Raw genomic sequence first — 40,921 nt, 5'->3', positions numbered from 1 at the left:
GACCAGGACTGCGCGGCGGTACCGTTGCCGGCATAGAGCTGGAGCCGGTTGCCGTCGTTCGTCCTCGAGCCGGGCAGGTCGATGCAGACCGAGGGGTCGTTGGCGGACAGCAGCGAGTAGGAGCCGTCCGCGCCCTTGACGGCGATCCATTTCTGGGCCCGCGTCCCGTTGTACGAGTAGAGCTGCAGGGGCGTGCCGTTGGCCGTCGACGACGAGGGGCAGTCCACGGCCAGGCCGGAGCGGGCGCACCTCAGCACGACGTAGTCCCCGTCGTGGGTGACCTGCCAGGCCTGGGCGTCGGTCCCGTTGGGCCCGTACGCCTGGAGCGGGCAGCCGTTCGACCTGCCCCCCATCCCGGCATCGAAGACGATCGAGCCCGAGACGAGGCTGGCGACGGTGTAGGTCCCGTCGGGAAGGTCGGAGGAATGGGCGGCGGCGAGCTCGTCGGCGCGAGCCCATTTATCCTCATTCGATTCGATTGTGATGTAGGCATAGTTCATATCGACGGAACCGCTGATTCCATCAACGCTACCATCACTCGCATACTGCCAAAAACTGTACTTGCCCGCGTAATCACACTGATAATTATATTGTGCGATCCAATGGTCCCATGACGGCGAATTAAACACGGGGTCGGTCAGGATATTGTTAAACCAATTTAAGTTGGCATAAATGCCAACCTTATAGCCAGCATTTATAATCCGATTGCAAAAAACTGAAGCCCTTGAGGCGATACCTCCTTGGCGACCGTCAGCAATAATCGAATTATCCTCAAGATCGTAGTAGATAGGCAGTTGTGGGCTGTGGCCCGCAATGTTGCTAATAACGAATGCCGCTTCATCTGCCGCCTGCCCATCATCCCACGCATACGAGTAAAGATAGATACCGTACGGAATCCCCAAGCGCTCACACTCAGAGATATTACGCTGGAACTGATAATCAGTTCTTCCCCCGAAAGACGGCGCACCAAAGCCAACTCGAAGAATCGCAAAATCAACACCGCTCGCCTTAACGGCATCCCAATTGATATTGCCCTGGTGCTCGCTCACATCGATACCCTGAGCAGTAACACCATCAGGTAGCCTGCTGAGCGAATACGCTGAAATTCCAGCATCTTCGGAGTCTTCTTCAGAAGTAATTGACTGACCATCTTGAAAGCGCCAAGAATTTTCAACAAGAACTCTTGAAGATTCGTCAGCAAAAGACGGTGTCGCGACAACAACCAATGACACGACCATCGCAATGATAAAGACGAACGCCCTTTTAAACTGACCCATAGCTATTCCAAATTCTCGTAACAAGCCAAAGTTAATCAAAAGTGCATTTTAGCGAATGCACATTGACGCAGACAACGCATCTGCTTAATAACAGATTTGATAAGAGACCAACATTGAGAGACAGAAATTGCCAACTTTCATAACATGCAGGGACAAACGCCATTCATTACGACAAGCCAGATCAACCAGGATAAGGGTTACAGCGAGATTCGCCAATGGCAGAGTCTATACATTGGCATGCCCCCACGAAAGGCTATCTTTATCGCGTCCGCCCCTCTTTTTAGTCCAGGAGTCAAACAAGAAGCTGTCGAACTCATAGAACGCTGTATCCCGAAAGGAAAACTGTCTATCTTCATTATTCGTGGAGATATTCACGGTGTACGGGTTATTAACCGATCGTAATTCATATTGACCAGCTCTCGCACAGGGCAACAATTGTTTAAAAACAGAGAAATTAAACGAATCATCAAGTTTAATGTGATCAACCAGATCGGGATAGTTATCTTGCTTTCGATAGTTCATAAACAACGCTAGGTTTATTGCGCATAAGCTAAAAGCATCGTTTCTAACCCGCTTTGAATAATAGACGACTCCATCAAAACCAAGCTTCTTGGCACCCAACATGAGTGACTGCGAAACAATATACTCGGATTTAAATGACCTTCCAGGCTCTTTAACGCGATATGAAGTCGCAAACATTAGAATAATCAACTTAAGCCAGCAGTGCACTTCGTCGTTTCCGAAGTTATTCAAAAGAGAAAAATTACGTGAAGAGACAGCGAGATTTAGGATTTTTTGTTTTCCGTCCAGCAATACAGGTGAAACATTAAAATCCGCTTCAGGAGGAAATCCCGTTTCAATCCAACAGCCATAAGAAGAGTTTGATAAATAATAGCAGGGATTACCTGGGATACTAAATCTATAGTTACCTGATTTTGATCTAAGCGAACGCGGAAGCGGAAGCATTTCCTTTGCGCTATACATCAATGAGGCATTTCCCGTTCTGCTTCGGAACAATTGAAGATCACTACCAAGTTTCCCCGGAAACGCAGGAGAATTATAAAGTCTTGAAGAAGCTAAAGGGCAATCATCCAATCCTGCAATCAAATTCTTAATTACGGCATTTGATCCAGATATATCAGCTCTGTAATATCTTCGAATGCTATCCAGAACTTTTTTAGAATATTTTTCGATGATAGCGAGACTATCATCATCTGCACCAGCACCAGAAGCTCGCTTCAAAAGCACTCTGTATTTATTTGACAAATCAGAGTAATAGCTGATGTCTTTTTCAATAACAAATGGAGCTGAGAACTCCACACAATGAAAAGCCTCTACAATCCAACCACAAGTCATTTTTATCTTCCTTTAAACAATGAGCTAACGGGTAGACAAAGAAAGCATAGCGCCGTTGGCACCATTAGGGTTTAAGCCAAACCAGTTTCTATGGCTGCGATATCTTCAAAACAAATCTAATCTATGCGCCCTGGTCCTTCGAATCGGGCTCTCCGCGCCAGCCGTATTTGAAGACCTACCCAGTAAAACGCATAGGCATATCACGGCAAGAAGCAGAATGTAACGACGACAGTGGTTTAACAAGACAACAGACATGACCGTTCCGATCCACACGGCAAGCTAATAAGTCGCATCGGAAAATGCCTGATAACAGCTCGTATCAGCGAATATAGTTCAAGTCCTACTTCAGACTCATGGCAGATTGAACGTCCATAGACCCAAGCAATTCGGCGTAAATCGTGTAAGCAGACAGCGCTCGGCAAACGGCACACGGCACACGGTACACGGCACGCGGAAGAAGCATATAAGGGGTTTTCTGCTGGCTGTCAGCCGCGGTATCCTCACGGAAACCTAGTTGTCGCCGGAATTATAGTCCCCGGCGCGGACTCACCTTATCTCCCCGGTGCGGGCTCGATATCCTCTCGGACATCTAATCGTCTTGGACTTTTACCTGCCCAAGCACAGTACAGCTTTTACGTGCCGCCACACGGAGCATAGCTCGGGACTATTTTCTAAAACATAGACCTTCAAAGCAACTTAGACACAAGCACGGACAAGAATAATACAGGCATTGAATTCAGCCCTCACAATCAATCGCATTCGATACCGACCAACAACGCTCGTTTTGTGCGTGCGACACAATCGTCCTCACGAACACCACGCCAGCATCCCGAAGGGACCAACGTGTTAACAATTCACTATGGTGATATGGAAAACGTTATCTACAATACGTCAGTTTACTTCGATAACGTCTATTCGCCCCAGTGGTTTCAAGATGCCTTTGCGCAAAGGATCATCAAATCCATCGAAAAAGGTATTGTGGTTGGGCCATGCGCAATTGATACCAAGATGCTGAGCATCATCCCTCCTGAAAGGCTATCGGGAGGCACTAAAACACTGCTGCTCATGTACTTTATGCCTCAGAACGTATGCAACACCACAAACTGCAGCGATAATTGCGCTTACTGGATCATGAGAATCGCCGCACAGCAAGATCTGACAATCAACCTCTACCATCTGATGGACTTTAGAAACGGCAAGTTCACGGCAACCGTTGCAAACACGGGTGATGTCGTTCACACGATGTTCGACCTTGTCCCTATAGCCGCAAAATGCCTAAGGTAAAACTCCTGACACACCATTCGAAATCTAACAATTTAGATAACAGCTAATTACCGGGGGCCCTGCGGTCCCCAAATGCTATGCCCTTCCCAGCCAAACAGAGAATTTGCCCGAGCGCCCACCCGAATCTTTGTTTGGCGACAATCCTTCCATGTGGGCGTTCAGGCGGATGGGACAGATCCATATGGGAAGAGCGAACCCCTTCAGGGCGCTCGTGGCGGGCATCACCGCCGACGAGCTCCTGCTGCTCAGAGAAGCCGTCGACGAGAAGCACTGCAGCGATGAGGTCGGCGCCGGCACGCTCGCCGAGGCCGCGCGGCCTATCGGCAGGACCCGAAGTGCCCGGGTTGCGGCGCCCGCAGCGCTTGGAGGGACGGCTCAGGAAGCTGCTGCCGAAGGGCCGGGAGCTCAGGTTCGACCGGCTCGCGCCGGCCGACCTCGCGCTCGCGATGTCGCACGTGGATAGGCGCGCGGGGGCCGTTCGGCTGAGCCTGGGAAGCGGAGTCGAGGGGCTGGCGAAGCATGGCCCCGGACCCGTCGAAACACATCCCCACCGTTCCTTCAACTGGGGAAACGACGGCCCGGGGCCGCCTCGCACGGTCCAGGGCCGTTCGGCTAGGTGCGGAAACACGCTATCCGTTCAAAGTGCTCGCTGGGGCTGAAAATCAACCTACAAAAACAAAGGCATTTGCGTATTCCGACCGAGAGAAAACGCGTCCACGTGTCATCTCTTAGTCCGCGTAGGCACTTTCCTGTAGGCTTTTCACTGTATGACGTTTATGAACGTTTCAGGCACCGCGTGGTCCCGCGCTTAGTCTTTCCCTCAAATAAGCGCTTCGAGTATAGCAAGAGATTTGCCAGCCTTCTTACATGCTACTGGCAACACAGCTGTAGCGGATGTGATTTGCCCCTGGTTAACACCCTATTTCAACTTGCAATAGATCATCCTGCCCCGAGATGTCTTGAGGCTGTTGACCATGCAGAGGGTTTCGAGGAAACCGTCAATATATGGAACATATTATTTGTTATCCGCTAATAGCCGCTAATAGCTGTACGAGATGCTATATGCGTCCATACCAAATGGTAGACAAGTATTCGTTATAATTAAATTAATAACTTTGGCAATTATAGGAGTTCATTATGCTGGAGTACATTGAAGATGCACGCAGAGCGCTAAATGCTAAAGCTTATTATTCAGCTCTATGTTTTTCTCTCACGCTGCCAGACGTCTGCGCTCAAGTCGAGTATCCAAACGAAAAAACAGTAGGAGATCGGTACAGCCGTTGGATCAACCAATTTGTTGACACTTCAGCTTTTATTCATGACCAAAGTATGCTAAACGGAAATGATTTCGGAAAGTTCATCTATAAAATACGTTGCTCAATTGTTCACAGCGGAAATTTGGATCTAAATTTGAAATCTGGGCACGAAGTCAACTTCCGGCTAATCAATTCAGACTTTGGAGACGGAAGGGCCTTAGCGATTAATATAGACGATGGCAATCCAATTATCGAATTACCCATTTGTGACCTAATCACTGAGCTACTTGATAGCGTTGAAGACTACTATTCCTCGCAAAATGATAAGACACAATTTGAAAAACACTTTGTTAACCTAATAGATCCATTGATTATTGTAAAAGACTAGCCCAAAGGGCTAACGACTCGTCACCGTTACAGGCTCGTTAGCCCCCCTATTTCTCAATGTCTTTCATATCAACAGACGGCCAACTCCCGAAGGACATTTCAGCAATCTAAAGCGCAAAGTACCCGCTTTCTGAGCTGAGGTTTGAGTTAAGCCATGGATCCTTGCCAACAAAGTACTCGGGCCAGCGTTGCATAAAGAGAGCCTGCTCGCACTTCCAGCGGCGCAGCTTTTCTTCGTTGGCCTCTTCCCTGCCGTACGAGTTGAACACGTAGTGGTACAGCTCGGCATACGGCGTAAAGATGGTGCGGTAGCCCGCCTTCCACACGCGCAGGCAAAAGTCTGTGTCCTTAAAACCGACGGCGAATTTCTCGTTATAGCCTCCGACTTGCTCAAATACGTCGCGTCGAACCATCTGACAGGCGCCCGTTACGACGCTAAAGTTGCCCGGGTGCACGGCGCGGGCAAGATAGCCCTCACTCTTTGTAAATGGTATCTTTGTTGCTGCGAATTTAAACACGCAATGCTATAGATAGACAAAATCTGATTAGCGGGCGACGATGAATGCCACATCTCTATTATCACGGGGATTGTCGCCCCAGAAAAACCCGATATGACAATCGACGCTGGCAGCAGTCTTAAAGATGGTGACGCCGCCCTCTCTCCGATTTAGAACCGTTCGAGAATCTTCTCGACATTCTCTCGCAGATAGATATCTAGGTCCGGCACGGCAAACTGCACGTAGCCTCTCTGTGACGCCTGAATAACCTCTCTTTGTGCAATTTTGCCCTAATGGAGCTGACCTCATTGGTCTTTTTACCCATGCGCTTAGCAATCTCGGCTGATTTAAACTGTTGATTATCCTCGCACATCGCCAAAAGGTATTTGATATCGTTATGCCCCAGTCCAGAAATCGCGGGCTCGTGAACAACATCGTGAAAACGAGCTTCTGCCAGCGCAATACCTTCGGCAACATCGCGCTCACTCACGATGGCACTTTTGGCACGATGCAAATTGGCGCGCTGCCAAATGGAATAACCGACCAGTTGCACCAGATAGGCATAGCCCTTAGTGGCCTTAGCGGCTCTCGACAGAAGATTGTCCTCTATGGTCAAACCAGTCGCGACAAAACTATCACCCATAGAGAGCGCTACCTCCACTTGTTTGCCTTTCTAGGAAATCGATTAACGGTCAATCATTGCTTAAATTTTTATCGTAGACCATATCGGATAATATCGAGTTATATAAACCTGTATAATCTTATCGCGGAAATATCGAGCTTTCGTAATTTGTCTTAGTAAATAGTCCAACATTGCTTTCTTCCAAGCTCATACCGAAAGAAAGTTTAGGACTTCCTAAAAACCATTGACTTAATACGAGAAATACTCGCTCTCAGCGGATAAGTTCGGCCCCAACCATGGATCGCCCGTCAAGAAAAACTCAGGCCAGCGCTGCATGAACAGCGCTTGCTCGCGCTTCCAGCGGCGCAGCTTTTCCTCGTTGGCCTCTTCCCTGCCGCGCGAGGTGAACTCGTAGTGGTACAGCTCGGCATAGGGTGTAAAGACGGTACGGTAGCCCGCCTCCCACACGCGCAGGCAAAAGTCTGCGTCGTTAAAGCCGACGGCGAATTCCTCGTTATAGCCTCCGACCTGCGCAAATACGTCGCGTCGCACCATCTGACAGGCGCCCGTTACGGCGCTAAAGTTGCCCGGGCGCACAGCGCGGGCAAGATAGCCCTCGCGCTTTGCCGAAAAGTCCTGGTTGGCATGGGCAAGTGCGCCACGCACGCCAACCAAAATGCCGGCATGCTGCACCAGATGATCGGCAAAGTAGAGTTTGGCGCCCACCACGCCCGCATCGGGACGCTGCAGATAGCCCATCATCTCTTCGATAAAATCGGGGCTTATGACCTCGGTATCGTTGTTGAGCAGCAGCAGGTAGTCGCCCTTGGCGTGCTCAACACCAAAGTTGATGATCTGGGAGTAATTGAACTCGCCCGGCCAGTACACAACGCGCGCGATGCCCTTGCCTTCAGATGCTGCAGCCACGCGTTCCGGCAGGGTTTCGTAATACGCAAACGTCTCCGGGGCTTCGCTGTTGTTCTCCACCAAGACAATCTCGTAATTGGCATACGTGACTCTCTGGGCGATCGACATTACACAGGCGTCGAGCGTCTCAATGTGATCCTTGGTGGGAATCACAATGCTCACCAGCGGCGCAGGCTCTGGCAGCGCATAGCGCATGCGGTAGACAAAAGGCGTCTCGGTCTCCTCGACCGTTCCGCAAATGCCCTGCGCGTTAAAGTAGCGCTGGAGCGCAAGGCGCCCGGCTTCAATAGCATACGGCTTGCTATCGGCAGAGCCATCGGCGGTCGATCCCGGATGTACGCGCCAGTGATACAGCACGTGCGCAACATGCTCAAACCGCGCGCCCGCCGCAAGACAGCGAAGCGTAAGGTCGTAATCCTGGGCGCCCGCGACATCTTCAGGCGACATGCCAATACGATCGATGAGCGCCTTCTCCACCATCAAGAAATGCGTCACGCAGTTATGGCTATAGAGCAGGTCGACGTTGAGCTGCGTCTTAAAGACCGGCTGACCCCACTCCCCCGTTTTCTGGAACATGTCCTCGTCGCAGAACAGGACCTGGGGACGCTCGTCCTCGGCAGCCTTGTTCAGCGCGACAACATAGCGGAATAACGCGTCCGGTTCCAGGATGTCATCGTGGTCCAAGAACGCGATGTAGTCGCCCGTCGCTTGCTCAATACCAGCGTTGGTGTTGACCACAATGCCGCCGTTGCCGGGAAGCTCGATGCGGCGAACGCGCTCGTCATTGGCGTCCGCCGCAAGGTCGGCCACCGCATCCCATTCGGGTGAGGCGTCCATCAGCAGCAATTCCCAGTTGCCATAGCTCTGGGCTAGCACCGAATCCAGCAGCTCGCGCAGGTAGACCCGATCAGTCTTGTAGCACGGCACCACAATGCTCACGAGCGGCCTATAGGCAAAGGCCGCCGAAGCGACACGCTGGCACGCCAAATCGCCCGGCTTTGCGCGATGCTGCTCAAACCAACGTCGATAAGCTGCGTCGTCTGCGCGCGCGTCCTTCATGCGGTTCCAGCTGTCGTCGACCATGTCGTTGTACAGGCGACCATCCATGGCGCAAAACCCGCTCTGGATCCGCTCTGTGGGATCGCTCACGATCGCGACAAAATCTCGTATATCCTGAGGCATCTCTACGCTCAGATACGTTTTATTGACGCGGCAACCGTTGCGCTGGGGAACATCGACCTGCGATTCAAACACATGCACGGTGACATCGATGGCATTCATATGCGTATCGAAGATCTGGAGCTCAGGTGCGCACTGGAGGTCTCCCGCCCAGGTAACCTCATAGCGCCACACCGCGCCGGCGTCGGCTGGCAAATAGCGAATGGCATCGATATCGTAGCGACCGCAACATTCGCCACGCTGCGCATCGCGGATAAGCGCACACAGCGCAGGCTTTGCTTTGTAGTTAATCTTGGATTCCAGCTTGGCCACGCGGCTATCGAGGCGAATGGAGCCCAACCTTTGGCCACCGGATGCAAAAACGACATCCATCGACGAGCCATCCAAAAACGGAAGCACCAAGACGGCGAGCTCGCGCTCGTAATCGGAAACGGAAGGGCAAAGTGCCAGTACACGGCCATGATCGACCGGGAACGCCAGCGACGGCACAGAAGAACCGCTCGTCGTCGCATGGGCAAACGCTTGAGAACCCTCCCGCTCAATAAGCGCGGCGACATCCTGACCGGCAAAACGAAGCAGCACAAACAGACGGCCCTGACTGCGGCAAAGTGCCAAACGCTTGATACTCATCTACACTTCTCGCTTTCCCAGGGCGTTCGCTGCCATGCGCTTGCAGGCACCCAGACGCCCAAACCTCAAGACGTCGTAATCGAACATGAGCTTTTTGCATTCACGGGCATTGGGGGCCTTGCTGGTAAGCGCCGCACGCACCATAGCGGCAACAGAAGGAGCGCATTGTGCGAGCGCAGCATCGCTGCCCACGGCAGAACCGGCAAGCGCCGTGGCAACGGCGGCAAACACCTTGCCGCAGTCCAAACCCAGCAACCTGAGCGCATCGTACAGCACCAGATCGCACAGGAAATATGCCAGGTCGTCCGCATGCTTGGCATCAAGCCCATCGCGGTGCCAATCATTCAGTACCGCGGAGTATATCTTCACGTGCTCCAACAGGCGCGTCTCGTCGTCATAGCGCATGGTGTCCATGAGAGAACCATTGCGCGCCACGCGGTAGTCATACAGTTTGTTGGAGATAAGCGCGGTTTTGCGCGAGCGACCATACACGGCAAAGTCAAAGACCTGATCCTCGCCATACTTGACGTTCTCATCAAACACAATCCCGTTGTCCAACAAGAACGCGCGCTTGCAGGCAGTGCGCCACGCAAACGGGCGAGATGCTTCCTTAAACAGCAGGTCGGAGCTATAACCCTCAAACGACACGTTGCGAGGACTCAGCACATAGTTAAGCCACGGATACCCCGCTTCCAGCGGATACGGGTTCGCTCCAAACGTCAAAACGTCGCAGTCCTCGCGCTCAAAGGCATCGACGATCACGCGGCATGCATCGGGCGTAAACCGGTCATCGGAATCCAAGAACGCAACGATGGACGCCGTGGACGCGGCGATGCCTGCATTACGCGCACTCGACAGGCCGCCGTTCTCCTTATCGACCAGCGTAAAGCGCGCGTCCTTTTCGCAATAGGTAGCCGCAATATCGCGCGAGCCGTCCGGCGAGCCGTCGTTGACCAGCACGCCTTCCCAATCGGGCATGTCCTGCGCAAGCAGGGAGTCCAGGCACCAGGCCAGGCACTCCTCCACGTTATAGATGGGAACGACAACGGAAATCTTGGGGGTAGCCATAGTCAAGTGCTCCTACTGTGCGACCGGAACGTCATCGGGGTGCGGATTATCACCGTAGGTGCGCTGATACGTCAGCACGCGCCAGACCAGCGGCAGCCCGCCAATCTTAAAGTAGTGCTTAAACGTATTGATCTTGCCCGGCTTTTTAAAGCCAAAGCGCGAATCGATATAGGCGCGGGGCGACTTGACCATCAGGCGCAAGTCGGTCTCGCCACGCGGATCGAACAGCGACAGGTCAAAGCGACCGGCATCCCAATCGGACTTGAGCTCGGGAGAGGCCTTCTCCCAAAACTGCTCGCGCAACTCATCGACCAGGCGCTCATCATTCCAACGGTACGTATCGACCTTCATGCGCATTAAAATGCCCTGAAGCTGAGCCTTGAGCTCGGGACGCTCGTCCAAAAAACGTTGCATCTCAGCATATTCGTCGCACACGCAAAACACCTTGTTGGGCGAATTAACTGAGCTCTTCTCGTTGTCTTGGCGATAGCACAAAATGGGGTCCGCAATAAACGCGGCACGCTCGGCGCATGCCCAGACCTTAAAGTTAAAACCCGCATCCTGATACGAAGCACCCGGCGTGGGAAGGAACCGAATCTGATTGTCGTTGAGGAACTCGCGCCGATAGATAGCCGACCAAATGGAAGGTTTGCGGTAGAAAATGCCCGGGCGATCGACGGGGCGATAAGCGGCGCCCGTCATATGCTCGTCGATGATCCCAAACAGCTCACGGCGTTCGCTGGGCGTGGACCAATACAGGTAAAAGTCGCCCTTTACCACATCGGCATGTTCAGCATCGGCCTTGGCGACCAGCTTTTGGAGCGAGTCCTTAAACATAAAGTCGTCGGACTCAAGGATGCCCACGTACTCGCCGCGAGCCATCTCCAGGCCGCGGTTCATCGAGTCGCCGTAGCCGCTGTTGGCTTTATCGATCATCTTTACACGGGGGTCGCGCTCCATGTACTCGCGGATGATATCCGGCGAGCTATCGGTGGAGCCGTCGTTGATACAGAGGATCTCGATGTCCTTGAGCGTCTGCGCCACGGCGGAATCGAGGCACTCGCGCAGATAGCGCTCGACATTGCAAATGGGGACAAGCAGCGAAACTTTAGGGGTATCAGAGTTCTGCAAGAGAACCTCCTGTTGAATAGCGTGTAACAGGGTTATTTTAGCAGCCGAGTTGCGGCGGGCGGCAGCGCTTGGAATTAGATAAAGCGCTCCAGGCAGGCTTTGAGACCACGAGTCGAAAGATAGAACAGCGTGGCATCTGCCATCGAAACACCCGAGGTCGCCGCAACGAGCTTGTGGGCAACACGGCGAACGGCGCCCTTAGCGGGCATATCCGCCCACTTCGTTCCCAAAAACGTCGCGAGGTCCATGTTGACGCGAGCCGCCACGCGATGGAAGTCATCGGCATCCAAGCGCGCCAGGTCGAACACAATTAGGTCCAAAAACCAAGTTATCAGCTCGCCGGGACACAGGTCCAAAAGACCGTAGGCCGCCCAGTCCTCCAAGACCTCCTCGAGCATCCTCATGTGGGCGTCAAGCTTTTTGGCGCGCGCCTCGGCACTGTTGAACTCGTGCGTCGCCGATTCGCTCTCCATCACGTAGTGGTAGAACTTGTCCGGCATGACGACGGTCCTGCGGGCAAGCGCATAGGCCGCAAATTGGAAGACGACGTCCTCGCCCAAAGCCAAACCGGGGGCGAAGCGAATGCCTTCGCGATTGAGCAGCTCGCGCGAAAAAGCCGCACGGCAGGCATAGGGCTGCGCATTCGAATGGAACAGCAGTTGGGGATCGCGGGCGCCGAAGGTACCAGCTTTGGGGCTCATGAGTTGCTGGACGCGTTTGGGGGCAGCATCGGCAGGTTCACAGACGCCGCCAAAAACGGCGGCCTCGGCATCCGCAGACTCCATGGCATGCAACACGCGCTCGACCGTCTGGGCATCGATGTAATCGTCGGCGTCCACAAAAAAGACGGTCTCGCCCTCGGCGACATCGATACCGGCATTTCGAGCACACGAAACGCCCGCGTTTTCCTGGTCAATCACCAGTACGCGATCGTCGGCCTGCGCGATCTGGCGCAACACGTTCAACGAATCATCAGTCGAACCGTCGTTGACGCAGACAACCTGAATCGAACACTCAGACTGGACCAACAGCGAATCAAGGCATCGCTGAATGGAGCGCGACGAATTGTAGACGGGAACGACAATGGTCGCTTTGGGGGTCAAAGTCTCTCCCATGTCGACCTACCCCCTCAGCGATTCGATGAGGAAGGCAGCAACCACACCTGGGCCTCCAACCGAGGCGTAATACTTAGCACGCCCCAAGGCACCATCCGTCGCAAAACTCGGATGCTCGTCAACCCAGCCCTCAGGATCTTTGAGGATGGCAGCGAGATTTGCGCGCTTCCACGGCTTGAGATCGTCAAGCGAAAACTCCCCCGCGTCCAAGGCCGCTTGGAACTCCTTGGCCATCTGAACCAGGAACTCCTTATAGAACTTAGGCGCTAGACGCACGTAGTTCCACATGTACGAATCGTACTTAATGAGCTGATTGAACTTGAGCATGCGCGCGACGTCATCACTTGCGTGGTCACGGGCATAATCCTCTCGAATCCAACGCTCAATCTCGGCATACTCGGTATTGACGCAAAAGACCTTAGCCGAAGAATTGACCGAGGAATTCTCGTTGTCCTGGCGATACGACAACACGGCATCATGCAGGTAAATAGCCTTTTCGGCACACGCGATCACCTTAAAGGCAAATGACGTGTCCTGAAAGGATGCCCCCGGAGTCGGCAGGAACTTAATGCCGTTGCGCTCAAGAAAATCGCGACGGTACACGGCCGACCAAATCGACGGCTTTTGCTTAAAGAACTGCGTCGTATCGCTCGGGTGCACCGGCTTGCCACAATCCTGAGGTCTAAACATCTCGTGCAGCGAACGGCGTTCCTCGGGCTTAGACCAGTAGAAATCAAAGTTCGCCTTCGCAAAGTCGGCATTATTGCTATCGGCGGCCGAGACAAGCTTTTCGAGTGCGTCGGACGCCATAAAGTCATCGGACTCCAAGATGCCAACGTACTTGCCACGCGCCATCTCCAGACCGTGGTTCATCGAGTCGCCGTAGCCGCTGTTGGCCTTGTCGATCATCTTGACGCGCCTATCGCGCTCCATATACTCGCGAATAATCGCCGGCGAGTTGTCGGTCGACCCGTCGTTAATGCAGATGATCTCAATATCCTTGAGCGTCTGTGCCAGGGCGGAATCGAGACACTCGCGCAGGTAGCGCTGAACATTGTAAATGGGAATAAGCAGCGACAGAACAGGGCTGCCAGAGACGTTAGTAGACAAATGTGCTCCTTAGGAAATACCTGTCGTTTCATGGTATCAAAGGGTCAGCGCGCCAGCGGGCGTTTATATAATCTATGGAGCTCGCAGAGGCAAACCGATACGAAAGGACGTCATGCAGCCCAAAGCCGCACGCAACACACCCATCGAAGCCTTGCACTTAATCGCGGTCGCTGAAACGCTCGTGCTCTCAAGCAGTAATCAGCACATCAATGTTACGTATAGCAGTCACCTCGCCCGTGGCAGGTTCCTGCGTTTTATTCAAAGCTTGCCGACAAGGTGCGGTGAGCCTTTACAATAGAACAGTCCCAAGGACGTATTCGATAGCTTCCGCGCAGCGCTCGCCCGCCGCGCGTGAAAGGATATATTGCCCCATGCCTTCAACCCTTCCCGCTCCCATCGATAAGCTCGCCATTGTCGTCGTTACGTACAAGCGCCAGGAACTCCTGGCCAACTTGTTCGACTCCATGACCGAGCTCACGGCAACGCCCTGGCGCATCGTGATTGTCGATAACGAGAATTCGCGCGAGACCGAGGCCATGTGCACCGCATTTAACGAGCGCCTCGCCAACCTGTGGGGTATCGACACCGAGCAGCCCGACGCACAGGGCGGCACCGACCGCGTCATCTACGCCCCGCAGCTCGAAAACGGCGGCGGTGCGGGCGGCTTCTCCGCCGGCACTAAATGCGCATACGACCTGGGCGCCCAGTGGTTCTGGGTCATGGACGACGACGTGCTCGTCATCCCCGAAGGCATCGAGCGTCTTGCCAAGTGGACCGACCGCTACGACGTTATCCAGGGATCGCGCCTGGACTTTGACGGCGGCGCTTTCTTTTGGCAGTACCAGCTCATCCTTTCGCTCGGCATCCCTAACCCCATCGCCAAGTGGGATCTGGGTCCCGAGGGCTACCGCACCATGAACCAACTGTGCTTTGAGGGCGGCATGTTCTCGCGCCGCGTGGTCGACAAGATTGGCCTGCCCGACGCGCGCTTCTTTATCTACGGCGACGATGCCTGCTACGGCTACGTGGCCAGCCAGCACTTCCCCGCCGCCGTGGTTGCCGACGTGGTGCTCAAGCGCGCCCGCGCCGTCTCCAACTGGGATATCGCCGGCAAGCGCCAGCTCAACTCCACGAGCGACACCAACCGCTACTACATCATGCGCAACCGCGGTTATCTGGCACGCTACATGCAGATCTACGGCGACTACCACCCCGTGCTGTTCCGTCTGGGCAATGCCGCGACCTTCTGCAAGGAGTTCATTCGTCTGGCAGCAGTCGACAAATGCTTTAAGACCGGCATTCCGGCGCTGCGCCGTGGCATGAAGGACGCCCGCAAGATCGTTAAGGATCCCAACTGGAAACCCATGCCGCCCATGAAGGACGCAGAACAGTAAAGGGCTTTCGCCCGCCGCTACAGTCGTTGGCACACCACGGACAAACGCTGACCGTCAAAACCAAAGCCCCAGCGCATGCGCCCGACGGCGGGGCGTGGCACGCGGATATCATCAATGCCGTCGCGCTCTATGTCGAGCAGCGCCTGAACCGCTAACAGTTCCAGGCCCAGGGCATCGACGCCAGGGTCGTACAACATGTTGATCGTAATGAGCGGTCGCTCATCGAGCATGCCGAGCGTGTCGGCCACGTCAAACACCCGACCGGTGGGAATCACCTGGATATCCCAGCGATCCGAGACGCCACTTCGCTTGGAGCTGGGATTGCAATAGCCGGGCAGTCCAAAGCAAAGCCCCTGCAGCGCCAGATGATAGGCTGTCGGCATATCTGATTGGCCCACATCGATGCCCAGATCGCCGATAGCACAGCTCAAAGCTTGCTTTACAGTGTCCTCGTCTCCTCGACACAGCCCGTCATGGAACGAGTCGATAACTCCAACGTCCTCAACGGCACACTCAAACCATTCCAGAATTACAAGACGGAGCGCCTGACGCACTTCGTTGTTAGGCAGACGCAGGGAACGAAGGCACGCGCCGTCCTCCGAATGCCCCGTCATGTCCGTCGTAAGAAATCCAGACAGATACAGCGCTGTCCAGATATCTTCGGGCTTGGCGACATCGGCCACCTCGGCATGCACATGCACTGGCGCCTCAATAAACCCATGCGGCTCAAGCAAATCGAACAATGCGGACAGGCGCATGAGATTCCAGTCACCGACGCATGCGCTCAGACGGTCGACGTAACCATACAGATCTGCCCGAACGGGCGCGACGCAACCGCGATATGCGTAGTCCACCACGCGCTCCGGGATCGAGCAATAAAAACCACCAAACAGATAGCCCTCGAGCCACTCACGCGCGTCATCCAGACAGCCGTTGCGACCGATGCGATCCAACAGCACCTGGACTTCATCGTCCGAAAGACCGAACCATCGATCACACCAACTCGACAGCGGCGTCGCCGATCGGTAGGAAACCCCACGTTGGGACAACGCAAACTCGGCGGGACCGGGGCGCTCGCCCATAAGACACGTCAATCGCAACGAGTCGCCGGCGTCGGCAATGGTGTCGAACAACATTCGGCTGAGCGACTCTAGGGAATCCACGCTACCGTCGTCCTTGGCGTCCAAGCGCTTTGGACATACCACGTCGTAGTCGTCTATCAGAAGAACAACCTGCTCATCGAAAGCTGTCTGGAGCAGCTTAATAAGCACGCTAATCGCCGCATCGATCTCCTTATCGCTGGCCACCCCACGCGCCGCCCTCTCGATAAGACGAACCTCACGTCTTGACAAATCAGGCGCGGCAAACAGCGGCAGCAATCGAGCGCACTCGTGCGCGACAGCGCTGCGAATAGCCGCCGCAGCATCAGCGTCGCGCCTCACAGCGGCAGCTGAAAAGTCGAGCATGATGACCGGATAGCGCGCGTACTCATCACGATAGCGACCGCCACCCGCCTGCCAAATCTGGGTGCCGACGAACGGACTTCGGTCCGGCCGCCGGTGATCAGGTCGTTCCAAATAGCATTTGAGCATCGATAGGTTCATGCTCTTGCCAAAACCCTTGGGCCGACAACAAAGCGCAACAGGCGCTTCGCTGTCCAATATATCGGCAATAAACATAGTCTTATCGACGAGTAAACACCGATTGATTGCATCGGAAAAGTCGTGTACATCAACCGGCAGAGCTGCGTTATCCGCATAACTAAGCAACCGTGCGCCAAACGCATGAGCAACACCATAATTCGCCTGTTCAGACACCGTAAACTCTCCTTCTAACGCAGCACGATGCCCATTGTAGCGAGCGGGTAGAGCGCAACAATATCGACATGCAAACGTTTCGGGCAACGGTAGCAACAGACCCCCGAGGGGGCATAACAAATCGTTGCACAACAAAAACGGGGCCCGATGCCGCCGCACCGGACCCCGTCTCAAACTCTTATAGAAAACGATCTGGAAGATTACTCCTCCAAGCCGTCCTCCCCAGAAGCCTTCTTCTGCTGATCGAGCTTATGCTTACCACTTACGATAGACGTAGCGCCCAGTGTGGCCAAGCTTGCACTGGCAAGGCTCGCCATCACAATCAAGTCGCCCGTCTTGGGCATGTTGCCGCCCGAGGACTTAGTCGTTGTAGTCGTCGTGGTCGTGGTGGTCACCGTTTTGGAGTCATTTTGCTCTTGGACCTGGTTGTCAGCACCGCTCTTGTCGTCGTCTTCGGACTGTTTCTTTTCGCCCTCGGCCTTGCTCTTGTCCTTCTCCTCAGATTCAGACTTCTTATCCTCGCCCTTCTTCTGTTCGGACTTGTCGCTCTTCTCCTCAGAGCTAGAACCCTTATCGGATTCGGTCTTCTCGGAAGCCTTGTCCTTGGAGTCGCCCTTTGCGGCTTCGATCTTTTCCGTGGAAACCTGATCAGAGTTGCCCTTGTTCTGGGTCGAGCCGTTATTGACGCCAGCCATCAGCGAAGAGCCCAGCGTAGAACCAAGCTGCTCGGAGAAAGAAGGCTTCTTGTCCGGCGAAGCAACGGGAACGTCCGGCGCCTTATTCGAGTCATCCTTGGAAGCATCGGAACCAGGGGTTGCGTCAGAGCCGGAGCCGTTGTTAGAGCCGGTGCCAACGGACGAATCGCTCGAGCCGGTGGATGAGTTAGAGGTGCCAGCGCCGGTCGAACCAGAAGCGTCGCTGTCCGTATTGCCTGCAGAGCTTGAAGACGAATCGCCCGCAGCAGAGCCGTTCGAAACGGAGCCGTTCGAGGTAGAGCCGTTGTTGGTAGTGCCACCAGCAGAGCCATCACCGTCAGCACCGGTCGAGGGCGCATCCATCCTGTCATCGTTGGCATCGTCGCTCGAGTCGTCATTCGAATCAGGCGTCGGCGAGGGCGCCGGCGTAGGTTCGGGCTGCACGGGCGTCGCAGCGGCAGCGGCCTCGTCCTCGGAGATATAAACCAAACAGTCCTTCAGCTCGTTGCGGTAGCGGTTCTTCCAGCCCTCATGATACTGGGGCTGGCTCGAATACTTGGTCGCCACGTTATTGACCACACTGTTGGAAAGCGCCGTCACAAACTCGCGATCAGTCATACTGTTAGAAAGGTTTGCCCAACGGAAGAAGTCCCTGCAACCACCGGTGCCGCACATGTTGGTGATGCTCCACACCATGCCCTTAACGCAATCGGCACGGCCCGAAATATCAATGCCCAGGCCGCTCTTGAGCCACGCCTCGGTCACCGCATAGTACGAGTTGTACGCATACGCATCCTGCAGAGCCGAGAACTCAACAGGGTCGGTGTTATAAGCACCTTGGAAAGCCTCCTGCGCAATACGGCCCAACTCGGTGAGCTGGCCGTTCTCGTACATGGCATTGCTCGTGTTGGAAATCTCGCTGCCGCGATCAATCGCATCCTTGAGCATGCTGTATTTTTCGGGGTTGTAGTTGTAGGCCTGCTTCATAAACGGAATGAGCGACCATCGACGGTCGAACTGGTAATAACCCAGCGCGTTATAGCCGTCGCCATACGAAAAGCCCTGGTTATAGTTGCCATGGCTCTCGTACTTGGTAAAGTACTTCATCTCGGGGGTCACGTTAACAAACGAAACGCCCTGGACCGACCTCAGCACGCCCGAGAAGGACTGCTGGGTATAGAGACCCTTATCGATATCGGTCGCATCCGAGGCAACGCCCGGTGTGGGCTCCTCGGCGGCAGCGGGTGCGGGTGCGGTAACGGCGCCAAACGAAAGCGCCAGCGTCAGGCCCGCGACAATAGCAGAATGCTTGGGCTGCATAAGATCCTCCCTGCATTGGTGTAGTTAAAGTGCAGTTTGCAAAGATAGAAATAAGTATTGCAGCTCGCCCGTTGTTGCACAACAACCCCTCGGTAAACGGCAACAACCCTCCGCGAAATCTTAAGGAATTGCGCTCAACCTACAGCTTAATGTCGAAGTTGATCTCGGGGACGGCAGCAAGGTCGGCCAACGTCACGCCGTCGACGTACTTTTCGATCACGTCGTCCAGACCGCGCCAGAATTTGACGGTCGAGCAGAGATCGCTGCGGGCGCAGCTGTTGTCGATGCCATCGCACGCCACCGGAGCCGTGCTGCCCTCGACGGCGCGCAGGATGTCGCCAGCACGCACCTCGGAGGGATCCTTGGCCATCATGTAGCCGCCGCCCTTGCCGCGCACGCTCTTAAGCAGGCCCGCCTTCATAAGCGGACGAACCAGCTGCTCCAAATACTTTTGCGAGATATGTTCGCGGTCGGCGACCTCGCGCAGGGCAATCTTGCCCTCGGCGTCGCCCAGCGCCGCGATATAGATCATCAGTCGGAGGGCATAGCGGCCCTTGGAAGAAATGAGCATACCTACCCTCCCATCGCATCTGGGACAACATAACCAGGTTTGTTTGTCCCAAATCTTAAGTAAGTGGGACAAACACAACAGGTTATTTTGTCCCAGAATTTGAAAAGTCGAGTGGATTAGTCGGGTTTTTCCCTTGACTAACGCCGAACCCATAGTAACTTTATTCCGAGAAGATTCCTAGGGTTTAGCACACCTATGAGTACACCATATACAGAGAGGGACAGCATGAGCGCAAATCCGCTGCTTTCCATCGAAGGTCTGACCGCCTCCGTGGACGAGAAGACCATCCTCCACAACGTCAACCTCAACGTCGCCGCCGGCGAGACCCACGTGCTGATGGGCCCCAACGGCGCCGGCAAGTCCACCCTCGGCCACCTGGTCATGGGCGACCCCGTCTACACGGTCAACGACGGACGTATCGTCTTTGACGGCCAGGACATCACCGAGCTCACCACCGACAAGCGTTCGCGCGCCGGCCTGTTTCTGAGCTTCCAGGCCCCGGTCGAGATCCCGGGCGTGCCGCTGTCGAGCTTTTTGCGCGCCAGCATCGCCGGCCGCCCCGGCCTGGAGATGAAGGGCAAGGAGTTCCGACGTCGCGTCAAGGAGCTCGCGGCCGAGCTTAACATGGATACCTCCTACCTCAACCGTGAGCTGGGCGTGGGCTTCTCGGGCGGCGAGAAAAAGAAGGTCGAGATGCTCCAGCTTCTGCTGCTGCAGCCCAAGCTCGCCATCCTAGACGAGACCGACTCCGGCCTGGACGTCGACGCGCTTTCCACCGTCAGCCACGGCATGGACGCCTACCGCAAGAGCTGCGACGGCTCCATGCTCATCATCACGCACAACACGCGCATCCTGGAGCACCTTGATGTCGACCGCGTCCACGTTATGGTCAAGGGTCACATCGTGCGCGAGGACGACGCCTCGCTCATCCCCTGGATCGACAAGAACGGCTTTGAGACCTTCGAGCGCGAGGCCGCCGAGCAGCGCGCCCAGGCCGAGGCCACCGCTGCCGAGCAGCAGGCGTAAAGGGGCGACGTAATGACCAAGAACCGCACCGAGGTCGCGGACATCGACCGCAGCCTCTACGACTTCACCTATGGCGAGGAGGGATTCGAGCGCCTCGACGCCGGCATCACGCCCGACATCGTGCGCGAGATCAGCGCCAAGAAGGACGAACCGCAGTGGATGCTCGACCTGCGCCTCAAGTCCCTCGAGATCTTCAACTGCTTCCCCGATCCGACGTGGGGCCCCTCCATCGAGGGCCTGGACATGGACAACATCGTCACCTACGTCAAGCCCAACACCGACCAAAAGCACGACTGGGAGTCGGTGCCCGACGACATCAAGAACACCTTTGAGCGCCTGGGCATCCCCGAGGCCGAGCGCAGCTACCTGGCGGGCGTCGGCGCGCAGTACGACTCCGAGCTGGTCTACCACAACATGCAGGACACCGCGTCCAAGATGGGTATCGTCTATTCCGGCATCGAGGAGGCCCTGCACGACCCGCAGTGGGAGCCGCTCATCCACGAGAAGTTTATGACGCTCATCCCGCCCACCGACCACAAGTTTGCGGCCCTGCACGGCGCCGTATGGTCGGGCGGCTCGTTTGTCTACGTGCCCAAGGGCACCAAGTTGGACTTCCCGCTGCAGAGCTACTTCCGCCTTAACGCCAAGGGCGCCGGCCAGTTTGAGCACACGCTCATCATCGTCGAGGACGACGCCGACCTGCACTTCATCGAGGGTTGCTCCGCGCCCAAGTACAACGTTGCCAACCTCCACGCCGGCGCCGTCGAGCTCTTTGTGGGCAAGCGTGCGCACCTGCGCTACTCGACCATCGAGAACTGGTCCAAAAACATGTACAACCTCAACACCAAGCGTGCGCGCGTGGACGAGGATGGCGACATAGAGTGGATCAGTGGCTCCTTCGGCAGCCACGTGGGCTACCTCTACCCCATGAGTGTGCTCAACGGCCGCCGCGCCCGGTCGAGCTTTACCGGCATCACCTTTGCCGGCGCCGGGCAGAACCTCGATACCGGTTGTAAGGTCGTGCTCAACGCCCCCGAGACCTCGGCAACCGTCGAGACCAAGGGCATCTCCAAGAGCGGCGGCATTCAGACCTTCCGCAGCTCCATCGTGGCCACGCCCAAGGCCGAGGGTTCCAAGGCAACCGTGAGCTGCCAGTCGCTCATGCTCGACGACCAGAGCCGCTCCGACACCATCCCCGCCATGGACATCCGCGCCAAGAACGTCGACATCGGCCACGAGGCCACCATCGGCCGCATCGGCGACGACAAGGTGTTCTACCTGATGAGCCGCGGCATCTCGGAGGAAGAGGCCCGCACCATGATCGTCAACGGCTTTGCCAACCCGGTCTCCAAGGAGCTGCCGCTGGAGTACGCCGTCGAGATGAACAACCTGATCAAGCTCGAGATGGAAGGAGCGATCGGATAATGAAACAGGAAACCAACGCCGCTGCTACCACACTCGAGCAGGTCAACGCGATGCCGGCTGCCACTTGGGGCTGGCTCAAGATGAACCAGACCAAGCTTGAGCTTTCGGACGAGCTTGCCGCCGCTCCCGCCGAGGCCGTTGAGGTCGAAGGCTTGGACGAGCAGTTTGCCGGCGCTGCCGACGCGTTTGGCACCGCCATGAACGCCATGGCCGAGCGCTTCCCCGAGCGCCGCGCCTCCGCCCCCGGTGATGCCGCCGACCGCGCCCGCATCACGCCCGAGACCGAGCTCGACGTGCCCGCCACCTCCGTCTACCAGGCCGGCGCCATCAAGCTCGAGGAGGAGCTCTCCCCTGCTGAAGCCTTCGAAACCGGCATGGGCGAGGCTGCCTACGCCTACTTGGCCGAGCACGCTACCAAGCGCATCGTCATCGATGTGCCCGCATACCAGCACGCCACGGTTACCGTGCGTGTGAGCGGTGTCGATGCCGCCGCGGCCATCGCCGCCATCGACATCGTCGCTCGCCCGCAGGCAACGCTCGACCTGCATATTGCCCTAGACTCTCCTGTTACCGGCGAGGGTGTCGTGGGCTCCGTGCTACGCGTGTGCGCCCACGAGTACGCCACCGTCAACGTGACCTGCACGCAGACACTCGACGACAGCTGGATCGCACTCGACGACACCGGCCTGTTCCTGGACGAGGGCGCGCGCGTCAACGTGCAGCACACCGTCCTGGGTGCCGGCGCCAGCGCCACCGGCCTTGCCGGCGACCTGCTGGGCGACACCGCCAAGGTGACCATCGATACCGATTACCTGGGCGCCCGCGAGCAGGTGCGCGACTTTAACTACGAGCTGCGCCACCGCGGTCGCAAGACCGAGTGCGAGATCGACGCCAACGGCGTGCTGACCGGCACGTCCAAGAAGGTCTACCGTGGCACCATCGACCTCGTGCACGGCTGCAAGGGTGCAACCGGCACCGAACGCGAGACGGTGCTTTTGGTCAACAAGGGCGTCGACAACAAGACCGTTCCCGTCATTCTCTGTGACGAGGATGACGTCGCCGGCAACCACGGCGCCACCATCGGTCACGTCCGCGACGAGCAGCTGTTCTACCTCGCCTGCCGTGGCCTTGACCAAAACGCCGCCGAGGACCTGTTCATCCGCGCCAAGCTGGAGGACGCCGCGCTTTCCGCCACCGACGAGCGCACCCGCGCCGCCGTCGTCCGCCTAGGCAACAACCTGATCGACAACTTTGAAGAGGAGCTCGCATGATCGACACCGAGCACGTTAAATGCGACACCTGTACTGCCCCCGAGCCCATGGAGCTCGACGCCAGCGACGAGGCTTCGCGCGGCTGGCCCACCGTGGACATCGAGACCAACCCCTACAAGGGCCAGTTCCCGCTGTTCCAGCAGCACCCCGAGATCGCTTTCCTCGATAGCGCCGCCACCGCGCAGCGCCCTGCCCGTGTGCTCGACGCCGAACGCGACTTCTACCAGCGCATGAACGCCAACCCCCTGCGCGGCCTGTACTCGCTGTCCGTCGAGGCCACCGACGCCATCGCGAAGGTCCGCCAGCAGATCGCTGACCTCATCGGCGCCTCACAGGCCAACGAGGTCGTCTTCACCCGCAACACGAGCGAGTCGCTCAACCTGGTCGCTAAGAGCTTTGCGCCCACAGTGCTCGAACCGGGCGACGAGGTCGTCATCACCATCATGGAGCACCACTCCAACCTGATTCCGTGGCAGCAGGTCTGCCGCGAGACCGGCGCCAAGCTCGTCTACCTCTACCCCACCAAGACCGGCCAGCTCACCACCGAGGAGGTTCTTGCCAAGGTGGGTCCCAAGACCAAGATCCTAGCCGTGGGACAGGTCTCCAACGTGCTGGGCGTCGAGAACCCGGTCAAGAACCTCGGCAAACTCGTGCACAAGTACGGCGGCTACCTGGTCGTCGACGGCGCGCAGTCGCTGCCGCACATGCCGGTCGATGTGGCCGACCTGGGCGCCGACTTCTTTGCCTTTAGTGCGCACAAGGCCATGGGCCCCATGGGCATCGGCGTGCTGTGGGGCAAGATGGACCTGCTCAACGCCATGCCGCCCATGCTTACCGGCGGTGAGATGATCGACTCGGCTACTGAGCAGGACGCCGTCTGGGCTCCCGTCCCCGAGAAGTTCGAGGCCGGCACGCAGGACGCCGCCGGCATCTTCGCCACAGGCGCCGCCCTCGACTACCTCGTCAACACGGTGGGCTACGAAAACATCCAGGCCCGCGAGCAGGCACTCGTCCACTACCTGATGGGCGAGCTCATGCAGCTCGACTTTGTCCAGATCATCGGCTCCATCTATTGGGATAACCACCACGGCGTCGTGAGCTTTAATGTCAAGGGCATCCACCCGCACGATGTCGCGAGCATCATGGACATGGACGGCGTCTGCATCCGCGCCGGTCACCACTGCGCGCAGCCGCTGCTCACCTGGCTGGGCGTCGAGAACCTTGCCTGCTGCCGCGCCAGCGTAGCCTTCTACAACGACAAGGCCGACATCGACAAGTTCATCGCCGGCCTGCATCACGTTTGGAGCACGTTCAATGGGTAATCTGTACACCTCCACCACATTTATGGAGCACAACTCGCACCCCGACTATAAGTACGAGATGGATGCTCCCACGCACGAGCACGACGGCATCAACCCTAGCTGCGGAGACGAGCTCACCTTGCAGCTGCGTGTCGAGAACAACGTGATCGAGGAGGCCTCCTTTACCGGTCACGGCTGCGCCATCAGCCAGGCCAGTGCCGACATCATGGCCGACCTCATCACCGGCGAGACCGTCGAGGAAGCTCGCCACCTGGCAGAGCTCTTCCTCGCCATGATCCGCGGCGAGAAGCTCTCCGAGGAGGACCTGGAAGACCTGGACGAAGCCGCCCAGCTCCAGGACATCTCGCACATGCCCGCCCGCGTCAAGTGCGCCGAGCTCGCCTGGCGCACCCTCGACGGCATGCTCACGGGACAAAATAATCAGTAGTATTTGTCCCAAATCTTAAGAATTTTGTTGGCTGAATCGCTTGACAAGAGTGGTTCGGCCATTTTCTATTCCGAGCCCTCAGCCTGAGCATTCACCCGCGCATAAGCGCGCACGATACGAGAGACGGTACTCTTGCTGATTCCCGTATACCGTTCGATCTCGCGCACCGTGTAGCCGCCATCGTGCAGGGCGAAAATGATTCCGTCTCGCCGCGAGGGTGCTACGGTCTTGAGTTTGTTGAGCGGCACACCCAGGCGCTTCGCCATCTTGTCGGCAAACGCACGCCGCTCCCACTCTGTCTCATCCATATCATGAATCACCGGATCGGAACCATCGGGCATTGACAGAGAATAATCCAGAAACCCCCTGACAGACTCAAAGAGCTCGAGCACACAAGAAGGGTCCGAAAATCCCCTCGTCATATCGTTGTCATACGCTCGCAGATACTCGGCAAAGCTGCTCCACGGATAGCGCTCGATCAGGGCGATACCCGCCTCCTGCGGATTAGCATGAACATAGCGAATGGCGGCCATTAGATAACGGTCGGTATCGAGCGAGCGCCGGTCAAAACGGTTCTGGAACAGATGGCCCGTGCGCCCCGTGCGTTTATTGAACCGACGAGCGTACGTCAAAAGCAGTCGTTGCATCGCCGCGCTCATCGTGTCCTCATAATCCGAGAGTACCAGATCCACGTGATTGCCCATAAGGCACCAGGCGATAACCGTCACGCCCGCCTCGCGGCAGCACTCGCGCATCAGCTCCAAAAACTCCCACCGGTCTTCATCGCCCTCAAAGATGAGCTGCTTGCCCGTACCGCGGGCACAAACATGGTAAAAGCCGGTAACCGTTCTCCAAACGCGCTGCATGGCGCTCCCTTCGCCTGGATCTGCTTGCCATCCAATACAACACGATTGAAGCGTGCCACCAACACATTCACGCAAAACAATACATTCGCGCGGCCAAAGGCAATAAACAGGCGGCGAACGGCACCGTTGCAACAGGTCAGCCCCTGCAACGCTTACAAGAGCTGACCAAAAGCTTGCCCAAGACGAACCCCCTCTACAAAAGTTCACGACCACAGAATATAGAGTTAAACCGTTTCAATTAAAACTTCCGGACTTCTCGCTACGAAAACTGAGCCCTTCGCCGAATATTCCGTGCATTTCGCGGTATTATAGGGGCTGCATGTCATGTCCCTTTCGAAGGGTCGCCCGGCAATCGCCAGCCACGACCCCCAGACGGGACGCCAACACGATAGAGAGGAGAGGCATGCAGTACTCACAGGAAGTGGAGAACATGTGCCCCGTTGCCAAGGGTGCATACCACGGCCCCGCACCCATCCCCGAGGAGGGCAAGTGGGTCCAGGCTAAGGAGATTTCCGACATCTCCGGTCTTACGCACGGTGTGGGTTGGTGCGCACCTCAGCAGGGCGCCTGCAAGCTCACGCTGAACGTCAAGGACGGCATCATCGAGGAGGCCCTCGTTGAGACCATCGGCTGCTCGGGCATGACCCACTCTGCCGCCATGGCTTCCGAGATCCTTCCCGGTAAGACCATCCTCGAGGCCCTCAACACCGACCTCGTCTGCGACGCCATCAACGTTGCTATGCGCGAGATCTTCCTGCAGATCGTTTACGGCCGCAGCCAGACCGCGTTCTCCGAGGGCGGCCTGCCCGTGGGCGCCTCCCTCGACGACCTCGGCAAGGGCCTTCGCTCTCAGGTCGGCACCATGTTCGGCACCAAGGCCAAGGGCGCTCGTTACCTCGAGCTCGCTCAGGGCTACGTCACCCGCATGGCTCTCAACGACAAGAACGAGATCATCGCGTTCGAGTTCCTGAACCTCGGCAAGTTCACCGACGCCGTCAAGGCCGGCAAGACCCCCGAGGAGGCCATCGCTGGCGCTATGGGCCACTATGGTCAGTGGGAGAACGCTGCCAAGTACATCGACCCGCGCACCGACGAGGAGACTCACTCCGTCGCCAGCGTGTTCCCGGTTCACGAGTAGAAAGGGAGGGAAATAACTATGACTGTTACGTTCGAAGGTTACGAGCGCCGCGCTGACAAGATCAACAAGTGCCTCGCCGACAACGGCATCGCCTCCCTCGAGGAAGCTCTGCAGATCTGCACCGACAAGGGCTTCAACCCGCGTGAGATCGTCAACAACACCCAGTCCATCGCCTTCCAGAACGCCGAGTGGGCCTACACCCTCGGCTGCGCTCTCGCTGTCAAGCGTGGCGCCAAGACCGCTTCTGAGGCTGCCGCCATCATCGGCGAGGGCATCCAGGCCTTCACCGTTCCCGGCTCCGTCGCTGAGGACCGCAAGGTCGGTCTGGGCCACGGCAACCTGGGCGCTATGCTGCTCTCCGACGACACCGAGTGCTTCGCCTTCCTGGCCGGCCATGAGTCCTTCGCTGCCGCTGAGGGCGCTATCGGCCTGGCTCTGAACGCCAACAAGGCCCGCAAGAAGCCGCTGCGCGTTATCCTCAACGGTCTGGGCAAGGACGCCGCCCAGATCATCGCCCGCATCAACGGCTTCACCTACGTGAAGACCCAGTTCGACTACTACACGGGCGAGCTCAAGGTCGTCGAGACCATCCCCTACTCCGATGGTCCCCGCGCTGCCGTTAACTGCTACGGCTCCGACGACGTCCGCGAGGGCGTTGCCATCATGTGGCACGAGAACGTCGACATCTCGATCACCGGTAACTCCACCAACCCCACGCGCTTCCAGCACCCCGTCGCTGGCACCTACAAGAAGGAGCGCCTCGAGGCTGGCAAGAAGTACTTCTCCGTCGCTTCTGGTGGCGGCACTGGCCGTACCCTGCACCCGGACAACATGGGCGCCGGCCCTGCCTCTTACGGCATGACCGACACCATGGGCCGCATGCACTCCGACGCCCAGTTCGCCGGTTCTTCCTCCGTGCCTGCGCACGTCGACATGATGGGTCTCATCGGCATGGGCAATAACCCCATGGTCGGTGCCACCGTCGCCTGCGCTGTCGCCGTCGAGGAGGCCCTCAAGGCCTAGTCGCGCCCGCGCGATGCTCACATAGTTGAGCTTTGGAGCCGCTACCTTTCGGGGTAGCGGCTCTTTTTGTTTACGCTGTCGCAGGGCAGCTAATGCCGATATATCAGTTGGGGCGAAATACGAGATGTGATGAGACGGAGCGTCAGAACGTCCATGACGCCCACCTGCCATATTTGCCCTTTACCGATTTGCCGAGTCTTTGCGGCCCCATTGCCGATCACCCATGCGACAATGCGCCGGACGAGAAAGGAATCCGATGGAATCGACTGATGTACTGGTAATTGGATCTGGCATTGCGGGCCTTTGCGCCGCCATCGAAGCGGCACGCACGGGCGCAACCGTCGCTGTGGCAAGCGCCGGCAAGACTATGAGTGGATCGAGCTTCTTCCCCGGAACCTGGGGCCTGGGGCTTATCGGACCCGTTAACGAAGACGACGAACAAGACCTCATCGATACCATCCAGACCGTTGGTGGCGGCGTCGCCGACCCCGAGCTTGTCCAGACGTTTGTCCACGGCATTCCCCAGGCAATTGAATGGCTCGAGCAAGACCTGGGCGTTGAGCTCCAGCGTCCGCAAAGTGCCGAAAGCGCCCAGCAGAAGCAGTTTATCCCCTGCTTTGACCATAAGACGCGTATGTGGCGCGGCCTCACCCGCAAGCCGCTTGAGGACGCGTGTACGGCCCAGATCGAGTCTCTCGGCATTCGCCTGCTCCCCCGCCACGAACTTATCGACCTTGTTGAGGACACAATCGGAAAGATTACCGGCGCCGTGCTCTACGACCGCGCAAACGAGCATCTCGTGCCTATGGCAGCCAAGGCCACTATCATCGCTGCGGGCGGCACGGGTGGCCTGTTCGAGCGAAGCCTCACTTCCGCCGATGTGCTCAGCTCCTCGCAGGCCATCGCGCTGGCGCACGGCGCAACACTTACTAATATAGAGTTCATGCAGATGATGCCCGGCTTCATCGAGCCCAAGCGCAACCTGGTCTTCAACGAGAAAACCTGGCGCTACGTACATGTAGACCAGCCGGTAGATATTGCCGACGACAAGCTGGACGACCTGCTCGAGCAGCGCTCTGGATATGGTCCCTTCACGTCACGCTTGGCCTCCCGCGCTATCGATCTCGTCATCGATCAGACAGGTGTCGAAGGACTGGCGCTCCACTACGACTTCCCTCGCGAGGATGTCCCAGAGTTTGTGCAGACCTTTGCCACCTGGCTGCAAGACGAGCACGGCATCGCCCCGACTGACGAGATGCGCGTTGCGATGTATGCCCACGCCGCTAACGGCGGTATCAAGATCGACATGACCGCGTACACGGGCATTGAGGGCCTCTTCGCCTGCGGTGAGGCAACAGGCGGCATGCACGGCGCCGACCGCATCGGCGGCTTGTCAAGCGCCAACGGCATCGTGTTTGGGCGCATCGCGGGCGCATCGGCAGCCCAAGCAGCGCTGGACGCTCCCGAGGCGGCCGCTCCGATGGATATCGCCCTCCCTCAGTATGGCATTGCCACAACAGATGCCGAACGCCTGACACACAGCCTTAAGCACACGATGAGTACCTATTGCATGATCAACAGGACCGAAGCAGGTCTATCCAAGGCTCTTCAACAGCTTGAAAGCCTACAAGACGAGGCAACGGCGCTGAGCAAGCCGCATGCCAATGACAGCGAGATCGCAGCCCTCGCCCGCCTGCAATCGCAGAATCAGCTGGCAACGGAGATGGTCAAAGCCATGCGCAAGCGGACCGAAAGCCTGGGTTCGCACTATCGATCGAATTAAACTGGACACCTATCTAGAGCAGAGCACAACTAATCGATATCTATGGGCCCCGTGACCTCGAAGTGGCACGGGGCCCATTCGTGTCCGCACGGCAGCGTATCCTTATTCTGAGTACAGAGCGGGCAAAGCGCGCATAGACAATAGATCAGCGAGGAGGAGATATGGACAGTAGAGATATCGAGAAGTGGCGTGTCGAACTTGATAGCTACGCCAATGTGGAAGACGGCGTTGAGTATTGGCTCGCACGCGATTTAATGGAACCCATGGGATACACTCGATGGGAGAACTTCGCCGAAGTTGTTAAGAGGGCAAAAGTCTCGTGCGAAACAAACAAAACTCCAGTTGATTCCCATTTTCGTGACACCACGAAAATGATAACTGCCGGTGTCGCCGCTCGCGCGGTTAAAGACTACAAGCTTACGCGCTATGCATGCTATTTAATCGCCCAAAACGGAGATTCAAACAAGCAAGAAATCGCGCTCGCACAGGCATACTTCGCCGTGCAGACGCGCCGGTTTCACCGATCCCCAGGGTAGACTCGATCTGTGAAAGCGGCCGTGCCCTTTCGGGTTCGACCCCATGAAAGGTCAACAAAAAAGACGGCCAACTTTCGTTGACCGTCTTAACTTGCTTTGGTGGGCCGTCAGGGGGTCAGCCTGCTGTGCAGGCGGCCGCTGCGGCGCTTCGCGCCTTGCGCGCTGCGCTGGCAAATGCTCGCGCATTTCCTCAGCTCCGCGCCCTTTCGGGTTCGACCTCATGAAAGGTCAACAAAAAAGACGGCCAACTTTCGCTGACCGTCTTAACAATCTTTGGTGGGCCGTCAGGGGGTCGAACCCTGGACCTTGGGATTAAGAGTCCCCTGCTCTACCAACTGAGCTAACGACCCAAAGCTAAAGTCCGTCGTAGCGGACTTTAGAGGAGATATCGTGTGGTGGGCCGTCAGGGGGTCGAACCCTGGACCTTGGGATTAAGAGTCCCCTGCTCTACCAACTGAGCTAACGACCCGATATCAACACGAAGCAAGAACTGGGGTGGGTAAAGGGACTCGAACCCTCGACCTACGGGACCACAACCCGTCGCTCTAGCCAACTGAGCTACACCCACCGTGTCCTGTGCGCTTCGCGCTCGACTATTATTGCAAGGAACGCCACGCGATGCAAGCCCCAATTTTCAAGAATTTTGAAAAGAGTTTTTCGAGACCATTTCGAGCATTTCCCACCGGTTTCATAGGAGTAAACTTGCCCCACTGCAAATGCTCGAAAGGACCGGCATGAAAGAACTCTCCAACCGCACGGCAACGTTTACCGATTCCGTCATCCGTCGCATGACGCGCATCTCCAACAAGTATGGCGCCGTCAACCTGTCACAGGGCTTCCCCGACTTTGATCCCCCGGCGCAGCTGCTCGATAGCCTCAGCACCATCGCCACCGAGCCCAAGCCGCTCTACCACCAGTACTCCATCACCTGGGGCTCTCAGGCCATGCGCGAGGCGCTTGCCGCCAAGCAGGAGCACTTTATGGGCATGCCGATCAACCCCAACGAGAATATTGTAGTCACCTGCGGCTCCACCGAGGCCATGATGGCCGCCATGATGACGGTCACAAACCCCGGCGACAAAGTCGTCATTTTCTCGCCGTTCTACGAGAACTACGGCGCTGACACCATTCTCTCGGGGGCCGAGCCCATCTATGTGCCGCTCAACCCGCCCACCTTTGACTTTGACCGTGAGGTCCTGGAGGCGGCCTTCCGCGACAACGATCCCAAGGCGATCGTCCTATGCAACCCGTCCAACCCCTGTGGCAAGGTCTTTACGCGCGAGGAGCTCACTTTTATTGCCGACCTGTGCAAGAAGTACGACGCCTACTGCATCACCGACGAGGTGTACGAGCACATCGTCTACGCGCCCCACGAGCACGTGTACATGGCCACGCTGCCCGGCATGTTTGAGCGCACCATCAGCTGCAGCTCGCTGTCCAAGACCTACTCCATCACCGGCTGGCGCCTAGGCTACACCATCGCTCCCGCCGAAATCACCGAGCGCATCAAAAAGGTCCACGACTTCCTCACCGTAGGCGCCGCCGCTCCCCTGCAAGAGGCCGTCGTCACCGCCCTCAACTTCGACGACAGTTATTACCAGGAGGTCCTCGACCTCTACACCGCCAAGCGCGACCTATTCTGTCAGGGACTCGACAGCATCGGCCTCACGCACAACGTGCCGCAGGGCGCCTACTACGTGATGATGGACATCTCTGAGTTTTGCTATGACAGCGACCTCGACTTCTGCGAGGACCTGGCCTCAAAGGTGGGCGTGGGCGCCGTGCCCGGCTCGAGCTTCTTCCGCGAGCCCGTCAACCATCTGATTCGTTTCCACTTTGCCAAGCGAGACGAGACGCTTAACGCGGCGCTTGAGAACCTCAAGTCGCTACGTGATAAAATCAACCCGCGCGGGTAAGTACGGCCCGGCACTAAATGCATCCCGAGGCCGGTCACATCCTGGTCACGCGCGACCCGCGCGACACCATCGGCGAGCACAGCGGCTGCCCCTTCCACGACAACTGCCTCGAGGGCCTCATCGCCGGTCCCGGCGTCAAAAAGCGCTGGGGTGGCAAGAGCGCCGGAGAGATGGCCGATGACCCGGAGGCCATGGACCTGCTCGCCGGCTATCTGGCGCAGGCGCTCATGACCTACATCCTGTGCTACGCACCGCAAAAGATCGTCATCGGTGGCGGCGTGGCCGACCACACCTCCATCGTGCCGCTCGCGCGCAAGAAGTGCGCCGAGATGCTCAACGGCTACATCGTTACGCCCGAGATGGCCGGCATCGATAGCTACATCGTCAACAACAGCCTCGAGGGCAAGCAGGGCATTATGGGCTGCCTGGCCCTGGGCGCACAGGCGCTTCAGTAGCAGACACACCCACAGGGCGTGGCGAGCCCGGCAAATCCGACCTACGGAACGACGCCACCACGCCTCATATAAGCCCTCAAATAAAAAAGGCCTCCTAGGACCAAACAATACGTCCTAGGCGGCCTTTTTGGCGCACATCAGCGACCGTAAGAGATATCGGAGCACAACGCCCGTTGCCGCACCACAGCAGTCGATCACCACATCGGTGATCATGCCGGCGCGTCCCGGCACAAAGAGCTGAATCGTCTCGTCGATCGAGGGAATCAGCAGCAGGAACACCGCCGTGGGCAGCAGCACGTCAAAGGTGCGCCGGCCCTCAAAATCAAAGGCGTGCGTTGCCAAGATGCCGAGCACCATATACTCGGTAAAATGCGCGCATTTGCGAACAACAAAGTTGGTCACCCATGCATATGGAAGTCCCACGCCGTGCAGGAAACCGCGGATAGCTTCCATGACCGTTAGGCTCAGCGACCCCGACCCCGAGCCGGGAACCAGCGAATTGCCCCAGATCAAGAGCGCCATCAGGCAGGTCACGACCGCCCATTTTCGATTGATCTTAACCATGCAGAAGTTATGCCTCCGCGCGGAGCGGCGCGAAGCTGGCGGTACCGCCCTCGATAACGCTCAGATAGGCACGGCCCGTACGCTTGGCGGTAGAGGACTGCAGGCGCTCGATCTCTTCCTCGAGGATCTGATTGACGCGCTCGTGACGACGATTTTCCATAATGCCGGCGGCAATAGCCTCGGCTCGCTCGATGCTCTCACGCGAGATGCGGGCAGTATCCTCGGGGAACACAGCGCTGTGACGGCCGACATAGGCGGGGGCAGCAGGCTGAGGGGCAGTGACGGGAGCGGGGGCTGCAACAGGAGCAGGCTCGTCAATCTCATCCAGAATCGCGGTGGCGGCGGCCCACATGTCCTCGTGGCCTGAGTAATCGGCCATAGGGACATCAACCTCGAGCGAAGCGTCCGGAAGGTCGCCGGTGTCGATGCGATCTTGGGCATCAATCGATGCGGTGATGGCTGCAGGCTCATCGAGGTCATCGAGATCGATGTCCGCGACACCGGAGATGATAGGCATGCTGGCGAGGTTTGCGTTGTACGGCGCAGCCTCAGCCGCCTGCTGCTGGGCAGGAGCGCCCCAAAGCGAGCTTTCGGCGGCGCGGCGGGCGGCAACGGCCTCCTCGTCCGCGGTCATGGCTTCATCAACGTACGAATTATCGGCAGAAGCGTTCGCGTCCGCCGAGGTAGCGCTGTAGGCGTTATTGACCGCCGCATTGGCAACGAGTGCCACGAAAGCCGCCGTGCTGCCCGCAGGGGCGGCCTGGGAGCCCGACACGGCGCGTGCCGCGGCGGCGATATCATCGCGATTGAAGGAGCCGGTCTGCCCGCCGTTGGTGAGCTCGTCGATGGCGACTTGATAGACGTCGCGCGAGCGTGCAGGGTCGCAGCTCACCGGCGAATCGTCGTCGAGCATGCTGTCGATCATGGACCAAGCCTCGGCCTCGTCCATAGCATCTGCGGCTCGAGCGATGGTAGGGACACCATCATCGGCATGACGGCGCTGGAACGCACCAGTCAGGCCGGAAAGGAATGCCGAGGTAGACTGCTCCGACTGAGCCTGAGAAGCAGAAGCCGCAGCGTACGGAATCGCATCCTGCTGCTGAGCTGGAATCGAGGCGGTCTTGAACTCGCTTTGATGCTGATTGAGATTGGCGGCACCGCCCATGGCATCGGGCTGGAACAGACGCTCTTCACGCTGCGCACGATACTCGGAGATACCCAGCGAGGCGGCATAGATACCCACGCCCGCCACCGCGCCCACGGCGAAGGGAACTGCACCCGCCACGACCGTCTCGTTCACCGACGAAAACGGCAGCGTCGCGGCATACATAACCACGGGAGCGGCAAGGCCGATCCCGCACGAAAGTCCGGCAAGGACTGCTCGTTGTGTTGCATCAGAAGAAGCCATGAGCTCTCCCCATCTTCCAGCACCCAAATCGCATCATTCAGTTGGCTGCGCGAGAGAAGATGAAGCGGGGCTATGCCCCAAAGCAACGGTATATGGTTCGTTTCATCTGCGTTTTCCGTCGCGAAGCTTAAATGTTATTATGCGAAACCGTCCTGTCGATTGCAAGTGACGATGTCGGATTGAAACGGGAAACCTGCTGCTCGTCGGTCTTACGGTCAAAAATAAGCGCGGAGCGGCGCTATAGAAAAGGGCCGAGGCTCAAAGCCCCGACCCTTTATCGTATTGATGACTATCGCTGCGCGTGGATGACAACCTAGAACGTCTGCTCGTAGTCGCTGTGTTTTTTGGCCGAACGCACCAGGAACTCCTGGTTGGTGTTGGTGCCCTTAAGACCCTTGATAAACGATGCGGCTGCGCGCTCGGTGTTGTTCATGCCGGCAAGAATGCGACGCAGACCAAAGACAAACGGACGCATCTGCTCGTCGACCAACAGGTCCTCGTTACGCGTACCGGAGGCAACGGGGTCGATAGCCGGGAAGATGCGGCGGTCGGCCAGGTCGCGGTCGAGCTTAAGCTCCATGTTGCCGGTGCCCTTGAACTCCTCAAAGATGACTTCGTCCATCTTGGAACCGGTGTCGATGAGGGCAGAGGCCAGGATGGTAAGCGAGCCACCGTTCTCGATATTGCGGGCTGCACCCAGGAAGCGCTTGGGCGGATATAGGGCCGCCGAATCGACGCCGCCCGAAAGGATGCGGCCCGAGGCGGGCGCCGCCAAGTTGTAGGCGCGGGCGAGGCGCGTGATGGAGTCGAGCACCACCACGACGTCGCCACCCAGCTCTACGATGCGCTTGGCGCGCTCGATGACGAGCTCTGCCACGCGGGTGTGGTTGTCGGCAGGCATATCGAAGGTCGACGCCACAACCTCGCCCTTGATGGAACGCTGCATATCGGTGACCTCTTCGGGGCGCTCGTCGACGAGCAGGCAGATGAGGTGCACCTCGGGGTTGTTAATCGAGATAGACTGGCAGATCTTCTTGAGGATCGTGGTCTTGCCGGCCTTGGGCGGGGACACGATCAGGCCGCGCTGGCCCTTGCCGATCGGTGACACGATGTCGATGGCGCGGCCGGTAATAGAGTCCTTGCCGTGCTCCATGCGCAGCGGCTCGTTGGGATAGACCGGGGTGAGGTCGCCGAACTTGGGACGGTTGCGAATCTGCTCGGGGTCCAGACCGTTGACGGTCGTGATTTTGGCGAGGCCGGCGCGCTTGTCGCCGCCGCGCGAAGGACGCAGCGAGCCCTCGATGACGTCGCCCGTGCGCAGGCGCGCGGAGCGGATGAGGTAGGCGGGCACGAAGGCGTCGTCGTTGGACTTCATGTAGCCATGGGCGTGGATGATGCCGGAGCTGTCCGGGCGAATCTGCAGAATGCCCTTGATGTCGCGGAAGCCCTCGGCCTTCGCAGCGGTGACGTAGATTTCCTCGACGAGCTCGGCCTTCTTCTTGCCGGTCGTCTCGATCTCGAACTCCTTAGCCTTCTCGCGCAGCTCAGCGACCTTCATGGCCGCGAGTTCCTCGCGCGAAAGCGTGGGCTCGGTGGGAGCGGCATTACGCTCCTTGTTGCGCTGTTTGCGATCGCGCTGGCGGTTGCGACGGTCGTTGTTGCGGTCGTCCTTACGCTCGTTGCGCTCGTCGTTGCGCTTGTGCTGGCGACGGTTGGGACGAGTGCCGTCTTCGCCCTCAGCGGGGGCGGCACCATCGGTTGCGGCGGTGCCAACATTGGCCGCGGCGGCGTCATTGGCCTCGGCGCCAGAATCAACCTGCGCTTCGACATCCTGCTGCTCGGACGCCTTGGCCTTAACGGACTTCTTACGACCGCGCTTGGGCTTCTCGGACGCAGGCTGTTCGACGTCCTGGGCCTTGGCGACATCAGTCGACGCATCGGCGGTCGTCTCGGCAGAATCCTCGGACGCACCCTTCTTGGCAGCCTTGGCCTTTGACGTGCGCTTAGCAGCAGTACGACGGCTGCGACCGGGACGGACGTCGGCGGGCTCGGCATCGGCGGGAGCGGCCTCGGAAGTCGTAGCATCCTGGACGGGTGCATCGGCAGCGGTTGCAGACTCGGCGGTCGCCGCAGCATCCCGAGCGGCGGCGGCTGCTGCTGCGGCCTTCTCTGCCTCGACAAAGGCCTTGGGCTTGCGACCGCGACGGTGCGGGCGCAAAGCCGGATCGACAACGGGAACTTCGTTGGCCTCGACAGGCGCAGCGGGCTCAACAGGCAATGTGCCCTCCCCTGCCGCGGAACGGACCGAAGCCTCAGTGAGCTCGGGGGCTACCTGTTCCGCAACTTGCTCGGCCTTAGCAGCCGTGCGGCGGCGTGTGCGCGGTGCCGGCTTCTCGGTCGGCAGGTCGGCGGCAGGGGTCTCGATGGCGGCAGGCGTCTCGGGCACAGACGGAGCTGCAAGCTCGGTCAGAGCCGCGGCCTCGCGCTCGGCAGCACGACGGCGGGCGCGCACCACCTGAGCCTCGCTAATCTGCGCCAACGCACGTGCCTGCGCGACCTCATCGGAAATTGGCGCCGAGGAGTCAGCTGCAACGGTGCGCTTGGCGCGCGTCGTGCGCGTGGTACGGCGCTTGGGCTTGGTGACCTCCTCGCCGTCAGCGGCAGGCTTGGCCGTGCGGCGCGCGAGCTTGGGCTTTGCCGGAGCAGCCTCCTCACCAGTTGCAGGCGCAGGCGTCGAAGCAGCCTTAGGCGTCTCGGGAGCCGAGGCTTGCGCGGGCGCCGCGACCTGGTCCGACGCAACCGGTGCAGCGGGAGCGGCTTGCGTCGTCGTTATTTCGTTTTCTTGCTGTTGATCAGACACAGTGTTTGCTCAACTTTCTTTTCAAGCCCTGTGATCACATGCTCCCTGCATAAACCTTCAGGGCGGCTAAACAGTCTAGTTCCGTTCAAAACGACGGACATCATTGATCTGTATCGAGATGATTGCGTCAACTACGCAGCGTTAGTGTAACACAACCGCCGCCACCTGCAACTTAGTCATTGGGGGCGTTCTTAAACGACTAGTCAAAAGGGACACTCTTTGGTCTACCACCCACAAATCAGACTGCCTCCGCCAAAACTATGGCGGTTTACTACGACGAATCGATCAACCGCGACCACTCCGAAACATGTTGAACTAAAACCGCAGGTAGATGCCTTGCGCTTTTTTGCGAAAAGCCGGCGTGGTTGGAAATTCCCAATTCATCGTAGTAAACCGGCATAGTTTCGTATTTCCAGCAGTTCCAAATTCGTCAATACGTCGGCATTTGCGAAAAAAGCCCGACCTCCATGGGAGATCGGGCTTATAGGGCTCAGTTAAACCAAACCTACACGGTCAAATGACCCGCAGGTTACATCTGCTCGGGCGCGGAAACGCCAACGAGGGTGAGCACCAGGGCGAGCGTCACGCGGACGGCATCGCAAGCGGCCAGACGGGCACGCGAAAGTTCGGGGTCGACGGGACGGCCCTCGCTCGGCAGCACCTGGCAGGCAGCGTAGAAGCTGTGGAAGTCACCGGCGAGCTCCTCGGCAAAGTGCGTCAGACGGAACGGGGCGCGATCGCGAGCGCAGCTGGCGATCAGGTCGGTAAGCTCATTGAGCTTGCGCGAAAGGGCGAGCTCGGTCGGGTCGGTCAGCAGCGAGTAATCGACGTTCTCACCGATGGCCTTGGCGGCAACGGCCTTCATGCCCATCTCGTCGGCCTGCTCAGGCGTTACGTCAGCGGCACGGCGCAGGATGGAGCAGACGCGAGCGTGAGCGTACTGCACGTAATAGACCGGGTTGGAGTTGTCGCGCTTCTTAACGGCCTCAATGTCGAAGTCGACCATCTGGTTGGAGCTCTTGGAGATGAGCGTGTAGCGAGCGGCATCGGAGCCGACCTCGTCGACGAGCTCCTGCAGGGTCACCATGGTGCCCTTGCGCTTGGACATACGGACGGGCTTGCCGTTACGCAGCAGGTTGACGAGCTGGCCCAGTAGAACCTCGAACTTGCCGGGGTAACCCAGAGCGTCGCAGACGCAGCGGACGCGCTCGATGTAACCGTGGTGGTCGGCGCCCCAGATGTCGATGACGTGATCGACGCGCTGGAACTTATCCCAGTGATAGGCGACGTCGGAGGCGAAGTAGGTGTACTCGCCGTCGGACTTGATCAGGACGCGGTCCTTGTCGTCGCCCAGATCGGTGGAGCGGAACCACAGGGCGCCGTCCTTGGTGTAGAGGTAGCCCATCTTGTCGAGCTTCTCAAAAGCGCGGTCGACGGCGGAGGTGCCGGCGGTCTCGCCCTCGGTGTCCTTCACGTACAGCGAGCGCTCGGAGTACCAACGGTCGAAGTCGCAGTTGACGGCGTGGCAGAGGTCGCGCATGTTATCGACCATCTTTACATAGCCGCGCTCGCGGAAGCTCTCCATGCGCTCCTGCGGATCGGCGTCGACCCACTTGTCGCCGTCGGTGCGCCAGAACTCGGCGGCCTCGTCGATGATGTAGTCGCCGCCGTAAGAGTCCTTGCCCAAGGTCTCGGCAAAGTTGTCCTGATACGGATGGGTCTCGGGGTGCTCGTCGTTCTCGTCGGCAACAAAGGCGTCGCGGTCGGCGATCAGCAGCTTGTGAGCCTCGTCGATACCAACGCCCTGCTTGGCGATGATGTCGGCAAGCTGCATATAGCGCGTGCTGATGGAGTTGCCGAAGGTGTTCATCTGAGAGCCGTGGTCATTGATGTAGAACTCACGCTGGATGTCGTAACCGGCGTGGTCCATGACGCGGCAAAGGGAGTCGCCCAGAGCGGCCCAGCGGCCGTGGCCGATGTGCATGGGGCCGACGGGGTTGGCGGAAACGAACTCGACCTGGGTCTTCAGGCCACCACCGACGTTGGACTTAGCGAAGTCCATGCCCTTCTCGCGAGCCTCGCCAAAGATGGCATTCTTGACGGCAACGGAGAGGTAGAAGTTGATGAAGCCGGGGCCTGCAATCTCGACCTTCTCGATCGCGGGGTCCTCGGGCATATGGGCAACGATGGCCTCGGCGATCTTGCGCGGGGCGCAGTGGGCCAGCTTGGCGGACTTCAGGGCCATGGTAGAGGTCCACTCGCCATGAGAAGTGTCAGCCGGTCGCTCGATAGCGCAATCGTCAAGTTCAAATGCGGAAAGGTCGCCGGCCTCCTGGGCCGCAGCAAGCGCAGCGCGTACCAGCTCTTCAATCTTCTCGGGCATAGATCCTCCTTGTGTTAAAGCCCCCGAGCTCTTGGTCACTCGTAGGGCAAAAGCCAGAGTTTGTAGCACTCTATCACAAGCGACGGGCACTGTCGCAGGGTAAAGCTAATAGATATTGCATATGCACAAAAATGACTACAGCTTGCATGGAGTCACTCAAAGATGCCGGTCTGCCTGCAGATTATGCAGGCGTTGAAAATGCATAAAGGTGTGAATGAGCTGCGTCTGTTATCGAATACTCTTACCTATCAGAATTGTGTGCTTTTCCTGCATAAAGTAAGGGTTTGCGCACGTCAGCGTGTTATTCTAGACATACGTAAATTCGTATAAGTTGGAGGTAGCATGTTCTCAATCGGTCAACACGTCATTCATCCGGGTCAGGGAGTCTGCACCGTCGTCGGTTTTAGGGACGACACGCCGCAGCCCATGCTGTTGCTCGAGACCAAGCAGGGACATGCGCAGACGATCCTCATGTACCCCGTGGCGCAGGCCGATCGTTTGCATGCCGCCATCTCCCAGCAAGATGCCGAGCACCTGCTGAGCCACTATGACGAGCTGGAGTGCGACACCTTTACCGAGCGTAACAGCTCGCTTGAGGAGACGCACTTTAAGCAGCAGCTCAAGCTGGGCGCGCCCGAGACGGTCCGCGTGGCAAAGACCATGATGCACCGCATTCGCCAGGCCGAGGAAGCTGATAAAAAGCCCAGCTCTTACTACATGCGCGTACTCAAGGAGGCCAAGCGCCGCTCCATTGAGGAGTTCGCCGTGGCATTGGGCGTCACCGAGGAGGCCGCCGAAGCCCGCCTAGCCCAAGCCGCCCTCAACTAACCCATCCGCGCCAAAAACCACCACAAAGGGGACAGTGAACTGCGCCCCGAAACT

The 40,921-nt window shown here is 58.0% G+C and carries 33 protein-coding genes and 3 tRNA genes; 16 read left to right on the top strand and 20 right to left on the bottom strand.

Annotated features, from left to right (window positions below):
• Window positions 1-1,277: RICIN domain-containing protein (locus tag DW151_RS07640; RefSeq protein ID WP_199579920.1), on the bottom strand; the 1,277-nt coding region annotated here is incomplete at its 3' end.
• A gap of 225 nt (window positions 1,278-1,502) precedes the next feature.
• Window positions 1,503-2,633 carry an RES family NAD+ phosphorylase gene (locus DW151_RS07635; protein ID WP_118335215.1) on the bottom strand — a complete coding sequence of 377 codons (1,131 nt, stop codon included), beginning with the start codon at window positions 2,631-2,633 and terminating at the stop codon, window positions 1,503-1,505.
• 867 nt (window positions 2,634-3,500) lie between these two features.
• Here DW151_RS07635 and DW151_RS07630 point away from each other — a divergent pair.
• The 3 genes from DW151_RS07630 (at window position 3,501) to DW151_RS07620 (ending at window position 5,561) form a co-directional block, all read left to right on the top strand.
• Window positions 3,501-3,917, top strand: a complete 417-nt coding sequence (locus DW151_RS07630) for a DUF4869 domain-containing protein (protein ID WP_118335227.1) — start codon at window positions 3,501-3,503, stop codon at window positions 3,915-3,917.
• A gap of 181 nt (window positions 3,918-4,098) precedes the next feature.
• Window positions 4,099-4,380 carry a hypothetical protein gene (locus DW151_RS10600; RefSeq protein WP_158571678.1) on the top strand — a complete coding sequence of 94 codons (282 nt, stop codon included), beginning with the start codon at window positions 4,099-4,101 and terminating at the stop codon, window positions 4,378-4,380.
• 674 nt (window positions 4,381-5,054) lie between these two features.
• Window positions 5,055-5,561, top strand: a complete 507-nt coding sequence (locus DW151_RS07620) for a hypothetical protein (protein WP_118289306.1) — start codon at window positions 5,055-5,057, stop codon at window positions 5,559-5,561.
• A gap of 106 nt (window positions 5,562-5,667) precedes the next feature.
• On the opposite strand, the gene DW151_RS07615 is transcribed toward DW151_RS07620, so the two are convergent.
• From DW151_RS07615 to DW151_RS07585, 7 genes are all read right to left on the bottom strand, one after another.
• Window positions 5,668-6,078: a glycosyltransferase family 2 protein gene (locus DW151_RS07615; RefSeq protein ID WP_158571677.1), complete on the bottom strand. Its 411-nt coding sequence runs from the start codon at window positions 6,076-6,078 to the stop codon at window positions 5,668-5,670.
• Between the two features lie 196 nt (window positions 6,079-6,274).
• Window positions 6,275-6,700 carry a hypothetical protein gene (locus DW151_RS07610; RefSeq protein WP_147351645.1) on the bottom strand — a complete coding sequence of 142 codons (426 nt, stop codon included), beginning with the start codon at window positions 6,698-6,700 and terminating at the stop codon, window positions 6,275-6,277.
• Between the two features lie 228 nt (window positions 6,701-6,928).
• Window positions 6,929-9,415 (bottom strand): glycosyltransferase family 2 protein, encoded by a 2,487-nt coding sequence (locus DW151_RS07605; RefSeq protein WP_118335213.1) that lies wholly within the window; start codon window positions 9,413-9,415, stop codon window positions 6,929-6,931.
• Window positions 9,416-10,483 (bottom strand): glycosyltransferase, encoded by a 1,068-nt coding sequence (locus tag DW151_RS07600; RefSeq protein ID WP_118335211.1) that lies wholly within the window; start codon window positions 10,481-10,483, stop codon window positions 9,416-9,418.
• 12 nt (window positions 10,484-10,495) lie between these two features.
• Window positions 10,496-11,614, bottom strand: coding sequence for a glycosyltransferase family 2 protein (locus DW151_RS07595; protein ID WP_158571676.1), 1,119 nt, complete (start codon window positions 11,612-11,614; stop codon window positions 10,496-10,498).
• A gap of 74 nt (window positions 11,615-11,688) precedes the next feature.
• Window positions 11,689-12,729, bottom strand: coding sequence for a glycosyltransferase (locus DW151_RS07590; protein WP_118335207.1), 1,041 nt, complete (start codon window positions 12,727-12,729; stop codon window positions 11,689-11,691).
• Window positions 12,730-12,735: 6 nt separating this feature from the next.
• Window positions 12,736-13,839, bottom strand: coding sequence for a glycosyltransferase (locus tag DW151_RS07585; RefSeq protein WP_118335205.1), 1,104 nt, complete (start codon window positions 13,837-13,839; stop codon window positions 12,736-12,738).
• Window positions 13,840-14,210: 371 nt separating this feature from the next.
• On the opposite strand from DW151_RS07585, the gene DW151_RS07580 reads away from it, so the two are divergent.
• Complete coding sequence (locus DW151_RS07580) at window positions 14,211-15,233, top strand: glycosyltransferase (RefSeq protein ID WP_118335203.1); 1,023 nt, start codon at window positions 14,211-14,213, stop codon at window positions 15,231-15,233.
• 17 nt (window positions 15,234-15,250) lie between these two features.
• Here the strand turns inward: DW151_RS07580 and DW151_RS07575 are convergent, their stop codons facing one another.
• The 3 genes from DW151_RS07575 to DW151_RS07565 form a co-directional block, all read right to left on the bottom strand.
• Window positions 15,251-17,050 (bottom strand): AAA family ATPase, encoded by a 1,800-nt coding sequence (locus DW151_RS07575; protein WP_158571675.1) that lies wholly within the window; start codon window positions 17,048-17,050, stop codon window positions 15,251-15,253.
• Between the two features lie 200 nt (window positions 17,051-17,250).
• Entirely contained in the window at window positions 17,251-19,065 is a 1,815-nt protein-coding gene (locus tag DW151_RS10595; RefSeq protein WP_158571674.1) for a hypothetical protein, read from the bottom strand.
• A gap of 139 nt (window positions 19,066-19,204) precedes the next feature.
• The gene (locus tag DW151_RS07565; protein WP_089572008.1) at window positions 19,205-19,636 is read right to left on the bottom strand and encodes an Rrf2 family transcriptional regulator; all 432 of its coding nucleotides are present in this window, start codon (window positions 19,634-19,636) and stop codon (window positions 19,205-19,207) included.
• A gap of 225 nt (window positions 19,637-19,861) precedes the next feature.
• Here DW151_RS07565 and sufC point away from each other — a divergent pair, with 225 nt between their 5' ends.
• Genes sufC through sufU form a run of 5 tightly spaced genes read left to right on the top strand, consistent with a single transcriptional unit; the run spans window position 19,862 to window position 25,107 of the window.
• Window positions 19,862-20,662, top strand: coding sequence for a Fe-S cluster assembly ATPase SufC (gene sufC, locus DW151_RS07560; RefSeq protein ID WP_118335199.1), 801 nt, complete (start codon window positions 19,862-19,864; stop codon window positions 20,660-20,662).
• Window positions 20,663-20,674: 12 nt separating this feature from the next.
• Window positions 20,675-22,087 (top strand): Fe-S cluster assembly protein SufB, encoded by a 1,413-nt coding sequence (gene sufB / locus DW151_RS07555; RefSeq protein WP_118335197.1) that lies wholly within the window; start codon window positions 20,675-20,677, stop codon window positions 22,085-22,087.
• Entirely contained in the window at window positions 22,087-23,358 is a 1,272-nt protein-coding gene (locus tag DW151_RS07550) for a SufD family Fe-S cluster assembly protein (protein ID WP_118335195.1), read from the top strand. The genes sufB and DW151_RS07550 overlap by 1 nt, the downstream gene beginning before the upstream one ends.
• Window positions 23,355-24,680 (top strand): aminotransferase class V-fold PLP-dependent enzyme, encoded by a 1,326-nt coding sequence (locus tag DW151_RS07545; RefSeq protein WP_199579919.1) that lies wholly within the window; start codon window positions 23,355-23,357, stop codon window positions 24,678-24,680. The genes DW151_RS07550 and DW151_RS07545 overlap by 4 nt, the downstream gene beginning before the upstream one ends.
• Window positions 24,673-25,107 carry a Fe-S cluster assembly sulfur transfer protein SufU gene (sufU, locus tag DW151_RS07540; RefSeq protein ID WP_117563904.1) on the top strand — a complete coding sequence of 145 codons (435 nt, stop codon included), beginning with the start codon at window positions 24,673-24,675 and terminating at the stop codon, window positions 25,105-25,107. The genes DW151_RS07545 and sufU overlap by 8 nt, the downstream gene beginning before the upstream one ends.
• A 65-nt stretch (window positions 25,108-25,172) precedes the next feature.
• Here sufU and DW151_RS07535 read toward each other — a convergent pair whose 3' ends face one another.
• Window positions 25,173-25,973 carry a transposase gene (locus DW151_RS07535; RefSeq protein WP_118226728.1) on the bottom strand — a complete coding sequence of 267 codons (801 nt, stop codon included), beginning with the start codon at window positions 25,971-25,973 and terminating at the stop codon, window positions 25,173-25,175.
• Between the two features lie 403 nt (window positions 25,974-26,376).
• Here DW151_RS07535 and DW151_RS07530 point away from each other — a divergent pair, with 403 nt between their 5' ends.
• From DW151_RS07530 to DW151_RS07515, 4 genes are all read left to right on the top strand, one after another.
• Window positions 26,377-27,111 (top strand): iron-sulfur cluster assembly scaffold protein, encoded by a 735-nt coding sequence (locus DW151_RS07530; protein WP_006235554.1) that lies wholly within the window; start codon window positions 26,377-26,379, stop codon window positions 27,109-27,111.
• An 18-nt stretch (window positions 27,112-27,129) separates the two neighbouring features.
• A complete protein-coding gene (locus DW151_RS07525; protein WP_055252290.1) occupies window positions 27,130-28,134 on the top strand; it encodes a GGGtGRT protein in 1,005 nt (334 codons plus the stop codon).
• A 256-nt stretch (window positions 28,135-28,390) separates the two neighbouring features.
• Window positions 28,391-29,917, top strand: coding sequence for an FAD-dependent oxidoreductase (locus DW151_RS07520; RefSeq protein WP_118335193.1), 1,527 nt, complete (start codon window positions 28,391-28,393; stop codon window positions 29,915-29,917).
• Between the two features lie 161 nt (window positions 29,918-30,078).
• Entirely contained in the window at window positions 30,079-30,453 is a 375-nt protein-coding gene (locus DW151_RS07515; protein WP_118335191.1) for a BRO family protein, read from the top strand.
• 274 nt (window positions 30,454-30,727) lie between these two features.
• Here DW151_RS07515 and DW151_RS07510 read toward each other — a convergent pair.
• The 3 genes from DW151_RS07510 to DW151_RS07500 all read right to left on the bottom strand — a co-directional run bounded on the left by DW151_RS07510 (window position 30,728) and on the right by DW151_RS07500 (window position 31,021).
• Window positions 30,728-30,803, bottom strand: a tRNA-Lys gene (locus tag DW151_RS07510).
• 43 nt (window positions 30,804-30,846) lie between these two features.
• Window positions 30,847-30,922: transfer RNA gene (locus DW151_RS07505), tRNA-Lys, on the bottom strand.
• Window positions 30,923-30,944: 22 nt separating this feature from the next.
• Window positions 30,945-31,021, bottom strand: a tRNA-His gene (locus DW151_RS07500).
• A 166-nt stretch (window positions 31,022-31,187) separates the two neighbouring features.
• On the opposite strand from DW151_RS07500, the gene DW151_RS07495 reads away from it, so the two are divergent.
• Window positions 31,188-32,369, top strand: a complete 1,182-nt coding sequence (locus DW151_RS07495) for a pyridoxal phosphate-dependent aminotransferase (RefSeq protein ID WP_118335189.1) — start codon at window positions 31,188-31,190, stop codon at window positions 32,367-32,369.
• Between the two features lie 17 nt (window positions 32,370-32,386).
• Window positions 32,387-32,824, top strand: a complete 438-nt coding sequence (locus DW151_RS07490) for an ROK family protein (protein WP_233543367.1) — start codon at window positions 32,387-32,389, stop codon at window positions 32,822-32,824.
• A gap of 114 nt (window positions 32,825-32,938) precedes the next feature.
• Here DW151_RS07490 and DW151_RS07485 read toward each other — a convergent pair whose 3' ends face one another.
• From DW151_RS07485 to argS, 4 genes are all read right to left on the bottom strand, one after another.
• Window positions 32,939-33,388, bottom strand: a complete 450-nt coding sequence (locus tag DW151_RS07485) for a VanZ family protein (RefSeq protein WP_118335187.1) — start codon at window positions 33,386-33,388, stop codon at window positions 32,939-32,941.
• A gap of 7 nt (window positions 33,389-33,395) precedes the next feature.
• Window positions 33,396-34,796: a hypothetical protein gene (locus tag DW151_RS07480; protein ID WP_118335185.1), complete on the bottom strand. Its 1,401-nt coding sequence runs from the start codon at window positions 34,794-34,796 to the stop codon at window positions 33,396-33,398.
• A gap of 313 nt (window positions 34,797-35,109) precedes the next feature.
• A complete protein-coding gene (gene rho, locus DW151_RS07475) occupies window positions 35,110-37,656 on the bottom strand; it encodes a transcription termination factor Rho (RefSeq protein WP_233514432.1) in 2,547 nt (848 codons plus the stop codon).
• Between the two features lie 529 nt (window positions 37,657-38,185).
• On the bottom strand, window positions 38,186-40,039 hold the full coding sequence (gene argS, locus DW151_RS07470; RefSeq protein WP_117786947.1) for an arginine--tRNA ligase: 1,854 nt from the start codon (window positions 40,037-40,039) through the stop codon (window positions 38,186-38,188).
• Window positions 40,040-40,381: 342 nt separating this feature from the next.
• Here argS and DW151_RS07465 point away from each other — a divergent pair, with 342 nt between their 5' ends.
• The gene (locus tag DW151_RS07465; RefSeq protein WP_006235480.1) at window positions 40,382-40,867 is read left to right on the top strand and encodes a CarD family transcriptional regulator; all 486 of its coding nucleotides are present in this window, start codon (window positions 40,382-40,384) and stop codon (window positions 40,865-40,867) included.
• The last annotated feature ends 54 nt before the right edge of the window (window positions 40,868-40,921 follow it).

Origin of the sequence: Collinsella sp. AM13-34 (genome assembly GCF_003473055.1) — a bacterium.
Taxonomy (GTDB): domain Bacteria; phylum Actinomycetota; class Coriobacteriia; order Coriobacteriales; family Coriobacteriaceae; genus Collinsella.
This window is presented reverse-complemented; position numbering and strand designations above follow the sequence as displayed.

What these genes read in the sequence shown, in the direction of transcription:
- DW151_RS07635 (WP_118335215.1), bottom strand. Translation starts at nt 2,633, where the DNA reads ATGACTTGTGGTTGGATTGTAGAGGCTTTTCATTGTGTGGAGTTCTCA.
- DW151_RS07630 (WP_118335227.1), top strand. Translation starts at nt 3,501, where the DNA reads ATGGAAAACGTTATCTACAATACGTCAGTTTACTTCGATAACGTCTAT.
- DW151_RS10600 (WP_158571678.1), top strand. Translation starts at nt 4,099, where the DNA reads ATGGGAAGAGCGAACCCCTTCAGGGCGCTCGTGGCGGGCATCACCGCC.
- DW151_RS07620 (WP_118289306.1), top strand. Translation starts at nt 5,055, where the DNA reads ATGCTGGAGTACATTGAAGATGCACGCAGAGCGCTAAATGCTAAAGCT.
- DW151_RS07610 (WP_147351645.1), bottom strand. Translation starts at nt 6,700, where the DNA reads ATGGGTGATAGTTTTGTCGCGACTGGTTTGACCATAGAGGACAATCTT.
- DW151_RS07605 (WP_118335213.1), bottom strand. Translation starts at nt 9,415, where the DNA reads ATGAGTATCAAGCGTTTGGCACTTTGCCGCAGTCAGGGCCGTCTGTTT.
- DW151_RS07600 (WP_118335211.1), bottom strand. Translation starts at nt 10,483, where the DNA reads ATGGCTACCCCCAAGATTTCCGTTGTCGTTCCCATCTATAACGTGGAG.
- DW151_RS07590 (WP_118335207.1), bottom strand. Translation starts at nt 12,729, where the DNA reads ATGGGAGAGACTTTGACCCCCAAAGCGACCATTGTCGTTCCCGTCTAC.
- DW151_RS07580 (WP_118335203.1), top strand. Translation starts at nt 14,211, where the DNA reads ATGCCTTCAACCCTTCCCGCTCCCATCGATAAGCTCGCCATTGTCGTC.
- DW151_RS10595 (WP_158571674.1), bottom strand. Translation starts at nt 19,065, where the DNA reads ATGCAGCCCAAGCATTCTGCTATTGTCGCGGGCCTGACGCTGGCGCTT.
- DW151_RS07565 (WP_089572008.1), bottom strand. Translation starts at nt 19,636, where the DNA reads ATGCTCATTTCTTCCAAGGGCCGCTATGCCCTCCGACTGATGATCTAT.
- sufC (WP_118335199.1), top strand. Translation starts at nt 19,862, where the DNA reads ATGAGCGCAAATCCGCTGCTTTCCATCGAAGGTCTGACCGCCTCCGTG.
- sufB (WP_118335197.1), top strand. Translation starts at nt 20,675, where the DNA reads ATGACCAAGAACCGCACCGAGGTCGCGGACATCGACCGCAGCCTCTAC.
- DW151_RS07550 (WP_118335195.1), top strand. Translation starts at nt 22,087, where the DNA reads ATGAAACAGGAAACCAACGCCGCTGCTACCACACTCGAGCAGGTCAAC.
- DW151_RS07545 (WP_199579919.1), top strand. Translation starts at nt 23,355, where the DNA reads ATGATCGACACCGAGCACGTTAAATGCGACACCTGTACTGCCCCCGAG.
- sufU (WP_117563904.1), top strand. Translation starts at nt 24,673, where the DNA reads ATGGGTAATCTGTACACCTCCACCACATTTATGGAGCACAACTCGCAC.
- DW151_RS07535 (WP_118226728.1), bottom strand. Translation starts at nt 25,973, where the DNA reads ATGCAGCGCGTTTGGAGAACGGTTACCGGCTTTTACCATGTTTGTGCC.
- DW151_RS07530 (WP_006235554.1), top strand. Translation starts at nt 26,377, where the DNA reads ATGCAGTACTCACAGGAAGTGGAGAACATGTGCCCCGTTGCCAAGGGT.
- DW151_RS07525 (WP_055252290.1), top strand. Translation starts at nt 27,130, where the DNA reads ATGACTGTTACGTTCGAAGGTTACGAGCGCCGCGCTGACAAGATCAAC.
- DW151_RS07520 (WP_118335193.1), top strand. Translation starts at nt 28,391, where the DNA reads ATGGAATCGACTGATGTACTGGTAATTGGATCTGGCATTGCGGGCCTT.
- DW151_RS07515 (WP_118335191.1), top strand. Translation starts at nt 30,079, where the DNA reads ATGGACAGTAGAGATATCGAGAAGTGGCGTGTCGAACTTGATAGCTAC.
- DW151_RS07495 (WP_118335189.1), top strand. Translation starts at nt 31,188, where the DNA reads ATGAAAGAACTCTCCAACCGCACGGCAACGTTTACCGATTCCGTCATC.
- DW151_RS07490 (WP_233543367.1), top strand. Translation starts at nt 32,387, where the DNA reads ATGCATCCCGAGGCCGGTCACATCCTGGTCACGCGCGACCCGCGCGAC.
- DW151_RS07485 (WP_118335187.1), bottom strand. Translation starts at nt 33,388, where the DNA reads ATGGTTAAGATCAATCGAAAATGGGCGGTCGTGACCTGCCTGATGGCG.
- DW151_RS07480 (WP_118335185.1), bottom strand. Translation starts at nt 34,796, where the DNA reads ATGGCTTCTTCTGATGCAACACAACGAGCAGTCCTTGCCGGACTTTCG.
- argS (WP_117786947.1), bottom strand. Translation starts at nt 40,039, where the DNA reads ATGCCCGAGAAGATTGAAGAGCTGGTACGCGCTGCGCTTGCTGCGGCC.
- DW151_RS07465 (WP_006235480.1), top strand. Translation starts at nt 40,382, where the DNA reads ATGTTCTCAATCGGTCAACACGTCATTCATCCGGGTCAGGGAGTCTGC.